General features: G+C 32.7%; 38 protein-coding genes (2 of these 38 only partly in view). 25 read left to right on the top strand and 13 right to left on the bottom strand.

All coding sequences use genetic code 11. From position 1 onward, the window contains the following. Together LNQ81_RS01055 and trpB are read left to right on the top strand one after the other, a co-directional pair. Positions 1-315, top strand: partial view of a peptidoglycan-binding protein LysM gene (locus tag LNQ81_RS01055; RefSeq protein ID WP_229944306.1) — the 3' end only. Its footprint begins 333 nt before the window's first position; 315 of the gene's 648 nt are visible here — the last part of the coding sequence; its start codon lies off the left edge, out of view; it ends in the stop codon at positions 313-315. Between the two features lie 287 nt (positions 316-602). Further along, on the top strand, positions 603-1784 hold the full coding sequence (trpB, locus tag LNQ81_RS01050; protein ID WP_229944305.1) for a tryptophan synthase subunit beta: 1182 nt from the start codon (positions 603-605) through the stop codon (positions 1782-1784). 118 nt (positions 1785-1902) lie between these two features. Here the strand turns inward: trpB and fumC are convergent, their stop codons facing one another. Then, the gene (gene fumC, locus LNQ81_RS01045) at positions 1903-3300 is read right to left on the bottom strand and encodes a class II fumarate hydratase (RefSeq protein WP_229944304.1); all 1398 of its coding nucleotides are present in this window, start codon (positions 3298-3300) and stop codon (positions 1903-1905) included. A 151-nt stretch (positions 3301-3451) separates the two neighbouring features. On the opposite strand from fumC, the gene LNQ81_RS01040 reads away from it, so the two are divergent. Beyond that, complete coding sequence (locus tag LNQ81_RS01040; RefSeq protein ID WP_173835533.1) at positions 3452-3622, top strand: hypothetical protein; 171 nt, start codon at positions 3452-3454, stop codon at positions 3620-3622. A gap of 646 nt (positions 3623-4268) precedes the next feature. Here the strand turns inward: LNQ81_RS01040 and LNQ81_RS01035 are convergent. Then, a complete protein-coding gene (locus tag LNQ81_RS01035) occupies positions 4269-6746 on the bottom strand; it encodes a TonB-dependent receptor (protein WP_229944303.1) in 2478 nt (825 codons plus the stop codon). A gap of 83 nt (positions 6747-6829) precedes the next feature. Then, entirely contained in the window at positions 6830-7171 is a 342-nt protein-coding gene (arsC, locus tag LNQ81_RS01030; RefSeq protein ID WP_229944302.1) for an arsenate reductase (glutaredoxin), read from the bottom strand. A 42-nt stretch (positions 7172-7213) separates the two neighbouring features. Here arsC and LNQ81_RS01025 point away from each other — a divergent pair, with 42 nt between their 5' ends. The 3 genes from LNQ81_RS01025 to glsA are packed head-to-tail and all read left to right on the top strand — an operon-like array spanning position 7214 to position 10199. Next, positions 7214-8119, top strand: a complete 906-nt coding sequence (locus LNQ81_RS01025) for a CPBP family intramembrane glutamic endopeptidase (RefSeq protein ID WP_229944301.1) — start codon at positions 7214-7216, stop codon at positions 8117-8119. 11 nt (positions 8120-8130) lie between these two features. After that, a complete protein-coding gene (locus LNQ81_RS01020; RefSeq protein ID WP_229944300.1) occupies positions 8131-9162 on the top strand; it encodes an AMP-binding protein in 1032 nt (343 codons plus the stop codon). An 11-nt stretch (positions 9163-9173) separates the two neighbouring features. Then, entirely contained in the window at positions 9174-10199 is a 1026-nt protein-coding gene (glsA, locus tag LNQ81_RS01015) for a glutaminase A (RefSeq protein ID WP_229944299.1), read from the top strand. A gap of 78 nt (positions 10200-10277) precedes the next feature. Here the strand turns inward: glsA and LNQ81_RS01010 are convergent, their stop codons facing one another. The 4 genes from LNQ81_RS01010 to LNQ81_RS00995 all read right to left on the bottom strand — a co-directional run bounded on the left by LNQ81_RS01010 (position 10278) and on the right by LNQ81_RS00995 (position 14524). Beyond that, complete coding sequence (locus LNQ81_RS01010; protein ID WP_038984657.1) at positions 10278-10697, bottom strand: nucleoside-diphosphate kinase; 420 nt, start codon at positions 10695-10697, stop codon at positions 10278-10280. An 88-nt stretch (positions 10698-10785) separates the two neighbouring features. Then, positions 10786-11982 (bottom strand): nicotinate phosphoribosyltransferase, encoded by a 1197-nt coding sequence (gene pncB / locus LNQ81_RS01005; RefSeq protein ID WP_229944298.1) that lies wholly within the window; start codon positions 11980-11982, stop codon positions 10786-10788. A 7-nt stretch (positions 11983-11989) separates the two neighbouring features. After that, the gene (locus LNQ81_RS01000; RefSeq protein ID WP_229944297.1) at positions 11990-12691 is read right to left on the bottom strand and encodes a DUF2971 domain-containing protein; all 702 of its coding nucleotides are present in this window, start codon (positions 12689-12691) and stop codon (positions 11990-11992) included. Beyond that, complete coding sequence (locus tag LNQ81_RS00995; protein ID WP_229944296.1) at positions 12692-14524, bottom strand: ABC transporter ATP-binding protein; 1833 nt, start codon at positions 14522-14524, stop codon at positions 12692-12694. A gap of 137 nt (positions 14525-14661) precedes the next feature. Here LNQ81_RS00995 and LNQ81_RS00990 point away from each other — a divergent pair, with 137 nt between their 5' ends. Then, positions 14662-15882 (top strand): IS4 family transposase, encoded by a 1221-nt coding sequence (locus LNQ81_RS00990; protein WP_229944295.1) that lies wholly within the window; start codon positions 14662-14664, stop codon positions 15880-15882. 82 nt (positions 15883-15964) lie between these two features. On the opposite strand, the gene LNQ81_RS00985 is transcribed toward LNQ81_RS00990, so the two are convergent. The 3 genes from LNQ81_RS00985 to LNQ81_RS00975 are packed head-to-tail and all read right to left on the bottom strand — an operon-like array spanning position 15965 to position 19260. Next, a complete protein-coding gene (locus LNQ81_RS00985) occupies positions 15965-17692 on the bottom strand; it encodes a phospho-sugar mutase (protein ID WP_229944294.1) in 1728 nt (575 codons plus the stop codon). Between the two features lie 22 nt (positions 17693-17714). Then, positions 17715-18671 (bottom strand): glycosyltransferase family 2 protein, encoded by a 957-nt coding sequence (locus LNQ81_RS00980; protein ID WP_229944293.1) that lies wholly within the window; start codon positions 18669-18671, stop codon positions 17715-17717. 4 nt (positions 18672-18675) lie between these two features. Continuing rightward, positions 18676-19260 carry a DUF4199 domain-containing protein gene (locus tag LNQ81_RS00975; protein WP_229944292.1) on the bottom strand — a complete coding sequence of 195 codons (585 nt, stop codon included), beginning with the start codon at positions 19258-19260 and terminating at the stop codon, positions 18676-18678. A 528-nt stretch (positions 19261-19788) separates the two neighbouring features. On the opposite strand from LNQ81_RS00975, the gene LNQ81_RS00970 reads away from it, so the two are divergent. Then, positions 19789-19962: a hypothetical protein gene (locus tag LNQ81_RS00970; RefSeq protein WP_229944291.1), complete on the top strand. Its 174-nt coding sequence runs from the start codon at positions 19789-19791 to the stop codon at positions 19960-19962. Positions 19963-20090: 128 nt separating this feature from the next. Here LNQ81_RS00970 and LNQ81_RS00965 read toward each other — a convergent pair whose 3' ends face one another. Continuing rightward, positions 20091-21377 carry a S28 family serine protease gene (locus LNQ81_RS00965; RefSeq protein WP_229944290.1) on the bottom strand — a complete coding sequence of 429 codons (1287 nt, stop codon included), beginning with the start codon at positions 21375-21377 and terminating at the stop codon, positions 20091-20093. A gap of 118 nt (positions 21378-21495) precedes the next feature. On the opposite strand from LNQ81_RS00965, the gene LNQ81_RS00960 reads away from it, so the two are divergent. The 3 genes from LNQ81_RS00960 to LNQ81_RS00950 all read left to right on the top strand — a co-directional run bounded on the left by LNQ81_RS00960 (position 21496) and on the right by LNQ81_RS00950 (position 23745). Then, complete coding sequence (locus tag LNQ81_RS00960) at positions 21496-21912, top strand: DUF695 domain-containing protein (protein WP_229944289.1); 417 nt, start codon at positions 21496-21498, stop codon at positions 21910-21912. 194 nt (positions 21913-22106) lie between these two features. Next, positions 22107-22358, top strand: coding sequence for a type B 50S ribosomal protein L31 (locus LNQ81_RS00955; RefSeq protein WP_121965827.1), 252 nt, complete (start codon positions 22107-22109; stop codon positions 22356-22358). Positions 22359-22551: 193 nt separating this feature from the next. After that, positions 22552-23745, top strand: a complete 1194-nt coding sequence (locus tag LNQ81_RS00950) for a GlmU family protein (RefSeq protein ID WP_229944288.1) — start codon at positions 22552-22554, stop codon at positions 23743-23745. An 89-nt stretch (positions 23746-23834) separates the two neighbouring features. Here the strand turns inward: LNQ81_RS00950 and LNQ81_RS00945 are convergent, their stop codons facing one another. Together LNQ81_RS00945 and LNQ81_RS00940 are read right to left on the bottom strand one after the other, a co-directional pair. Continuing rightward, positions 23835-25643 carry a BamA/TamA family outer membrane protein gene (locus tag LNQ81_RS00945; RefSeq protein WP_229944287.1) on the bottom strand — a complete coding sequence of 603 codons (1809 nt, stop codon included), beginning with the start codon at positions 25641-25643 and terminating at the stop codon, positions 23835-23837. Between the two features lie 106 nt (positions 25644-25749). Beyond that, positions 25750-26193: a DUF4268 domain-containing protein gene (locus LNQ81_RS00940; RefSeq protein ID WP_229944286.1), complete on the bottom strand. Its 444-nt coding sequence runs from the start codon at positions 26191-26193 to the stop codon at positions 25750-25752. 50 nt (positions 26194-26243) lie between these two features. On the opposite strand from LNQ81_RS00940, the gene LNQ81_RS00935 reads away from it, so the two are divergent. From LNQ81_RS00935 to LNQ81_RS00870, 14 genes are all read left to right on the top strand, one after another. Next, positions 26244-26885: an NUDIX hydrolase gene (locus LNQ81_RS00935; RefSeq protein WP_229944285.1), complete on the top strand. Its 642-nt coding sequence runs from the start codon at positions 26244-26246 to the stop codon at positions 26883-26885. A 159-nt stretch (positions 26886-27044) separates the two neighbouring features. Continuing rightward, the gene (locus tag LNQ81_RS00930) at positions 27045-27872 is read left to right on the top strand and encodes a lysophospholipid acyltransferase family protein (RefSeq protein ID WP_229944284.1); all 828 of its coding nucleotides are present in this window, start codon (positions 27045-27047) and stop codon (positions 27870-27872) included. A 283-nt stretch (positions 27873-28155) separates the two neighbouring features. Next, positions 28156-30543, top strand: a complete 2388-nt coding sequence (locus LNQ81_RS00925; protein WP_229944283.1) for a tetratricopeptide repeat protein — start codon at positions 28156-28158, stop codon at positions 30541-30543. Positions 30544-31492: 949 nt separating this feature from the next. Further along, on the top strand, positions 31493-32446 hold the full coding sequence (locus LNQ81_RS00920) for a helix-turn-helix domain-containing protein (protein WP_229944282.1): 954 nt from the start codon (positions 31493-31495) through the stop codon (positions 32444-32446). A gap of 10 nt (positions 32447-32456) precedes the next feature. After that, positions 32457-33602: a helix-turn-helix transcriptional regulator gene (locus tag LNQ81_RS00915; RefSeq protein WP_229944281.1), complete on the top strand. Its 1146-nt coding sequence runs from the start codon at positions 32457-32459 to the stop codon at positions 33600-33602. A 982-nt stretch (positions 33603-34584) separates the two neighbouring features. After that, positions 34585-40023, top strand: coding sequence for a hypothetical protein (locus tag LNQ81_RS00910; RefSeq protein ID WP_229944280.1), 5439 nt, complete (start codon positions 34585-34587; stop codon positions 40021-40023). 64 nt (positions 40024-40087) lie between these two features. Next, entirely contained in the window at positions 40088-40471 is a 384-nt protein-coding gene (locus LNQ81_RS00905; RefSeq protein WP_229944279.1) for a hypothetical protein, read from the top strand. A gap of 1 nt (position 40472) precedes the next feature. Beyond that, entirely contained in the window at positions 40473-42896 is a 2424-nt protein-coding gene (locus LNQ81_RS00900; RefSeq protein ID WP_229944278.1) for a choice-of-anchor L domain-containing protein, read from the top strand. Between the two features lie 2 nt (positions 42897-42898). Beyond that, positions 42899-44212 carry a gliding motility-associated C-terminal domain-containing protein gene (locus tag LNQ81_RS00895; protein ID WP_229944277.1) on the top strand — a complete coding sequence of 438 codons (1314 nt, stop codon included), beginning with the start codon at positions 42899-42901 and terminating at the stop codon, positions 44210-44212. Positions 44213-44218: 6 nt separating this feature from the next. Continuing rightward, entirely contained in the window at positions 44219-45163 is a 945-nt protein-coding gene (locus LNQ81_RS00890; protein WP_229944270.1) for a PorP/SprF family type IX secretion system membrane protein, read from the top strand. A gap of 26 nt (positions 45164-45189) precedes the next feature. Further along, positions 45190-47160, top strand: a complete 1971-nt coding sequence (locus tag LNQ81_RS00885; RefSeq protein WP_229944276.1) for an OmpA family protein — start codon at positions 45190-45192, stop codon at positions 47158-47160. Between the two features lie 1076 nt (positions 47161-48236). Next, on the top strand, positions 48237-49262 hold the full coding sequence (locus LNQ81_RS00880; protein WP_229944275.1) for an AraC family transcriptional regulator: 1026 nt from the start codon (positions 48237-48239) through the stop codon (positions 49260-49262). A 164-nt stretch (positions 49263-49426) separates the two neighbouring features. Continuing rightward, positions 49427-50608: a helix-turn-helix domain-containing protein gene (locus LNQ81_RS00875; RefSeq protein ID WP_229944274.1), complete on the top strand. Its 1182-nt coding sequence runs from the start codon at positions 49427-49429 to the stop codon at positions 50606-50608. A gap of 203 nt (positions 50609-50811) precedes the next feature. After that, positions 50812-57671, top strand: the 5' portion of a protein-coding gene (locus LNQ81_RS00870) for a hypothetical protein (RefSeq protein WP_229944273.1). The gene runs 1381 nt beyond the window's last position; the window shows 6860 of its 8241 coding nt (coding positions 1-6860); it begins with the start codon at positions 50812-50814; its stop codon lies beyond the right edge, outside the window.

Below are 57671 nucleotides of genomic sequence, written 5' to 3'. Positions count from 1 at the left end.
ACTAATTTTTTGCACGATCCATTAATGCAAGAAAAAGCTTTCGACGCATTAGTTTCAAAAAACAAGTGGATCTTGAGAAAAGAGATTGAAAGATTTGATGGTAAACGCATCGGAGGGATTGTTATCACAGAATCAGGAATCTTAGCTGCGGCTCACTTAGGTGGTGCTGGTTCAGTAAAGAAATTTTTGAACAGTAACGGTTCAGAAGGATTTAAAGATGGTTACGGAACTTCGATTCGTACATACTTAAAAAGTTTTAGCGGATACGATGTATCTGAGATTACAGCAGAGAAAGACGCTGTAGTTATGCTATAACTCTTTAAAAAAGAAAGATTTAAAGGATACTGTTTTTTAATAGTATCCTTTTTTTTATTGTTTATTGAAAATAAGTTTCTACATTTGCAATTCAATAAGTAGAGAAACGAAATGAATTTAATTCTTACAAATACTTGGTGGTGGAGTATACTTACGTCGAATGTCGTGAGCAGTCCTTGCTATGTATATATGAATTAAGAGAAATAATATATAATACCTAGAAGAGGCTTGTCATACGACAAGCCTCTTTTTTTGTGCCTAATCTAAAATATAAACAATTGAGAAAAATGAAATATCAAGTAAACAAAGACGGTTATTACGGGAATTATGGTGGAGCATTTATCCCAGATGCGTTAGCGCCTATCATAGGTCAATTACAAAGAGAGTATATCCATATTATAGAGCAAGATGATTTTCAACAAGAGATGGTTCAACTATTAGAAGACTATGTAGGTCGCCCAACACCTTTGTATTTTGCAAAAGGATTGTCTCAAAAGTATAATACGAAGATCTATTTAAAAAGAGAGGATTTGTGTCATACAGGTGCGCATAAAATTAATAATACAATCGGTCAGATATTATTAGCTAAGCGATTAGGAAAGCGTAAAATAGTAGCAGAGACTGGTGCAGGACAACATGGAGTGGCTACAGCAACTGTATGTGCATTAATGGGGATGGAATGTATCGTGTATATGGGGGCACTAGATATCGAGAGACAAGCTCCTAATGTAGCACGTATGAAAATGTTAGGTGCTGAGGTAAGGCCTGCTGAATCAGGTGCTAAAACATTAAAAGAGGCTGTAGACGAGGCATTACTTTACTGGATAGAAAATCCTGATGATACTTTTTACCTTATAGGATCTGCTGTAGGGCCACATCCTTACCCTGATATGGTGAGTAAGTTTCAATCTATTATATCTAAAGAAATTAGAAAACAGTTGTTAGTAAAGGAGGGACGAGAAGAACCTGATTATATCGTAGCCTGCGTAGGTGGAGGAAGTAATGCAGTAGGTGCTTTTTATCATTTCTTAGAGGATGAACAAGTTAAGCTTATCGTAGCTGAAGGCGGAGGAGAAGGTGCTGATAGCCTAAAGACAGCTGCTACTTCGTTTGTAGGTAAAGAAGGAGTATTACACGGTAGTAAAACATTATTTATGCAAGATGAAGATGGAGAGCCGATGGAAGCTTACTCTGTATCAGCAGGTTTAGATTATCCTGGTTTTGGACCGTTGTATGCTCATATGAAGGAATTAGGTAGAGCTGAGTTTTATGCTATTAAAGATGATGAAGCTATGAATGCTGGTCTAGCCCTTTGTAAAGTAGAAGGAATTATTCCTGCGATAGAGAGTTCTCATGCTTTAGCTGTGCTAGAACAACGCAAGTTTAAACCTGAGGATATTGTAGTGATCAATCTATCAGGAAGAGGAGATAAAGACCTAGATAACTACCGTAGTTACTTTAACTTTTAATCTAGTGAGTATGTATATTAATATAGTAAAATGAAGAGTTAATCTCTTAAACTAAAAAGCCAATACAACATGATGATGTATTGGCTTTTTTATTTTACTTAGACTAATAGATATTATCTTAGTCAATATTACCAATCATTAACTTAGGATCAACCCATAGGTCAAAGTCTTCAGGAGTAACATACCCTAATCTTACAGCTTCCTCTTTAAGCGTAGTACCATTAGCATGTGCTGTTTGTGCTATTTCTGCTGCTTTATAGTATCCTATTTTTGTATTTAAAGCAGTTACAAGCATTAAAGAGTTGTTTAATAATTCTTGGATGCGTTTGTCGTTAGCTTCAATCCCCTGAGCACAATGCTCGTCAAATGAAATACACGCTTCACCGATTAACCTAGCTGATTGTAGGAAATTAGCAGCCATCACAGGTTTAAATACATTTAACTCAAAGTGACCCTGTGTTCCAGCAAAGGAAATAGTGGTATCATTACCTAGTACTTGTGCTGCTACCATAGTAAGGGCTTCACATTGTGTAGGGTTTACTTTACCAGGCATAATAGAAGATCCTGGTTCATTAGCAGGAATAATTAATTCTCCGATTCCTGAACGAGGTCCTGAAGCTAATAAGCGGATATCATTTGCTATTTTGTATAAAGCCACAGCAAGTTGCTTTAACGCACCATGTGTTTCTACTATAGCATCGTGAGCAGCTAAAGCTTCGAATTTATTAGGCGCAGTGACGAAAGGTAGACCCGTAAACTTCGCAATGTACTCTGCTACTTTAACATCATAACCTTTAGGTGTGTTAAGTCCTGTACCAACTGCTGTTCCCCCTAAAGCTAGTTCTGCAAGATGAGGTAGGGTATTATTTAGAGCTTTAAGCCCATAGTCAAGTTGTGCTACATAACCTGATATTTCTTGTCCTAAGGTTAATGGTGTTGCATCCATGAGGTGTGTACGCCCTATTTTTACTACATCTTTTAGGTCTTTTGCTTTTTTATCTAAGGTGTTTCTTAAAGCTGTTACACCTGGAATGGTATATTTGATTACTGCTTTATAAGCTGCAATATGCATAGCTGTAGGGTAGGTGTCATTAGATGATTGTGATTTATTAACGTCATCATTGGCTTTTAGAACAGGTTCGCCTTCACCTATTTGATAACCTGCTAATACCTGTGCGCGATTTGCTATCACTTCATTGACATTCATATTAGACTGTGTGCCAGAACCCGTCTGCCAAATAACTAAAGGGAAGTGAGCATCTAGTTTGCCTTCTAGTATTTCGTCACAAACCTTAGCGATGTAATCTCTTTTTTCGGGAGCTAAAGCATTCAGATCTGCATTTGTAAAAGCAGCAGCTTTCTTTAGATAAGCAAATGCTTCTATAATTTCATGTGGCATAGATGCCTCAGGACCAATTTTAAAGTTGTTTTTAGAGCGTTCTGTTTGAGCCCCCCAGTATTTGTCTTGAGCAACTTTTACTTCACCTATGGTATCTTTTTCTATTCTATAGTTCATATGATGTTTATTTGTAATGATTATAAGCTAAAGGTAGTGTAAATTATTTAGTTTGATTCTAAAGAAAGATTAAAAATTATACGTGGTTAGGTAGAAAAGATAAAAGTGAGTATATTTACGGCGTATATACAAAAATTAATCCGGAGAAAACATGTTTGAATTTCAACAGTATTTAGGTTTCATCGTTGCCATGACTGTAATTACCATGGCATTTTGGCTTTTAATATTCTTGGTTGGTTTCGCATCTTACTGGGCAGTAGGTGGAGCTAGAGAATTATTAAAAGAGAAGAAAGCTAATAGACAGCAATTAGAAGAGAACTAGATCAAGTATTTGGTTTAAGAGATAAAGAGTCATAATTGAGTATTATGACTCTTTTTTTTGGCTTATAATGAACTAAAAGCTCACAATCTTTTAAGAACTCAATGTTAAAAGTTAGGGACTAAGCAATTTATTTGAAACAATAGCTCTTCAAGAGTGGGGCAAGAATTCTTCAGTAAAAAGAATTTATAGCAGAACAATGTTGAGGTAATGTTGAAGAAGTATTGAAGTGGCTGTAATAAGAGATAAGGAGTCAAAATGTTTACTTTAACCCAGATTCCGCATTAGCCAAATACTACAAAGCAATTCCACTTCATAGCTCTTTTATTAACTCTACAACCATGCTATAGTATGCTTGAATTTAATTCAGACCTATTTTGTATAATTGCTTTTCGTTTATTTGTCTAGTGTATATTCTGAGTTTAAACTTAATTTAGCTCTAGGTTGAATAATTGTCTTTTACTTATATTTCTACCTATTTTGCATTGAATCTTATAATAAACTTTTTTAGTTTTTGTTTAGGAGTGTCTGATTTGGATACTCATATTATTTATCATTTGTAATTCCATAAAAAAAGGGGACTATCTAGTGATAATCCCCCAAACAAATAAATAATATATAATAGTTTAGTAAAGGTTGTTTCTTTTTATTACATCATTTCCATTTCACTACCTTCTCCCTCGGTAGTTCCATTTCTTTTCTGTTTTTGTCTATCCATTTTTGTTTGGTTAAAACGGTATGTAAAAGATAAATTGATTTGTCTACCTCTCCATTGCATTTCACTATGTGAGATAGATTCAGGTAGATAAGTGTCGCTTTCTCTTTTGCGAGAATCAAATATATCACTTACGTTAAATGTAATAGTCGCTTTATCTTTTAGAATATCTTTACTTAAAGAAGTATTCGCTGACAAGTTTGCTTTTGATTTTCCTTGAGCTGTATCATAAGGAGCTCTGTACATTCCGTTCACTTGCCAGTCAATTTTGTAAGGTAAAGAGATCTTAGATGTGATTCTAGTGAACCAAGCATACGTATTCTTGTCGAAGTTCTCTGTCGTCTTAGTACCATCAAAATCTGTAAATGTGTAATCTCCTTTAGTTTCTGATCTATAGAAATTAAAATTACCATTAAGTTTCCACCACTTGAATGGACTGTAGTTTAATGTGAAGTCAAAACCATATCTGTACTCTGTAGCTAAGTTAATAGGAGAGCTAACAGTGATAGGTGTACCATTGACACTTGTACCTGCAATTCTTTTTACGAATTGGAAGGTATCGTCTGTTTTGTTTAAGTACGCAGAAGCACTTAATGTAAATCCACTCCATCTCTTAAGATATCCTAAATCAAAAGCATTTGTTTTTGCAGGATTTAGATTAGGGTTACCTTGAAAGAAGTTGATGTCACTCGTATAATTAGAGAATGGATTAAGGAAGTGTCCTCTAGGTCTCATAATACGCTTACTGTAACTGATGCTAAGGCTACTAGATTCATTTACTTCATAGTTAATGAATAAACTAGGGAAGAAATCGTCATATTTCTTATTGTTGTAGTCGTTACTCGCTAACTGATTAACATCAATATTACTCTTCTCCCAGCGCAAACCTACCATATAATTCAGTTTACTTGTTATCTTATCACCATATTGTGCATAGAATGCGTTCACTTGTTCTTTGTATTCTAATACATTAGATACTCTAGTGTTAGTAATCCATTGATTATTATCTAAGTTCGATAAGCTAAAGTTATTTCTAGTTGTTTTAAAGGTTCCTAAATAGCCAGCTTCTAAGTTCCCATTTTTACCTATTGGTAGAGTATAATCTACTTTTACTAATCCGTTTTTATACTTGTCATTATTAGTAGTTCTCTCATATCTCATCGTATTTAAACGGTCATTGATATCAGAGATATTTGCTAAATCATTACTCTTGTCCTCAGAGATAGTTGCCTCTACAGTTAATTTATGATCTTCTTTTTTGAATTTCTTTTCGAATGAAGTACTATATTCAACACTGTTGTAGTCAGTTTTTCCTTTTTCTTGTCTATCTCTAGTATAGTCTAATGCATTAGCAGCAGTATAATATTGATAGTCTACAGTATTATTAGATGATCCATTAGATCTTCTTACAGTTACATTATTAGACCAAGTTAAAGAAGGAGTAAGGTAATAGTCTAGTCCGAAAGTACCATCGTATCCCTGTCTATATCTATTGTTGTCTTTATACTCGTTAATGTATTGTGTAGTATTACCTTTAGTATCAAGGTATTGGTTGTTATTTAGTCCATATCCTTTAACTTTAGTATCTCTATATGATAATGTAGTATAGAAGTTGAATTTCTCTCCTCTAATATTTACATTTCCATTTAAGTTATAATTACGAGGATCTCCCATAGTAGCGGTTACGTTACCATTTATTCCTTGAGCTTTACCTTTTTTTAGAACGATATTGATTATACCTGCCCCTCCTTCTGCTTCATAACGAGCAGATGGATTAGTGATAACTTCTACTTTTTCGATAGATTCAGCAGATAATATACGCATGGCTTCCTGGATATTATTTGCAAGGCCTGTAGGTTTACCATCAATAAGAACTTTCACATTCTCATTACCTCGTAGACTAACAGCACCTTCGCTATCAACAGTGACAGAAGGGACATTATCTAATACATCTCCAGCTGTACCTCCTTTAACGATCATATCTTGTCCTACGTTGTATACTTTTTTATCAAGTTTAATATCAACAGTAGATTTTTCGGCAATTACTAATACTTCATCTAACATCTGATTGTCATCAGTGATTTTTTTTACACCTAGATTGGTATTGCCATTTACTAAGACTTTATGTAATTCAATAGTTTTAAAACCTAGAAATTCGATTTTAATAAAGTATGTCCCGTCAGGAACTTCAAAGGAATATTGTCCTTTAGAGTCAGTCATACCACCAGAAACAATATTAGCATTGTTTTCATTTTGTGCAAATACACTAGCATATTCTAAAGGGAGATTTGTAGCAGCTTCTACTACAGTACCAGATATGGTACTTTTTTTTGAGTTCTGCGCTAATGCTGTTATACTAATCATAAGAGTTAACAGCATTAGGAGAACTTTTGTAGTTTTTAATCTTTTCATTATAGTCGTTAGTTTTATACTAGTTAGACTATAATTTGTGGTGAAGGTTTAAAAAACAATAGTTAATAAATTGTTAATTTAATCTACAGAATTTCGTGAATTTTTTCTGTAGGTCTTGCGATAACGGCTTTTCCACCATTAACAACAATAGGTCTTTCAATAAGCTTAGGATTCGTCACCATAGCTTGAATAATCTCCTCATCACTTAAAGTGTTACTTTCAAAAGTTTCCTTCCAAAATGCATCTTTAGTTCTAACTAAATCAATTGGGTTGTAATTTAGTTTTGTAAGAATTGTTTTTACATCTGTTTCAGTAAGGTCAGCATCCAAATATTTTATAATTTTGTAAGCTACACCTTGCTCCTCCATAAACGCGATACTTTCGCGGGATTTGCTACAACGTGGATTGTGATAAATTGTGATCATAAATAAGGAATTTTATACCAAATATAGTACATTTTTTGAGATATGGGAATTATTGAACAGTTACTGAGAATAAATAAAAAGCAAAAACTATGGTATTATTTACCTTTTACATTGTTTTTTTTAGGAATTATGTTTTTGAATTGGATTTCTTTAAGATATTCAGACGTATCTACTAATGAAATCATAAAAATGAATATCGCAGAATATGGTAAAAATATTAATTTTCTGATAACGATAGGGCCTTTAGTATTCATGCTTTTTTTTCTAATTGTTTGGGTGTTAATTGTTCATAAGCAAAGTTTGCTATCCTTGACTACATCTAGGAATAAGGTGGATTGGAGTCGTTTTATGTTTTCTTTTGGAGTATGGGGATTAGTGATTATTGTATTCTTTGTTTATGCTTATATCGATAATCCTCAAGATTATGTTTTATCATTTAATTGGAAACCTTTTATTGTTTTCTTTCTATTTGCGATTATTTTAATTCCCCTACAAACTAGTTTTGAAGAATATTTTATGCGAGCTTATTTAATGCAAGGAATTGGTCTTGCTACGAGAAGCAGAGCGATTGCTTTATTTTCTACATCTATTATTTTTGGGTTAATGCATTTGGCTAATCCTGAAGTTGAGAAGGTAGGAATGGTGATTATGATCTATTATGTTGGTACAGGATTATTTTTAGGTATTATCACTTTAATGGATGATGGTATAGAATTGGCTTTAGGCTTTCATGCAGCAAATAATTTGATAGGTGTCTTATTAGTTACGTCTGATTGGACTGCTTTTCAAACCAATTCAATTTTTACAAATGTGAATTCGGAGACTGTTATTTCTCCTTGGGAGTATATTATACAAGTAGGTGTAGTATTGCCTATTGTGATTATTATTTTCGCTAAAAAGTATGGTTGGAAGAACTGGAAGCATCAGTTATTTGGTAAAGTAGTCTAATGAGTAGTAATATGGAATTAAATTATATACACCCAAGCTTTAGGCTAAATGGAAAGCGATACTCTATTGAGGAGTTAATAAAACTATCTAATACGTGGGTAAGTGGAACAGAAGAATACTTAATAGATTTAGGTAACCTTATTATACAATGGTTTAATACGGATGATTATGTCAGTTTTACAACCTCTGGTACTACAGGGCCACCTAAGGTTATTCAGATAAAGAAAGAGGCGATGGTGTACTCTGCTAAAGCTACAGGAAGTTTCTTTAATATAGAGGTAGGCGATACAGCATTACTTTGTATGTCTGCAAAATTTGTAGGTGGTAAGCTGATGTTTATCAGGGCACTGATATTAGGATGGAAGCTAGATGTAAAGAAACCAACTGCTAGACCTTTGTTGGGAAGTACTGAAGAGTATGACTTTGTAGCTATGGTGCCAATGCAGGTAGAGAACTCATTAAAGGAATTAGTTCATATTAAGAAACTAATTATAGGCGGTGCTAAAGTGAATAAAACTCTTATTGAAAAATTGCAATTAGTAGATACACAAGTGTATGAAACTTATGGAATGACTGAAACTATAACTCATATAGCTGCTAAGTTAGTTGGAACTAATGCGTTCTCTGTTCTACCTCATATCGTGATTACCAGTGATACTAGAGGGTGTTTAGTTATTTCTGCACCTACTATTAATCCTGATGTAATAATTACAAATGACTTAGTTGAAATAATCAATGACCGACAGTTTGTGTGGTTAGGTAGGATAGATAATGTTATTAATAGTGGAGGGGTTAAACTTTTTCCAGAGCAGATAGAAGAAAAGTTGGCAAAGAGAATTCCTTATCGTTTCTTTGTGGCAAGTAAAGAAGATGAGTATCTAGGGAATAAATTAGTATTAGTTATTGAGGCGGAAAAATATGATTTGCCAATTGACCTGTTTTTAGAATTGGAAAAGTACGAAAAACCTAGAGAGATACAGTTTGTAAACAACTTTGTAGAGACTGACTCTGGTAAAATAATTAGAAAGAAGAATATTCAATAAACATTAATAACATGAAGAAAAATAGTGTGAGTAACATTATCCTGAGTTGGGTTGTAGCTTGTTTAGTTTCTTTTGGAGGAACTGCTTATGCTAAGAAAATAATTAGAAGTGGTGATACTACTAATCTAATTACAAGTGAGATGTTATCGCGTATTTTAGATAAGAATAGAACATATATAAGTGAGGGAAAGGTAGCTGATTATATTCCAGAACTTAGTAAGGTGAATGCTAATGCTATAGCTTTTTCGGTTGTCAAGCAGAATGGAGAGGTTATTAATGTAGGCGATGTTTCACAGAAGTTTACCATTCAGAGTATTTCTAAAGTAATCGCATTGATGGTTGCTGTAGAAGAATTAGGAGAAAAAGAAGTATTCTCTAAGGCGGGTTATTATGGGACAGATAAGCCATTTAATCATTACGCAAATTTAGAAACTAAAGGTAAACCTTTGAATCCGTTAATGAATGCAGGTGCTATACTTACTACTGCGTTATTAGGAAGAGAGAATGATGAAGCTTTTCAAAAGATATTAGGTATGGTTCGTTATATTACTAAAAACGAAGCGATAGGATACAGCCATTCAGTATATATGTCTGAGAGAGAAACAGGGCATAGGAATAGAGGAATCTTCCATTTATTAAAGAATAATGGGCTAGTTGAGGGAGAAGAAAATAGATTGGATAATTACTTCAAACAGTGTTCTATAGAGATTACAGCAGAGGACTTGGCTAAGATTGGTTATTTCTTTGCTAATCAATGTACTCGCTTTGATGGCGATGTTAAATATAAGAATTCAGAAATGTCTAAATTGGTACAGTCTCAGATGTTAATCGCTGGTATGTATGAGTTCAGTGGAGAGTACGCACGTACTGTTGGATTACCTAGCAAATCTGGAGTTGGAGGAGGCATCGTTGTTTCTGTGCCTAATAAGATAGGTATTGGAACTTTTAGTCCTGGTTTAGATGCACAGGGAAACTCTGTAGTAGGGTATCATATGATACTTGATTTAGTAAAAGAACTTAACTTAAGTTTGTTTTAGTCTATTATTAGAATAAGTGATAAAAAAAAGCCAACCGAAATCAGTTGGCTTTTTTATGAATTATCTAGTCGCTAATTCTTAGAATTGCTCTCTTCCTGAGAAGTGGAAAGCAGACTCGATAGCAGCGTTCTCATCGCTGTCAGATCCGTGTACTGCATTTTCACCGATAGATTTAGCATATCTTTTACGGATAGTACCTTCAGCAGCATCAGCTGGGTTAGTAGCTCCGATTAATTTTCTAAAATCTTCTACAGCGTTATCTTTTTCTAAGATAGCTGCTACGATTGGACCTCTAGACATGAATTCAACTAATTCTCCGTAGAAAGGTCTTTCACTGTGTACTTCATAGAATTTTTGAGCGTCTCTTACAGTTAATTGAGTTAACTTCATTGAAACGATTTTAAATCCACCTTCAGTAATCATGTTGATGATTCCACCGATGTTACCTGCCTCTACAGCATCAGGTTTGATCATTGTAAAAGTTCTGTTCGTTGCCATTATTCTTAAATTTAATTTATTGCAAAAATAGTCTTTTAAATATTACAAAAGTGATAATATTTATAAAAAAGCGTACTTTTAATTACTTTTATTTAGAGATAGGAATATCGAGTAATTTTTGTGCTAACTCTATCATTTCTGGTGTTCCTGTATGTTTTTTAGGTTCATCAGATAGTTTTACTACATCTGTCCAGTATCCCCCTTCAGGTAGAGCCTGCGACATTTTGATTACGATATTCATAGCATCTAAACCTACATCATTAGTAAAGTCTGTTCCGATACCGAATGACATCCCTATTTTTCCTTTGCAGTGCTTCGCGATGCGTTCTACTTTATCAGGATTTAATCCGTCAGAGAAGATAATTGTCTTCTGAGTAGGATCAATGTTTAATGATTTGTAATGAGCAATAACTTGGTCTGCGAAATCAAGTGGATCACCACTATCGTGTCTTACTCCATCGAATAGTTTTGCAAACTTCTTATCAAATTGTTCAAAGAACACTTTGCTAGTATAAGTATCAGTCAGAGCTATTCCTAAATCACCTCTATAAGTATCCACCCAATGTTCTAGTCCCATTGAATTTGCCATTTTAAAGCCATATTTAGCAGCATGGAACATAAACCATTCATGAGCATGTGTACCAATTGGCTTAGTGTGATATTTCATTGCCAAATGCACATTACTAGTACCAATGAAACTACCGTCACCATATTTTTTTAAAGTATCTACTACTAGTTGATGTACAGCATAAGAATGTCTTCTTCTAGTACCAAATTCAGCAATAGTAATACCTAATTCTTTATATTTTTCTATTTTTTTGCGTGTATTAGCTACTACTTCCTCAGAAGAATCTCTTTCAGACTTATTCATCTTATAGTATAACTCGCAGATTAGAGACATTAGAGGAACTTCCCATAAGATAGTTCTGTACCAATACCCTTTAATATGTACCTCTAAGTCAGGTCCGTCTTGTGATATCTCTATTTCTGAAGGATCATAGTGATATCCTTGTAGAAAATCTAAATATGTAGGGTCTAGGTATGGACAAGTATTCTCTAAGAATAGTTTCTCAGCCTTAGTTAACTTTAGTTTAGCCATCTCATCTACAGCAGCACGCAGTGCTTCTGCAAATCCTGGTGGGTATTTATGCTTACCTCGATTGATAAAGATGTAAGACGCTTTAGCGTAAGGAAATTGTTTAATAGCAGCATACTGCATCGTAAACTTATAGAAATCATTATCTAATATAGATACGATTACTTGGTTGGTATTTACTGTTTCCATAGTTTTTTTAGATTAAAATATCACTTTCTAAGTCAGATTTTTCAACATGAAATTTAAAGTTCATCTTATGCATTAGTTCTAGTACCAAGTTTTTATACCAGTTCTCAGACTTAGGGTGAATATATATTTTTTCTATTAATTGTTCTACATCTACATGTATTTTAATCCCCTCGTGAACATCTATGTCAAGAGGAGTAACATCAGAGATAATGCGAACTTCTTTTTCATATTGAAAGCTTTTTCTTTTGAAGAGAAAAGGGAAAAACTCATCATCGAAAGGAATAAACTCTTTTTTATAATCAATGTAGTTTACCTCACCGATGTATTGCTCTATTCTAGGTTCTACTTCTACTGCTTTTTGTAAGCGGCCTAAAGTAGATTGAATAGCAATGCCTTCTTTGTTTTTAGTAAATATTTGCCACATAGCGAATGATTCACATTCATTTATATGCCAACTACTAATCACCATATTTTTTCTCTTTTGTTTATAGTGATGTAAGAAGTCAGGATTGTCTTTGCTGATTCTTTTTATTTCCTCAAATGTAGGCTCGCTAAAGGTACCTTCATATTGATCTTCAAATTTGTCTGATCGAGACATAAATAGTTTATTAGACAGTAGTAAATCGAGGAACTTAGACAGGTCTAAGTATTTCCATACGATAGTTTCAGAATCAGCGGGTAGTGTGATATTTTTACTGTCTTTATACATTTATTCTAACGATTGTAGTGAAACTAATTTTGTATAAGTACCATTAAGTCGAATTAACTCCTCGTGAGTACCCTGTTCTACTATTTTTCCTTTTTGCATTACGACGATTAAGTCCGCTTTCTGTATTGTTGATAATCGGTGAGCAATCACAATAGATGTTCTATTCATCATCATATTATCTAATGCTACCTGTACTAATTTTTCACTTTCAGTATCTAAGGCAGAAGTTGCCTCATCTAATACCATGATAGGAGGGTTCTTAAGTACTGCGCGTGCGATAGATAAACGTTGTTTTTGACCACCAGATAGTTTATTACCAGCATCCCCGATATTAGTATCGATACCGTTTGGTAAATCTTGAACGAACTCGTATGCATTCGCTACTTTAAGAGCCTCTATTATTTGTTGATCAGTCGCATTCTGATTACCTAATTTAAGATTGTTTTTAATCGAATCATTAAATAAGATACTGTCTTGTGTAACGAGACCAATTAAACCTCTTAAATCTTCTAGTTTTACATCTCTGATATCTTGTCCATCTATTCTAATAACACCTTCATTGATATCCCAGAATCGTGTTAATAGATTAGCGATAGTACTCTTACCACTACCTGACTGTCCTACTAAAGCAACTGTTTTTCCTTTAGAGACACTAAGTGAGAAGTCTTTTAATACATACTCATCTTCGTATTTAAACGAGATATTATCTACAACAATTTCTTGCTCGAAGTCAGCCTTATCTATAGCATTCTCTTTGTTTACAATAGGGTTTTTTTCATCTAATACTTCTAGTACACGTTCAGCAGCTGCATTTCCGCGTTTAAGTGAATATGAAGCTTTAGACATCGCTTTTGCTGGTGTAAGTATATTATACGCCATACCGATATATGCGATGAAAGACGCACTAGATAGAGTGCCTTCACCTAATACTAAGTGACCTCCATATACTAGTAGTACAGCGATAGTTACGATACCTAAAAATTCACTTAAAGGAGAAGATAAGTTCTGACGATTAAGAATTTTATTATTTAGTTCATAGAAAGAATAAGTAGAATCTTGGAACTTGTCATTAAATGTTTTTTCAGAATTAAAACTCTTGATTACTTTAAGTCCTGATAAAGACTCTTCTATAATAGATAAGAAATACCCTTGTTCTTCTGATGCTTTTTGTGAACTCTTTTTTAATGATTTTCCTACTTTAGAGATGATAAAACCAGATATAGGTACAAAGATAAAAACGAAGATAGTTAACTCAGTACTGATCATAAACATTGCTATAATTGTGAACACAATAGTTAACGGCTCTCTTACTAATACTTCTAATATCGATAAAAATGAATGTTGTATTTCTAGTACATCTGAGGTAATACGCGAAATAATATCTCCTTTTCTTTTTTCAGAGAAAAAAGAAAGAGGTAATTCTAAAGACTTTTTATACATTGCGTTACGGATGTCTTTTAGAACACCATTTCTTAAGAATGTAATAAAATACATTGCCCAATAGTTGAATAGATTCTTTAACAGGAATAAAGAAATAATAAGAGAAGCCATAATCATTAGCGTATTCTGTGCACCATGTTCACCAGAATACTGCGTAATAAAGAATGACATAGAATCCTCAAAGTAATCTTTTAGTCCAGTTATCCCTCCCGTAAAAATAGGTTTTTCTGTTACTTTTTTACCATTGTCAAAGAGTACTTGTAGCATTGGAATTAGAGCTACAAATGATAATGCGCTAAATAAAGCATATAAGATATTGAAAAATATATTTAGGTATGCATAAGACTTGTATGGCTTAGCGAAGTAAATTATCTTTTTGAAATATTCGTTCATATTTATTAAATGTAAAAAGCAAAAATAAAGAAAAAAGACCGGTATTACTACTAGTCATGGTCGGAAGATTAATCTTCCGACTTTTTTTGTTTAAAGCGTAAGTTAATGTATACATTTGGCTTAAGAAAGTAAAGTATATGAATACATTTAAAGACCATAAAATAACCGTTGGACAAATTCTACAATTTATACCAGAAGCATTATTAACAAAATTATCAAGTACTACTTCAGTAGATAAATACGCTAAAGTTTTACATGGTAAAAAGATGTTTTATTTATTGTTATACTCTATTTTAGAGAATGATAGATTAAGTCAACGTAGTTTAGAAGATACTTTTAAAGGCTCTATTTTAAAGGCTTTGTTTGATTTAGATGAGAGTGAAAAAGTTAGACGTAGTTCTATATCGGATCGTTTTTCTAAAATTGATAGTGATTTTTTTAAAACAATATATGAGAACATCTATGAACAATTCTCTTCTATTTATTCAAAAAAAGAATCCGAAGGTTATAATATAATTCGTGTAGATAGCACCCTTGTTTCAGAAACTGCAGGAAAACTTGTAGAAGGGTTAGATTATAAAACTGGAAAAAAACATATCAAATACAGTACTTTATTTGATGGAATATTACCATGTGGAGTAGAGACCTTTAATACATCAAGCTATAGTTCTGAAGAACTAGCTTTACCTGAAGCTATTTTAAAACATGTAGAAAAGGATAAAAATCACAATAATATTTACGTGATTGACAGAGGCTTACAATCTACTAGGACAATGCAAGATTTTACATCTAAAAATATTCCTTTTATCATCAGATCTAAACAAAACAGAAAATTCAATGAGATAGAGTCTTTATTGACAGATATTAATCAACAAGAATCTGATAATTATACACTTATCAAAGATGCTAGAGTCAATCTTTTTATAGGTAAAAAGATAACTAGCAAAACAGATAAAACTTATTATAGAGAGGAATTGGTAGAACAAGATTTTAGACTTGTAGTAGTAAAAACTAAAGGTAGTGAACAAAAAGAATTTTGGTTTTTGACTAATGATTTTGAGATGACACCTTTTCAAGTCGCAGACTATTATAAATCAAGATGGGATATAGAAGTTTTTTTTAGATTCTTAAAACAAGAACTTAATACGGCTCACTTAGTTTCTCTTAATAAAAATGGAACACAAGTCATGATATATATGACACTGATTGCTGCTATGCTATTACTTATATATAAACATGCCAATAACTTAGGGTATAAAACAGCTAAAAGAAGATTTAATATGGAACTTAAAAACTTGATTATTGCTCTTATTGTAGCTTTAACAGGAGGAGATCCTAATAAAGTACCTATTATATAAAATAATAGTGGTCAGAATTTCTTCCGACCACTACTAGTATTACTACCAGTCTTTTTATATAAGATAAAATTTATATATTCATTTAATTCAATTTCATTTCGTCAATGATAGCTTGAATTTTTTGATCTAAAACTTTCTCTGTTTTCTCAACTTCAGATAAGTTGTTTAGTGTCTCATTTACACTAAAGTAAAACTTAATTTTCGGTTCAGTACCACTAGGACGTGCAGCTATTTTCGTTCCATCCTCTAAGTAGTATATTAGTACATTAGATTTAGGTACATGAATAGGTTCAATCTCGTTAGTGATTAGGTTTTTAGCCTCACTTGATTGATAGTCTTCTACACATACTACTCTTTGACCGATAATCTCAGCAAGAGGGTTTTGTCTTAGTTCTACCATCATTTGCTTGATTTCTTCTGCGCCAGAGATACCTTTTTTGACTAATGATATTAGGTGTTCTTTATAAAATCTATTATCAATGTATAGGTTCATTAACTCTGCGAAGAATGAACTACCAGCAGCTTTAGCCACAGCAGCAATCTCACATACTAATAATGCAGAAGCAACGGCATCCTTATCGCGTACAGCATCCCCTACCATATATCCAAAACTCTCTTCACCACCACCAATAAATTTTTGGTTTGGACATTCTTTGATGAATTTAGCTATCCATTTGAATCCTGTCAATCCTACTTTGCATTCTACACCGTAGCTTTCTGCTAGGTCTAGCATCATAGGAGTTGATACGATAGTCGAACCGATAAACTCATTTCCTTTAAATCCTCTGTTGCGTTTATATTGTTCTAATAAGAATCCTGTCATCATTACCATAGTCTGGTTACCATTCAGAAGTCTCATATTACCTTCTAGGTCACGCACAGCGATACCGATACGGTCAGAGTCAGGGTCAGTACCGATCACGATATCAGCACCAGTCTTATCTGCTAACTTAAGAGCCATAGTCAAAGCCTCTGGTTCTTCTGGGTTAGGAGATTTTACAGTAGGGAAATCCCCATCTGGTTCAGCTTGTTCTTTAACGATAAATACATTCTTATATCCAGCAGCTTCGAATGCTCTCGGAATAAGTTTGATAGAAGTACCATGTAGAGATGTATAGGCTATTTTTAATTGATCCTTTACAGACTCAGGTGTATCAAAGCTAGCATTTTCTAAAGTAGACGTTATAAATGCAGCATCTAATTCTTCACCTACATACGTGATAAGACTGTCATCTCCTTTAAAGTTTACTTCGTTATATGTTAATCTGTTTATTTCGTCTATTACTGCAGCATCATGTGGAGGTACGATTTGTCCACCATCATTCCAGTATACTTTATATCCGTTGTATTCAGGAGGGTTATGAGAAGCAGTTAATACAATACCTGCATTACATCCATAGTGTCTTACTGCGAATGACAGTTCTGGTGTAGGACGCATCTCAGCGAATAAGTAAACTTTAATACCATTAGCGGTAAACACATCAGCTACTACTTTTGCTAACTCTTGACTATTATGACGACAGTCAAAATTAATAGCAACTTTCCATTCTTGATTAGGGAATGACTCTTTGATATAATTAGATAAACCTTGTGTATTCTTACCTAAAGTATATTTGTTGATACGGTTCGTACCTATTCCCATAATACCACGCATACCACCTGTACCGAACTCTAAGTTCTTATAAAAACTATCTTTTAGAGTTGCAGGATCAGTATCCATCATTTTTTTAACAGAAGCCTGTGTATCAGCGTCGAAAGGTTCTTTTAACCACAACTCTGCTTTTGCTAAGATTTCTTTTTCTACTTGCATAATATTGAATATTTAGTGTGGATTAAAAACCGCGTTGTTCCGCGATTTTATATCTACTAATGTTTGTCTTTGTTTTTAGTATTAACTCGCCTAAGAAGCCAGCTAAGAATAATTGTGTTCCGATAATCATCGTTACTAATGATATGTAAAACCACGCATCTTGTGTCACTCGAATAGCAGGAAGATTGTGATATAGCTTATATAATTTGCTCGCTCCAATAAAAAATGCAGCACAAAATCCAATACCAAAAGTTATAACCCCTAAGGTACCAAATAAATGCATAGGTCGCTTGCCAAATTTAGATAAAAACCATATCGTGATTAGGTCTAAAAAACCGTAGATGAATCTACTCATACCGAACTTAGTCGTTCCATATTTACGAGCTTGGTGTTGTACTACTTTCTCACCGATATTATCATAACCTTCATTTTTAGCTAAGACAGGGATGTAGCGATGCATCTCACCAGATACTTCTATGTTTTTTATGACTTCGTTTTTATATGCTTTTAGGCCACAGTTAAAATCGTTTAGGTGTACACCAGAAGTCTTACGCGCTGCCCAGTTAAACAGTTTAGAAGGAAGGTTTTTAGAAATGACAGAATCATATCTCTTCTTTTTCCAACCAGATACCATGTCATATCCGTCTGCTGTAATCATCTGATATAATCCAGGAATCTCATCAGGACTATCCTGTAAGTCCGCATCCATTGTGATTACGACATTACCCATCGCTTCAGCAAATCCAGCATGTAGTGCCTGTGATTTACCGAAATTGCGCTGAAATCGGATACCTTTTACATTTGGATTTTCTGTGCTTAACGCTGATATTATCTTCCACGAATCATCTTTACTACCATCATCTATGAATAGAACCTCATAGGTAAAGTTGTTCTCCTGCATAACTTTCGTTATCCATGAGTGAAGTTCAGGTAGAGATTCTGCTTCGTTTAGCAGAGGGATTACTATAGATAAATTCATTTAATTATTTGTGATCTTTGTTAAAGTCAGTGTCTACATCGTGATTAATCTCTGTGTGAGATGGGGTAAACTCTGATTTGTTTTTAAATATAGCAGCTAATAATATTCCTAATATTGAGTTTCTCAAGATACTACCTGCCCATAAGAATAATTGAGATTTAGGAGCAAACTGTTGAATTTCTCTCGCTTTTTCTAGTTGTTCGTTGATTTGCTCTAAGGGTAATCCAGAGCCATCTAATGTCTTCACTAGCATGTCATATAATGCGTTGTTTAGTACATCTTTAGCAGAAGGATCTACTATGTTAAATAAAATATTATATATAAGATAGTTAGCTGTTATTCCTATTACTATTGCGATAAAGTAGGGAGTAAATGCTTCTCTAAAGGTAACGTATCCACCTGCTTTTTTTCGCGCAGTATAGATTGTTACAACACCAAGAATAACCATAATACCGATATTGAAAAAACCAGCGAAGGTGTTGGCGAATAATGTTTTATCGGTAAAGAATATGATACAGTTAAACAATAGATAATACACTGCTAATATTATTCCGAAAGTAACACCTACTTTATTTAATTGGTTTTTCATTGGTAATCTATAAATATGATTTACAAATATAAGAAAATAACCCTTTAAGAACAGTATCCGCATTGATATTGTTAACAGTTTATATTTGAATAGTTATGGTATAAAATGGGGGGAGGCGAGTAACTGAGAAGTAGTGAATAGGAAACACAGGGGGTGAATCACCATTTACAAAAAAAATATACTTGTCTTTTTTTATTTTGGTGTGATTATGGCTTTTTAGTGCATTAAAATAACCATTCTGATCTTCCTTTTTTTCAAAACTCCTTCCTTTTATGCCCAAAAGAACAAAAGATTAAAAAAAATGATACCTTTTTTTAAATTGTAATATTTTTAATGTATTGATTTGTAGTTTATTAGTATTTTTTGGTTAATTAAGTGTTTTTCTGTAACACCTCTCAATCCCTACATGAATAAATATAGATGCTGAGTTGCTCGAGTATTCGCCGTAAATATTCGCACTGAGAAATATTAGTCGAGCAATGTTTCTTGTATTGATGGGTAATCTACGACTAACTGAGTATTGAGATTATGGAAGGAGATTATGGAGGGAGGGAAGAGTGCTGTGATTATTCTGGGTTTAATAAAAGTAAAGACAGGGGGAAGTGGGAGAGTGTAAATGTCTCAATCTATAAAGAGGAAATAATAACTGATTTGAATGAATTTGGGAAAGATAACCCCATTGTTAAAAAAATCGTCTATTAAAATTGAGGAGTTGTATAAATTAAAGAATTGTGATGAAAGTATATAGTCAAAAGTACATAGTTTTAAAATAAAAAAAGCACCTCTTTCTAATCAATAGAAAGAGGTGCTTTAAGTATGTTTAGTTAGAGCTACTTAACAGGTTTTAGTCCTGTCATTTTTTCTAGAGTAGAAAAGAATTCGTTTCTCATTTCTGGAGTCATATTCTTCACTCGAGCTTGTCCGTGGTCTTTATTAGGTAGGACATAAGATTTAGAGTTTACTTTATCACTTGGAACTACCATAGAAGCGCTCCATGTATCTGTACCTCCATATACATATAGGATGTTATTGGCATCGTTCTCTAGCCATGTTTTTACCTTTTGGATAAGAGCATCATTAAAGCTGTCATAAGAAGTTCCTTGAGGCATAAATGTCGCTAGAGGGTTAGTTTTAAAGCTAACGTATTTTTTGAAGGGAGTAATATCGTATCCGTAATACCCTAACTGTGTTCCAGATTGATAATAATGTGATTCGTAACGTTTGATCGTTTGATCGCTAAAGAAATCAATGTTACTAACACTTAAAAAATGTTCTGTCAGTAGATTTATATCTTTTGTGTTAGGAATAGTAGCACACTGATGGCCACTTTGCCAAAAGCCGAAACTATATTCTAATACGGCATATTCGAATGCTTTATCTATAGAACCTAGATAGTCAAAAGTAAGTCTAGCACCTTTAGCATACCACTTTAGTTTTTCGATTATTTGCGCTTTATTCTCAAATAACTTTACTTGAATATCATGAATTTGAGCTCTACATTTTTTATCTCCTACATTTTCTAAGAAAGGGTAAATACGTGGCTCTTCTAAAGCTTGATTAAATGGAGCAACATAAGGAATAGCAACATCTACATCATTAGGATAGAAGTATTTATAGTATATACTTGTCTGTCCACCTTTACTGATTCCTGTACTAATCCATTTTTGGGTATAAATTTCTTTAAACAATAGATTGATTTCATGTAGGTCAGCGGTCACTTGTTCCATCGTTAAGAATTGCCAAGGTTTCCCTTCAGGGATAGATTCACCAAAGAAACGGTGCTCGATGTTTAGGTAGTTACTTTGTAAGTAATTTACCATTTCACTAGCCCTTACATAAAGATCATAACCGTTCGTTTCCATAATCATTGGGTGGTCAAAATCTCTGTGGTAGAAGTGTACTTTCTGGTAGAAGTACCCTTTAGTAGGATCTGTGTGGTCAACGAGTTGTCTAACTTTTAATTCATAAAGGAGATAAGCGTCGTCTTTAGATTCTAATTGTTTGAATGTTACATTCTTTAGATTGTACAATGCCTGTTCTAATTTTTTTTGATCAGGGTGTGCTACTGCAAATACTGTAATCAATAAGAATACAAGTGTGATAAATTTTTTAAACATAGTTTTTTGGTCTAAAAATGGGTTAGTGTTTTCAAAGATATAATTGTTAATGGTTCGCTAAAATATAAATGTGTTAAAATGCGAAATATTTGCTAACTTTAGAATTAAAATAAGCGCTATGAGTGAAAGTAATATGAGTATCCGTATAATAGAAGTAGATGATTTTAAGGCGACAGGTGTTGTAGATGTATCCTATGCTAATTTTAAAGAGAAGAATACCTATCCTTATGCATTTATTATAGAGTTATCCTTAGTGGATATAGAAGGAGACTATCCTACATGGGAAGAAAATGAACGCCTTGAAGAGATTCAAAGTAATATTATTGATATTATTAGAAAAACTCAGACAGATATACACTATATAGGTCATGTGACTCGCCGAGGAGCTAGGGATATATTTTATTATTTGGCAAGTGAGAATGTTGATGGGGAAGCTATTGGTGCATATTGTGATACGATAGAAGATACACGAGATATTCATATAGAGTTAGAAGAAGACAAGAACTGGGAGATAGTATCAGGGCTCATTTATTAAAGAGTAGTAAAAGCAAGTAGTAATAGAGTAGAAATAAAGTAAAAATAGGTGTTTGATTTTTCAAATTAAATTGTACATTTGCAATCTGAAATAAAATACATAAGTATAACTAAAAGTTGTCGGAAGTTTATACCTTTCTTGAAAGAGGAAGCTTCGAAACGAAAGATAGCTCACAATTTTAAATAGAATTTATCATGAGAAAAGGTATTCACCCAGAAAATTACAGATTAGTAGCGTTTAAAGATATGTCTAATGAAGACGTATTCATCACAAAATCAACAGTAGATACAAAAGAAACTATCGAAGTTGACGGAGTAGAATACCCAGTGTTTAAAATGGAGATCTCTCGTACATCTCACCCATTCTACACAGGTAAATCTAAACTTATCGATACTGCAGGACGTATTGACAAATTCAAAACTAAATACGCTAAATTCTCTAAATAATTTTAGCATATTATCATATCAAAAACCGCTCAAGCAATTGAGTGGTTTTTTTTTATGCGTATTTTTTTCAGAATGGAGATGATTAGGAGTACAAATGTATATTGGTTATTTTTTTTAACTAAATGCCTAATTAGTACATTTTTTTTGTAGTATTTAGTTAACTTTAAACCTTTAAAATCTTGAATTATATATTATGAACTATATTTTATTTGATGGAGATGTAAGAGGAGCATTATTGCCATTTACTTTTACTCGACCAGTTGCTGATATTCGCGTTGGGATATTAACTATCCGCGAGAAATGGGAGAGCTATTTGCGCTTTACTACAACTACGCTTACAGAGGAATATCTATCTGCTAAATATCCAATGATAGAGGTAGAGAATAATGTCATGATTAATGCTGCTTATCTACCTAACCAAGAGGTGGTAGATTTTATCAAAGGACTACAGCCTATGCAGGCAGTAGTATATAATGAGGATATAGTAGCGTTCTATACTCAAGATACACAAGAAGAAGTAGATTTTGATAACTATGAGTTACTTCATTGTGAAAGCGAGTTGATGAAGATAGAGCACAAGTGGGATATATTCCAAAAGAATGATGCTGCTATCCGTGCTGACTTCGCTCATATCACAGAAGATAGAATCTCTGAGGACATCCCTAAAAGTGTGAATGTAGTCAATCCTGAGAACATATTTATCGAAGAGGGGGCTAAGTTAGATTTTGTTACTTTAAATGCTTCTACAGGTCCTATTTACATCGGTAAGAATGCTGAGATAATGGAAGGATCTGTTATACGTGGACCTTTTGCGTTATGTGAAGAGGCTCAAGTAAAATTAGGAACTAAAGTATATGGTGCTACTACTGTAGGACCACACTGTAGAGTAGGTGGTGAAGTAAGTAATTCGGTGCTATTTGGTTATTCTAATAAAGGGCATGATGGTTTCTTAGGAAACTCAGTGTTAGGAGAGTGGTGTAATTTAGGCGCAGATACAAATAACTCCAACCTAAAAAACAATTATAGTTCTGTAAAAATATGGAGTTATGAGACTCAATCATATGAAAATACAGGTTTACAATTCTGTGGATTAATGATGGGAGATCATAGTAAGAGTGGGATTAATACAATGTTTAATACAGGTACTGTAGTAGGAGTAGGCTGTAGTATATTCGGTGGAGGATTTCCTAAAACATTTTTACCTAGTTTTACGTGGGGAGGAAGTGACTCTTCAGAAACGTATAAAATTGAGAAAGCTTTAGAGACCATGAAAATTGTAATGGCAAGACGTCATGTAGACTTGACTACTGTAGATGAGGAGATTATGCATAATGTAGCCGCAGAAACTGAGATATATAGATTTCAACAACAATTGAAAAAATATTAGGTTATGTGATTCTGGGGTTAACACAGTAGAATTTAAATAAAACACAAAAAAAGACGTTAGTAAATAACGTCTTTTTTTGTGTTTTATTTTTAAAAGTATGATACTGTACGGGGTCTGTCGTAGTTAAAATTGGGTAGGTCCATATTGTATTGTCTTGAATTGACAAAGAAAGAGCTATTTCCTGTGTCAGGCATCGTTGGATAGAAGACAAGAGAAATGGCAACCTTACTGAAAACGAGGTAATCATTATTAGCAACAAAACCAATGCTAAGTCTAGAGTACATTTTAGAATCTAATAAGCCTGTGTTTTTGTTTGAAATAAAAGAACCTTCAAAACTAAAGTAAGGATTAAATCTAAAACCTTTCCATTCGTAAGGGGCGTATGATTGCCAGTGATATGCCATTGAAAGTCGCTTAGAACCTGTTATCTTTTGTGCACGTATACCCTGTATAACATTATCTAATCTCAGTTCGTCACCAATGTGATCATAGCGATTATATCCGTAAATGAGTTGAGGTGTGAAGAAATGTCTAAATCTCCAATTGCCTAGCATAAAGAGTTTAGTGAAATAAGTTCCTTCAACACGTAAAGCACCTTGTTCTGCTTTGCCACCATAGAAGTAACTTCCCCATTCTACATTACCTGCTATGTAACCCAATCGCGTGTATCCTCCCATCGAAAATTTGGCTCCATAGTAACTTCTCAGCTTATTATACTGATCTTTCATCCCTCCTGTAATGGCCAATACTTTTCCTACCTGGACATCTTCTATTATGTTATGATTGAAGATATATTGATCTTGAACATAGTTAATAGAGCTTAGACTAACAGAGGCTAAATAAGATCGTTGATCTCTGTAGTACCCATAAGGATCGTATTGTTCTAAAGGTGTTTGGCTGTAATTCTGTTGAACGTATCTGATAGAGGTACGTAAATTCGTAATTACAGGTTTGTTTTTATAGCTTTTGAACAAAGGTATAGAGTATCCAGCCCAGGTATCTAGAGTATTGTACTTTAAAGATTCAAAACTATATTTGCCCTCTATGTCAGGAAGAGAATCTTGTTTATAGTTTTGGGATATACTAGCACCTCCAGCCCATTTAGTATAAGGAGAATAGAAAGGTCTATCTATTACGACACCTTTGACATAATTACCCCATGCTTCTTTGTTGTATAATACATTAGCTCTTATAAAAGTGTTTTGTATGTTATTTACAGTATAGTTAAAATATATACCTTGTTTGTCACTTTCTTTATATCTATTACTATACTGAACAGTAACATCATGACCTAATCCAGCGAAGTTTCTGTCCCTCAGTTTGACTCTATAAGATGATGTAGATATAGAGCCTGTAGGATAAATACTCCACGAATCAAGCTCCCTAATTAAGATATCTACTGTGTCAGGATGAGATGTAGGTATAGGATACATTGTTACTTTTCTTACAAAAGTTTGTGTACGCAAAAGACGTTCACTCTCTTTGACTTTTAAGGAGTCAAAACGTTCACCTTCTTTAAAGATTAAGAAGTTTTTTATAGTGAAATTTTTAGTTTTAAAATGTAAGTTGTTACCTATTTTTTCAAGTTTACTAGTAGGAACTTTTAAAGAATCTGTGTCAGAGTAACCAAAAGGATCTAGTGTTTGTATTTTAATATTGCGTATTACCTTTCCTTCTCCTAATTCTAGATGTTGATTTGTTTTTATTTCAGGAGCGTTCGCAACTAGGCGCTTATTGTTTTTATAAACTAGTTTATTAAAGAAACGACCTATCCTGGTTTTTTTGTTATTCTCCTCGAAATTTGTAAAAATACGAGTTGTATCTCTAACAATCACTTTAGGTGTTTCTTGTTCTGTATAATGTATCTTTACTTGGTTTATAGAATCTTTTTTTTGCACTAGATTTTCCTGTGCGTTAACAGAAGTAACACAAAAAATAAAAAGGAGTAAAAAAACTTTTGTAATGCGCATTTAGATATAAAAACTTAGACTTATAACGTTAAAATTACGTGTTTATTTCTAAATCTCTAATATAATCTTCATGTTCGTAGAAAAACAGTTCGAATAGTCCCATTTTTTCGTTGAAAAAGTCATATATTTCATTCCATGTCTTTTTGTTATTGATACAAACATTGGGTTGTTCTATCCAAATACGGCTGATAAGTTTTCCATTTTCTAAATAGTAATTTCTTTCAAAAATAGCTTCTGGCAGATACTCTTCTAAAAGAATAGTTTTTAAAGATTCTATTTTTTCGAAGTATATTTTTCTTCTTTCCTCATCTTTGTGCTCGATATCTAGAAGAACTTGCGCTTTTTTATTATCTGCATAAAATTTAAAAGCAAAGTCTTTAATTTTGGTGTTGTGTAATAACCATTTACGAGGATATTCATCGGCAAAAGTAATCCAGAACTCTTTTTTTATTTGTAGTGCTTCTTCTTTGCTATACATAGATAATAAAGTTGTAATTTTAATAGTTGAAATTATATTATTGCAAAAATATGACTTTTGATTCTCTTTTACATAAAATACCTGAAATTAAAAGTGTTAATCTATTAGGAATGGAGGCTCAGCAGTTAATGGTACCTGCAGAAAGAAGGCCTTATCTGATAGTAGAGGACTTTGTGAATAGAAATCCAAGATATTCAGCTGTCATGATGTTGTTATATCCTAAAGGTATTGATACCTCATTGTTGTTGATTGAACGAAGTAATGGGGGAGGAGTACATGCTGGTCAAGTGGGATTCCCAGGAGGGAAATACGAACAAGAAGATCAAACTTTAGAAGTGACAGCTCTTAGAGAAACTGGGGAAGAAGTAGGGATAGGTGCAGAAAATATAGAGGTGTTAAAAGCTTTTACCCAAGTGTATATTCCCCCTAGTAATTTTATTGTTCAACCCTATTTAGGTATAATGAATTGTACACCTAATTTGCAATTGAGCGAACATGAAGTGGCTAGTATTATTGAAATGCCACTTAGTACGTTACTAGATGATAGTATTGTAAAACAAGTTGGATTACAGACTAGTTATGCTAATTATATTAATGTACCTGCTTATGTGTTTAATGATTTTACTATTTGGGGGGCAACAGCGATGATGTTAAGTGAATTAAAAGAAATGTTGAAAGAAGTTTTTAGATAAAATAGAGATAGCTATTTGATTTATATATGTCATAAATACAGTGAATTAGTGTGTTATTTAGTACTTTTTAGAATTTAAAAGTATGACTTATGTAATTTAATTAACAAACAAGTATTTCAAATGTTGTAATTTTGCAGTTCGCATTAATGATAATGAACTATGGGATTGTTTAAAAGAAATCCATTTGGACATATTCTTTTTTTAAAGAAGTGGATAATAAGAGTGTTTGGTTTTGCTACGCATCAACGCTTTCGAGGATTTAATAGTTTACAAATAGAAGGGTCCGAAGTATTGAGAAATCTTCCGGATAAACATGTACTGTTTATTTCCAATCATCAGACTTATTTTGCAGATGTAGTGGCAATGTATCATGTGTTTAATGCAAGTCTTAAAGGGCGTGATGATTCTATTCGAAATATATTTTATATCTGGAAACCTAAATTGAATATATATTATGTTGCAGCAGCAGAGACAATGAAGTCTGGCTGGTTACCGCGTATTTTAGCATATGTCGGAGCTGTGACAGTAGATAGAACATGGAGAAGTAAAGGGAAAGAATTAGAGGAACGAAGAGAGGTTAATCAAGATCAAGTAGAAAATATAAAAGTAGCTTTAGACGATGGTTGGGTAATTACTTTTCCACAAGGAACAACTAGGTCTTTTAAACCTATACGAAAGGGAACAGCACATATAATTAAGAACTACAAACCCATAGTAGTTCCAATCGTTATAGATGGATTTAGACGCTCTTTTGACAAAAAAGGTCTCCATCTTAAGAAAAAAGGAATTCTTCAGTCTATGGTCATAAAAGAACCTTTAGAAATAGATTATGAGAATGATACGATAGAACAAATCGTAGAAAAGGTAGAGATGGCTATAGAACAGCATCCTTCATTTTTAAAAGTTATTCCTGAAGAATTTATAGAAGAACAAAAGGAACTTAATCATAAAAGGACATATTCATATTATAAAAAAGACGAACGATAGTTCGTCTTTTTTATTTGTGAAAGGAATAAACAAGAAAATGTAAAGGTCATATCCATGATAAACCCATATTAACCAAATACTACAAAGCAATTTTACTGTATAGATCTTGCATCATATCTATAACCATATTATAATATGGTTTTATCAAATTCATCCTGTTTTGTATAATTCTTTTTTGCGCTTATCTATCTATCACTGATTTTGGGTTTAGTTGGTTTTTTTGTCAAATGTGTAATTGTAGTATCTTTATCGTTTATTTATTCAAAAAAAGGAATAGAGCTTTATGACGCAAGTACAAGATAAACGAATTGACGAAATAAAAGAGTTATATGACCAATTGGTTACAGGAGATAAATTATCCAATATAGATGAGGAAGAAAAAGTAGAAGTCTATAATAAAAATCAAGATCTCTCGGAGCAAATACTGTCAATTATAGAAGAAATATTAAGAGAAGACTCTCTTAATAAAGATGCTCTATTTTGGAAAATACGAATCTATAATGGCCCTCATTATGAAGATGTATCAATGATGATGTCTACAGCAGAAGAAATAATAGAGAAGCTAAGTGATGATAAAAAGTCAGTGTTCAGTGCCTTTGATTGGTTAGCGTGGATTTATGAAGCTAAGCTTGAATTAAAAGAAAAAGCAATAGAGATATTACATGACAAGTTAATCGAGATATCTCTACTTAAAGAAGAGTTTAGTTTAAAAGATCGCGAGTTTGGAGAGACTTACTATATGATTGCCTATTTATATCGTGAGTTAGAAAATTATAGTACAGCTATTTCATTTTATAAACTAGCTTGCGAGCATTATCCAGATCATTATTATGCTACGTATCAAGGAGGAAATTTATTATTAGAAAGAGGAGAATATGAAGAAGCTTATCTACTGTTAAACTCGTTCTATATTTTTCACGGTAATGAGTATAGTGTTGGTTATGCTAAGGATATAGAGAAGTTATATAAAGAAGGCAAGTTAGAAGGTAAATGGGATTTAATCTCTTTAATGTATCATGTGGGGATAGATTATCCAGAAGAATTTGGAGCTAAGAGTACACGCGAATATGGAATGCGATTTATCAATATTATAGATGGAGAATTACTAGTTAATCCTGATAACTTAGCTGTACTACGTATGAAAATACGCTATTATTTAGTGGTAGAGAAGAATTCTAAGAAGGCATTTGATACTTTAGAGAAATATTATTCTATAGTAAGGGTCATTAATAGTTCTATATTCTTTACTTATTATGAATTAGCAAAGAAGTATAAAGTAGAATTAGAAGATTACCCAATCGAATGTGATGGATTCTATGGTTATAATTTGCTGACTCGCTTTTTGGAACGTGCAGGTGAGTTAAAAGGAGATGATAATGATAAGGCGTTGGAGTACTATAAGTATGCGAAACGCATAGGAGAACTTGTTCTTGAGCAGCAAGAAGCTTATTTTGAAAGAGGAGAAGGAAGTAAGGTGAGTAATAATGCGCATGGTTATGCTATGTTGTGTAATAATTTAGGAATCGTTTTTCGAAATCTCATCACATTAACAGATGGGAATTATAAGAGTGAGGAGGGAAGATTAGCGATGTTATTACATAGAAGAGGATATGGGTTATCTCCGTTTGTCGAGAACTTAGAGAATGGATTATATATAGCAGAGTTAGTAGCAGAGTTTGATGAGAAAGTCTATTTCGCAAAGGAGTTATTAACGTATCATGAGGAGTTTAGCAAAGACTGGATGTCTACCCAAAGGAGTATATTAAAGAGCTGGATAGCAATTGATAATTACGATGAATGCGAGGCATACTATTACGATCTTAAAAAGCGATTTGAGATTAGAGGTATTGAGGATGAGGATATTGTATCAGAGATGATATATCTAGCAGCAGACTTCTTCACATACATTCGATATAAGCGCAATGAGTTTGAAAAGGCAATAGAAAAAACAGAAGAGTTCTTTAGCAATCCTATGTATTTTGACCTAGTGGAAGAAGTAGCACAAGTTAATTATTGGTTTAGTTTAGCCTGGTCATATCACAGTTTAAATAATCGAGAAGAAGCCAATAAGTACTTTGATTTAATAATCGAAACTTACGATGGAAATACTCGTTATCAGAACACAGTCGATGAGGTGCCGCAAGAGTATAGATTACCTATAGAGGAAAGAGAAGCATATCAACGTATGCTTGCTTTTGTGAATAAGGAAAATATAGAGATTAAAGAATACTCATTAATCGACGACTCTTCTAATATACTTTATTTAGATAAAATAGTTGATTTTATAGTAGGTAGTGGTGATTTCAGTGTAGAAGGATGGATATCGGATAACTGTCATTTAAAAGTAAATCCTAGAGGTCTTAGAGAAGATGCTAAAGAGGTGATTTATGATACTTCATTAGATTTTTACTTTAAAGAGGAGAATTATACTATCCGTTTTAATATTGATGAGAGAGAAGAAAAGATCAGTAAGTTTATGGGATTGATGTCTAAAAAAGTTTGGGTAAAAAAAATGTTTACTTACTACTATTTTTATAGTGATGGAGAGGATACTTCTAATACTTATGACGTATATGGTAGTGGCAAGAATGCTGAGTATGATAAAGTAGCAGAGGAACTATGGAATGCTTGGGTTAGCAAGATAATGAGTCTAAGAAAAGTTTTACTATAATCTTATAAGTTAAATATATGTATCATTGGAACTTATTTAAAATGAAACATTAAAAAACGAGAATAGCATTAATGCTATTCTCGTTTTTTTTTGAAACAATAGTGAGTTCTTATAAGTAAAGAGTCATAGTATAGAATTAAGCCCTGTAATTGTATTAGCTAGATACTACAAGCCATTCTACTTCGTAGTTCTTTCATTAGCTCTATAATCATATTACAATGGGCTTCTGTCGCTAATTCAGACCTATCTTGTATAATTCTTTTTTTGCTTATCGGTCTATCAGATTCTGGGTTTAAAGATGTAAGTATTGAAAATGTTGGATTTTTAGTTGTTATTATTAAGACAATTGGTATGGTTTTGGCTTTTAAGATATAGAAGCTTTTTTTAGTATTTCTAATATACTTCTGAGTATTCAATATGTGAAGTAATTGATCTTTTTACTTTATTAATGTGACTTTTTATCTTTTTGTTGTCTTATTTATAGATTGTGAATGTAGTATGATATCTAGATAGAAGTTATACTAGGGTGATAAAATATGATATTTGTCATGTTAGTGTTAAGGGATATAGAATTGTCTAATATTCTTTATTTGCGACAATATTCTTCTTAATCATTACAAAATAAAGGTAATTTGTTTTTTAATTTATTATTGATTGTAAGGTTTGTTGAATTAAGTTTAATGATAAAGTGTACAATATTTGATTTATGTTAGTCATTTTAAGTTTATCCGTATGATTTTCATAAATATGATGTTGCTATGTTAAAAACTCTTTTTAAATAAGAAATAAGTAATAAATTTGCACTGCTTTAGAGAAAAATAGGAATATGTGAATATTGCTATTTGAGTCCCCACTTATCTCTGCATCTTCTACATATCCAGAATATGTGGTATGGTATGTTATGTGTTGAGGACTGATATCTACGCTATGCTTTAACACCACCTGATGCATGAAATTATTAAGTAGTCCTTATAATGTTGAAAATGACAGAGCTATCTTTGAAAAGGTAGTTGCTCTTAGTATATTATTGATATTATTACAATTTGTAACTGAGTTTTCTACAACAGTTCTAACTACAGGTTATTTTATTCTTCCTATTATTTATGTATTGGTTAAGTACGATCGTACTCAAGTAAACATTCTTCAAAAAAGTACTATTCATTTTATAGTTACTCTGACTATTACACTTTTAGCTTTTAATGTAAATGAGATACTCTATGAAACTTTAAATATAGTTTATTTACTAACCTATGTTATATCAATTTATCATCATGTAAACAAGCATTTGATTGTAGAGAAAGTTAGTCATGAGATATACAATTTTATAGGACTTTATTGTTTTTATATTTTAGCAGGTAGTGGAGTTTGTATTTTTTATTTAGTAATGGATTTGATAGGTAATAAGTATGAAGTAGCTAGTCAATTTGTTTTAGGAGGATTCGATTTTTTTGCAATTGTTTTCTGTATTTTAACCTTAGTGGTTAGTAGAAGTCACAGTAAAATATTAATGGAGACAACTACAACGAAATCTAAAGTTACAAGAGAAACAACTCCAGTTGTATATGAAAAGAGTAATGAACATATTAGAAATATTATTGAGTACTTCGAACAGTCTGATACGATTTTAGAACTAGGGTTTGATTTAGATCAATTAGCAAAAGATTTAAATTTAAGTAAACAGCAAGTATCAGAGATTATTAATCAAGATATGAATAGTAGTTTTTATCAACTATTGGCAATGTATAGAATTGATCATGCAAAGTCATTAATTGGTAATAATAAAAATCTTACAATAGAAGCTATTGTTGATGAGTGTGGTTTTAGTAGTAAATCTACATTCAATAAGTATTTTAAATATTATGTAGGGCAAACTCCCTCTATGTATAGAAATGCAGTGGTATAAAATAATGTAAATGATGGAGAATTATTTATACATACTTATACTGGCTGCTGCTGTAACACTTAATGGAATATCTTATTTTATAAATAGCAGATTAGTTAGTAGACGTAAATCACAGCAGATTTTAGATAAGTTTTTACTTTTTTTTATAACACATTGTGTTTTAGCTACCCTGGTGCGATTTTGTTTTGAGGATGAAGTGTTTATTTATTTAGGTATGCCATTTGGATTGTTTTATGCTCCTTTTTTTTACTGTAGTTTTAGAGCACTTCAGTTAGAAATGAAGGAAGGGGAAGATATTGAAAGTGATGAGGTTAATGTTATTAAGAGTTCTTTTATTCATTTTTTACCTGGAATACTTTTTTTCGTAGCTTACTTTTTATCTCTTTTTTATTTTGAAACTCTAGATGTAAAGTTTTTAATAAATTATTATTTTATTGCATATTTAATTCTTGGAGTACAATTAATTCTATATTCAATATTTGGATATTTAACTATTAGTAAACTCAATGTTGTAAAACATATACGTTTGTTAGTATTGCGTATTATCTGGATAATGATTTTTGTAGGGATTGTGTCTATAGGGTTAGTGGTGTATAATGCTATACCTAATAATGATGGTAATGTTCTTTATCTAGGTATTTTATGTTTAGCCATGACGATGTTCTTTTATTATTTAGATAGATTAAAATACGAGGAAGTATTAATTAGTCATGGAGGAATAATAGTTGAACAAAAAACTGAAGAAGTTGAAGTCATTGAACAAAATAAATATGAGAAATCTAAATTCACTAGTGAATTTAGTCATGAATATAAAACTAAGATTGAAAAAGTTATTATTAAAGATCAGCTTTATTTAAAACCTACCTGTTCTTTAGAGATGGTAGAAAAATTAACGAAAGTTCAGAAGCACCATCTATCTCAATTTTTTTCTACAGAATATGGCAAGCATTTTAATGCCTATATCAATGAATTGAGAATTGATTTTGCAAAAAACACACTAATCGAACGAAATTATAATGTTTCTGTAAACGAATTGGGAGAGGAATCAGGATTTAATTCGAGGACTTCGTTTTTTAGAGCATTTAAGAAATATGTAGGAGTTTCTCCTTCAGAGTATATTGAGAATCAACAAGGTCAGAACGACAAGCAACAATAATTACCCTGATTTTACATAGCCAGTGTAGAATCCATCTTATCAAAAGTCACAACATCTCGCCCATGTATGTGACTTTTTTTGTTTTTAGAAAATCTTTTAACAATAATCAGAACTACAAGCAACAATAATTATCTTGATTTTCTTAGATAGTGTAGAACGTAATTTATCAAAAGTCACAACATTTCGCTTATGTATGTGACTTTTTTTGTTTATTAATAAGTACTAGTTACTTGTAGTAGTTATGATTATGCTTTCTTTCTTTTATTGTATTTGTGGTATATCAATTTATAAAAAACTTACTGTTTTATGATAGATATATCCTTGAATGAATCTGTATTAGAATTGTAAAATGCTCTAATGTGTATAAGTTACAGCCTCCTTTGTTATCTATGTTGTTTGATTTAGAATAATTGTTGTATTTGATACAAGGTTATTATCAGAGTAAAATGATTTTAATAAGATTATTACAAGGAATTTACCATACATATTGTTCCAAAATATCTTATAAGAGTGATTATAGTGTTGTAAAAAATAATTAACGAACTATAGAAATTCTTATTTGGGTGTGTTTTTAGAACCTTAACTACTCGTTTTTTTGGATGTAAGTCTATAATCTTTTTTTATTGAAACCTATTATCCTTGTTTTAGTTTGTTGTAACATACTGTATTTGTTTATTTATTTGATTATTAGTTATTTATGATTGTTTTTAATACGTTTCAATATGTTGGAAAATACGACGCACCAATGTATTGAAACATATACAGCTACTATTTGTTAGACTTTTGGTACAGAAATCACTGTAATAAGAGTGTGCCATATTATTGGATACTTGATTTGCAAAAAAGAACAAAAGTGTTGAGTATTGAATGAAGATTTATTACTCATAATATAAAAGTTGTTTAGTCCTAATATACCCTCATGTGGTAAGAGTAAAAAGTCTAAACATTAACTATCAATATTTAGAGATTAATTATTATTGTTATGAAAAAAAGATTACTATCAGTTGCTTTACTTATGGGTGCTATGGCTGCTAATGCACAAGTAGGTATTGGTACTGCAACTCCAAACAAATCGGCAGAGTTATTAATTGAATCTTCTAATAGAGGTTTATTAATTCCTAACGTAGCTTTAACAAGTACGACAGATAAATCAACTATCACAAATGGTAACGTTGAAAGTTTATTAGTATATGCTACTAAGACTACAGAGAAAAAAGACATTACACCGGGATATTATTACTGGGATGGCGCGAAATGGGCACGTCTTACTGCTGATAAAGATATTCCTAAGATAGTATCTGATCAATTTCAAAATATACTTAATTTAAATGGTGATAAAGTAGCTAACCTTATTAAAGGATTATTTAGCGAAACAACTACTAATGTTGATAGACAGAAAGCTGGAAAGTATATCTATACAAATGAGAAAGGTACTGTTCAAACTATCGATGTAGTTGGAGATATTACAGAAATATTAAAAGGTGGTGTATACCCTGCTTTTGATACTGTGTTAAAACAGTTCATCGATAAAGCTGAAACAGTTACTTCATTATTGTATAATGGTACTACACGTACTTTATCTTATACAGATGAAGATAGAAATGTAAACAATATTGATATTGCTCAAATCCTAAAGGATCATACTGCTAATAACTTAAATGTTAAGGGAAGTGAATTAGTTTCTACAGTTAATGGTGTAGAAGGTAAGACAGACTTGACTAATAAGATTAGCAATGGTATGTTACAAGGTGGTGCTGTAACTAACGATAAATTATCTGCTGGTAAAGGAGATGATAATCGTGTTGCAGTAGCTGATAAAGATGGTAATGTTACTTATAAAACACAAAAAGAAATCGTAGAAGGAAATACTTCTAATGATCTTGCTTTAGATGGAAACAAATTAACAAGTACTGTTAATGGTAAGACGTCTACTGTTTCATTAACTGAGAATAGTGTAGTTTCTTCTAAAGGAATTACAGGGACAGGAATCGTTGTTGATGGTGGTTCTAACGCTACATTGAAAGATGTGAAATTATCTATCGAAGATGGTGCGATTACTCCAGAAAAGATGGCTAAAGGTGATGCAGGTACTGTATTAGTTACAGATAAAGATGGTATTGTTAAATGGGTAAAAGAAGATGCAGCTATTATCAAGGATATGGTAAAAGCTAATGAAACGATTACTACTTTATTAGATAAAGGAGACGGTACTTTTATTTATTATAATGAAGCTGATTATGGTACAGACGGTAAGTTAAAACCAGGTGCTGAAGGAACTAAATTTGATGCTAATACATTAAAAGTAATAGAGAAAGAAGGAGTTTACACTTTTACTGATAAATCTGGAAAAGAATTAGCGAAGATAGATACGAATGCTAAAGCTTCAGGTTATAATAATGCTACTTCTGGATTAACTTCTAAAGATGTACAAGGTGCAATCGATGAATTAGTTGGTAAGATTAATACAGTAGCAGGTACTAAAGGAACTTTAAGTTCAACAGATATCGTTGTTACAAAAGGTGAAGATGCTATCTTAAAAGATGTGACTTTAGCTATTGCAGCTGGTGCAGTTACTGAAGATAAGATTGGTCAAGGTGCTGTAACTACAGATAAATTAGGAGCAGGTGCTGTTACAACTGAGAAGATTGCAGCAGGTTCTAATGGTCAGGTATTAGTGACTGTTACTGAAAACGGTAAAGAAGTTACTAAATGGGTTGATAAGAAAGATGCTACATCTAACGAATTGACTTCTGCTGGTAACACAATGACATCTAATGTAAACGGTGTTTCTAAAACAGCTGATATTGTTAATTCAATTGGAAACTCTTTAGATAAAGATAATAAATTAGTTACTACTGTTAATGGTAAAGCAGGAGAGGGAGTTGATTTAACTCCAGCTATTCAAGCAGGACAAAAAACAACTTCTGTTGACAAAGGTTCTGATAAAGTAACTGTTGTAGGAACTACTACTGGTAAAAATACTGAGTACGTAGTTGATGTAGTTGAAGGTGAATTAAACTTAGGTAATATGGGAGGTCAAGTAACGACTACTCAAATTACTGATGGTGCTGTAACCAATGAGAAGATTGCAGCAGGTAAAGAAGGTCAAGTATTAGTAACTGTTACTGAGAATGGTAAAGAAGTTACTAAATGGATGCCTGCAAATGATTTAGGAAATACAGTTACTGCAGGTAACGGATTAACTAAATCAGCTGATGGTGAAATAAAATTAGGTGGTCAACTAACAGAGAAAACTATTTTAACTACAAGTAAAGGAAAAGAGCTTGTTATTGAAGGTTTAGAAGATGTTAAAACTAACCCATCTATTAATAATATCGTATTAACTGATCCTATTACAGGAGAGTTAAAACAAACTTCTGTTAAAAACTTATTAGAAGACACTATCACTAAAGGTGGTACTGCTGATGAGTTAAAAGCAAAATCATTAAGAGGTGATGGAATTACAGTTACTACTGGTGCTACAGTAAGTAATTCATTAGAAGCAGTAAATGCTTTATTAAAAGATGTAATCTTAGGTATAGCTGATGGTGCTATTACAGAAGGTAAACTTGGTACAGGAGCTGTTACAACTGAGAAAATCAAAGCAGGTAAAGACGGTCAAGTCTTAGTAACTGAAGGAGGTGTAACTAAATGGGTAGACAAAAAAGAGGCTACTACAAATGAGTTTACTTTAGGAGCTGACAACAAATTAGTATCTAATGTAAATGGTGTTTCTAAAGAAGTAGACTTAACTTTTAAAGTAACAGACGGAATGTTAAACGGTGGTCAAGGTACTGACAAACGTGTTGCTGTTAGTGATAAAGACGGTAAAGTAACTTATCAAGAAGTTACTGGTAAAGCATTAAATGGTAAAGCTCTTACTTCTGGATCTATTAAAGTATTTGGTGGAAGTCAAGCTTTATTAGATGGTACAGTGATTGAGGTTCAAGGAGGTACTAAAGACGGTCAAGTTTTAGTTACTACAACAAAAGAGATTGTTGTAGGTAAAGATGCTAATGGTGCTGATATAAAAGAAACTCATAAAGTTACTGAATGGGTAGATCAATTACCAGCTGATAAATTAACTCCAGGTAATGAAGGTCAAGTATTAGTTACTGAAGGTGGTGAAACTAAATGGGTTGATAAAACACCTACTACTAATGAATTAACTAAGAAAACTATAGGAGTAGGTGCTGATGCAAAAACTGATAACAATACTATCGTTTCTAATGTAAATGGAGTTCTTTCTGAAGTGAAAGTTATTGATACAGTTGGAAACTCTTTAGATGCAGACAATAAATTAGTTACTACTGTTAATGGTGTACCAGGAACAGGATTAGATTTAACTCCAGCTATTCAAGCAGGACAAAAAACAACTTCAGTAATAAACGGTTCTGATAAAGTTACTGTTGTAACAACAGGACCAGGGACTACTGGTAAAAACACAGAATATACTGTTGATGTAGTTGAAGCTAATATCAAATTAGAAGAGTTAGGTGGTCAATTACCAGCAGATAAATTAGCTCCAGGTACTGAAGGCCAAGTATTAGTGACAGAAGGTGGAGTTACTAAATGGGTTACTAAACAAGAAGTAGGAACTACTAATGGTTTGAAAATTGTTGGTAATGAGTTGATTTCTACTGTAAACGGTGTAGATGGTAAAGCTGATTTAGTTCAAGCTATTACAGCCGATATGTTGAAAGATGGTTCCGTTACAGCTGATAAAATCGACGCTTCAGTAGCAGGAGAAGGCTTAACTAAGAATGCTACTACTGGAGCTTTAGATGTTGACTTTGCTAAAGTAAATACCGAATTGGCGAAAGGGAAAGTTAGTTCTACTACAATCCTTGTAAATAATGGTGTAGAAAGTCTAAACTCTACATTTAACAATGTTGCTTTAGAAATTAAAGGAGGAGATAAAGATGGTCAAGTATTAACATCTGACAAAGATGGTAAGGTAACTTGGACTACACCTGAGAAAGCTGCTACATCTAACGAATTAAAAGCTGATGGAGATAAGTTAGTTTCTACTGTTAATGGTCAACCTGCTGAGTTAAAATTAGAAGGTGATGTAATCCTTAAAGATGGTAAAACAGTTGTAGGTGGTATTCAAGGTACTCCTGTAAGTGAAACTAAACCAAGTACCGATGGTCAAGCTCTAGTTTATAATGAAAAAACAAAAACTTGGAAACCAGGTACACCAAATGTTGGTGTAGCAAATGTTACTGATGCTAAAACATTAACTACTGATGGAATTATCTTGGTTAATACAGATAAGAAAGTTGTTGAAAAATCAGTATTAGCTGATATTGAACTTTCTATTGCTAATAACGCTATTACAGCAGACAAATTAAAGGCAGGAGATACAAACCAAGTATTGACAACTGTTGATAATGCAGGTACTAAGACAGTAGAATGGAAAACTCCAGTAGTTGATGCAGGAACTGTTACAAATGGTAGAGATCTTACAACAGATGGAATTATTGTAGTAGGTGAAAAAGATAGTACAATCGCATTAGCTGAAGGTTCTTTATTAAAAGCTGCTAAACTTTCTATTAAAGAAGGTGGTATTACAGCTAAAGAATTAGCTAACAATGCTGTAACTACTGAAAAAATAGCAGGTGATGCAATTACTTCTGATAAGATCGCTGATGGAACAATCCAAACAGCTGATTTAGATAATAAAGCAGTTACTCCTGAAAAAGTACAAGGTGGAAATGATGGAGAAGTTCTTACTACAACTGGTACAGGTGCAGATGCAAAAGTAGAATGGAAAAAACCAGTAGTTGATGCAGGAACTGTTACAAATGGTAAAGCGTTAACTTCTACAGAAGGTACAATTACTATTACAGGTGCTGATAACGGTGCAACAGCTTTATTAAAAGGAGCTAATGTAGATGTTGCTAATGGAGCAATTACTCCAGCAAAATTACAACCAGGTAACAACAACCAAGTATTGACAACAGTTGATAATGGTGGTACTAAAACAGTGGTTTGGAAAGATAAAGAAAAACCTACAACTGTAACAGGTGGTAAAACTGAAACAGGTGATGTAGTGGTAACTCCAGGTACAGGTGATAAAGCAAATGAGTTTACAGTTGATGTGAAATCTGCAATGCCTAAAGTATTCTATATGCCTCCAGTAGTATTTGATACGACTGTAAAAGGTTTGAAAACAAGAAATTTACACGAAGAATATTTAGCGCAATTTGTAAATGTAGCTAGTCATTTAAATAGTACTGGTGCTGTGTCAAGTATCCCTAATACAACTAAAGCAACAGATTTAGATTACTATGTAACATACCACGATAGCTCAGTTGTGACAATCATGTCAGTTGATAGCAATGGTTTATTGACTTATGAAGTAATTGGAGATTCTACTCCTGCTACTTTCATGACAATCGTATTCGTTGTAAAATAATATAATTTATAGTTCGCATAGCTTTTTTATAAGCTATGCGAAGTATTAACTAAATCTAAAAGATATGAAAAATATTATATCACATTGTTTAGTGCTTTGTCTTGTACTAGTAAGTCAAATTAGTTTTGGACAAGAGAGAGAAGTTAAGGCAGTGCATAAAGAGTCTGCTCAAAAAGATATTACTGAGATTAAAAAATATATCACACTTACTGCTTCTGAAGAAGAAGGAATATATAAAGTGTTAGTAGATAAAAATGAATACTTAAATGAGTACCCTACGATTAGTGCAGTTAGAAGAAATTGGGTAGTAGGTGGCTATGCTTATGGGATAGAGCAAGTATTTAAAAAATCTGATAAACAAGGAAAAGATAAATTTGATTCTTTAATGAAGAACCAAACACTTTTACAAGCGGTGAATTTACATATCATAACAGAAACAAGTAAATAATATGAAGAATAGTTTTATTAAAATACAGAATAGTTTGACTAAACTATTATTTGTAGTGCTTGTTGTTGTTGTTGGTTTTGCTGTAAGTGCTTTGGCTCAGGTAGAAAAGCCTGTACAAGTGAAGTTAGATAAGGTTAGTCCCAGTATTGATGAAGTTCTTACAGCATTAAATGGTGGAGGATTGACTCTTTCTAATGCTAAAATTGTTTTCGGAGATAATGAGCAAATGGCTATTTTCTCAGGAGGTTTGAATGCAGGACTAGGAATGGACAAAGGAGTGTTGTTTGCTACAGGTCAAGCTGAATGGCATTTAACAAGAAGGAATACTACGGATCGTTTTGATTCATATACTAAATATGATAGTTATGATGATAAAGACTTAATAGGAATTTATGAATTAGCTAATAGGGATGTTATTATTTATAGTTTTGATGTTACGTTAGCGTCACATACTTCTGCCTTACGTGTTGCTTTTCAGTTTGGATCAGAAGAGTATCCAACTTATGTTGGTACACGTTTTAATGATGCATTTGGTTTTTTTGTTACAGGTCCAGGAATAGTTGGAACTGAGAATATAGCTAAGTTACCAACTAATGGTAATGTGATTTCTGTTAATAGTGTGAATGGAGGTGCTTATGGTGCAGATACTTATGGTAAATCATTGGCTAAAACCGATTTAAAACAAACATCTCAATATATCAATAATGGACATGACACAATATTGAATCCAAATGGATTACAAGGAAACTGGGATAATAATGGACCTAAACCTGTATTCATAGAGTATAATGGATTAACAAAGTTAATTACGTATGATTTAACTGGGTTACAAGGAGGACAAACCTATCAATTTAAAATTGCTATTGCTGACTCTCAGGATGCAGCTTACGATTCAGGAGTTATTATTCAAAAGATTCAAGGAACTACAGGAGCTGACGTTAAGATAGAGAAGACTATTGATAAAGCAGAGGTAGAGCCAGGCGATATCGTTGAGTTTACTTTGACTACTACTAACTTAGGTCCTTATGATGGTAAAGGTGTAAAAGTAACGGATTTATTACCTTCTGGTTATACATTTATTAGTGCTACACCAAGTAAGGGAACGTTTAATGCGGGAACAGGTGTTTGGTCAATTGGTAATTTGCAAGCAATTCATCAAACAGAAACATTAAAAATAATAGCAAAAGTAAATGCTTCTGGCGATTATACAAATAAAGCAACTATTACTTCGGATGATCCAGATCCAGATCCAGATAACAATGTTTCAGAGGTTACTCCTAAAGTAAATACTGGATTGAGTGGTTTTGATTGTTTTAATGACATTGTTGGTAATGGTTTTGAATGGGGTTATAATAATGGAAAACCTGGAAGTAATCCACCAAGTAATCCTGTAGTAAAACAAATAGACCAACCTGCTTCAGATGGAGGTTTTGTATTAGATATTTATCAATTAGATAATTCTTTTAATATGATTGTCAATAATAAATCTTTGTATAAAGAAGAGATAGAGTTTCAAACAGGAAGTGGTGCAGTAAATATTCGCTTTAAAAAAGACGGAGCACTTTTTGGTTCAGGTAATGGTATTTCTGACATATGGGGAATTAATGACAAAAATGATAATAACGAAAATATCATAATTGACTTAACTGATCGTACAAAGAATCCAACACCAGCTATTCGTGTAGTTATTGACAAAGAGGGTATAGCTTCTTTATATGGTAAAAGAAATAGCAAGGCTCAATTAGAAGAATTAGAAATGTTCAATACTAATACTAAGGTTGCTGAACCTTTAAAGAAAGTAGATTGGCATAAAGTGGGTACTGGTAATACTGTCAATAATATTAAAGTTACTCAAAATGTGATCGGTCAGACTCTTATGTCAGGTTTTGGATACGGGCAACAAATTAAAGCTTGTGAAACATGTACTGTAGAGAAAGATGGTATATCAAAAGCAGTTAATCCTAATAGTGTTAAGGTAGGAGAAGTAATCACTTATACTTTCAATGTTAAGAACTTAGGGGATATGGAGATCCACGATGTGACAATTGATGATCCGCTATTTGGTTTTGATATTAAAGTAGATGCTAAAGACAAAAAGGTGATTCCTTCTAATGTTACTATGACAGGTGATGCTAATGGCAACTTTATCTTAGATAAAACAGAAATGTGGACGTTCACAGTTGACTATAAAGTGACTGCTGATGATATCTATAAAACGAAAGGTGTGTATAACCGTGCAACTGTAAATGGTACAGGAATATCGAATATATCAAAAATGCCTGTGACTAAAGAGTCTATAGATCCAACGCCTTATAAAGCAGGTGATATTGGATGGGATCCTATAAGAGAATACCATACGTATGTGCCATTAAAAGGACAGAGTTTGTTTATCTCTAATCCTCACATTTACCAAAAAGTAAAATAGCTATGAAAACTATATATATTAATCGCTCTTTATACTTCGCTCTATTGGGAACTGCATGTTCAGCGATGGCGCAAGAAAAGAAAGGAGTATTTGTAAATCATGGTAGTACGATAAGTGTTGCTGATAAAGGAGTGATGTCTACTGCTTATGATTTTAATAATACTGCTACTGGAAGTGTACTAAGTGATGGAACGACTTATTACTATCGCAATTTTAATAACGATGGTGATTATGCAGTTAAAAGCAAAAAGGAAACTGCTAAAGCTGTATTTCAACGTTTCGAAGGAGAGAACGGTAGTCAGTTAATATCGGGAGATGGTATATCTTCTTTTCACAATGTAGTATTAGATAACGCTACACCTGATATGGCATTTGATCTTAAAAATAACATAGACATATACGGAAGTGTTGATTTTAAAGATGGAATCATTAAAGTTGACTCTACGGTTAATGCAAAGACTAAACTATCTAAAGGGAACTTGAGCTTTCAAGATAATGCGAAAGCGATTAAACCAACAGATAGAAGTCACGCAGAGGGCTATGTAGAGAAGATTGGTAACGATGAGTTTCAATATCCTAAGGGTGACAAAGGACTTTATCGTTATGCTAGAATCACTGCCCCTGAGAATGTTAAAGATGCTTACCAAGGTAAGTATAACTTAGATGATAAGAACTTCTTTAAGGTGCGTGCTACTAAGTCAGGAGTGATTAATCTACTGGATACTCGTGAGTATTGGACCATTGATAAAGGTAATGACAATAGTCAAGGAGATATTATGCTAACGCTGAGTTGGGATGAGCGCACTACCCCTAAAGAGCTTTTAGCTAATCCAGAGAAAGAGTTGCACATTGTACGTTGGGATGCCAAACAGCAGTTATGGGTAGATGAAGGTGGAGTAGTTAATGTAGACCGTAAAGAAATTACTACACCTACCAGTGTAAGAGGGTATGGATTCTTTACGTTAGCGACAGTTAACACAGATCTAATCCTAGATGGAGACATTGTTATTTACAACCTTGTAACCCCTGATGGAGATGGTAAGAATGATTACTTTATCATTGACAACATTACTAAGTTTCCAAATAACACAGTGGAAGTTTATAACCGTTGGGGAGTTAAGGTTTATAATACAAGTAATTATGATAGTGCAGGAAATGTATTTAGAGGGTATTCAGATGGTCGTGTGACAATCAATAAGAACGAAAAACTACCAAGTGGAACATACTTCTACATTGTGAACTACGAGTATAAAGATGCCAAAGGTTCACGCATGATTAAAAAATCAGGTTACCTACAATTAGAAAGCAATAAGTAAGAATATATGAATATTCAACAAAATATCAAGAAAATCGGAATCAGCTTAATCGCCTTAGGCTGCTTCTCACAAATGCAAGCGCAACAAGACCCGCAATACACCCAGTATATGTATAACACCAATATGGTTAACCCAGCTTATGCAGGAAGTAGAGGAACGTTAAACGTATTTGGGATGTACCGCACACAGTGGGTAGGATTAGATGGAGCCCCTAAGACAGCTAATGTGTCTGTATCTACACCATTAGGTGAGAGCGGACTAGGGTTAGGTGTAAACTTTACCAATGACCGTTTAGGCGCGATGGATGAGAATAATATCTCAGTAGATTTATCGTATGCAATTGATTTGAACGCAGATTATAAATTAGCTTTTGGATTAAAAGGTACAGCTAATTTACTGAATGTGGATTATACAAAATTAAACATCCACAATCCATCCGATCCACACTCACAGGAGAATATCAACAATAAGTTTAGTCCAAATATCGGAGCAGGAGTTTACTTATATTCAGACAAAGCGTATGTGGGGTTATCAGTACCTAACTTCTTAACACAGAATAGATACGATGATAACGAGCGCAATACAGATCTAACAGTGATGCGTCAAAAAGCACACTTCTACCTAATGGGAGGATATGTGTTTGATGTTAGTGAGAATGTATTGTTTAAACCGGCAGCATTAGTAAAAGCAGTAAGTGGAGCACCCTTACAAGTGGACTTGACAGCTAATGTATTGTTGTATGATAAATTTACATTAGGGGCAGCTTATCGTTGGGATGCAGCAGTCAGTGCACTGGCAGGCTTCCAGGTGAATGATAATATGTTTATTGGATATGCTTACGATTTTGATACTACTAAATTGCACAACTACAACTCAGGATCACATGAGATCTTTATGAGATTTGAGCTATTTAACCGTCGTAGTACGATTAATGCGCCTCGATTCTTCTAGAAGAATAAGAGGAAAAAGACACAATTATGAGAAAAGAGCTATTGAAAATAAGCTTATTTGGTATGTTACTTTTAGCGGGAGTGAATACTCAGGCACAGAGGGTAGCAGAGAAAAAAGCGGATAAAGAATATCAAACCCAGGCGTATGTCGATGCAATCAAAATTTATGAGCGCATCGCTAACAAAGGGTACACAAACGCAGATATGCTAAAGAAATTAGCAGATGCGTATTACTTTAATGGAAAGTTACCAGAGGCCAATAAGTGGTATGAACAGTTGTTTGACGGTGAGTATGACAATAAGGGCAAGGAGGCTATCCCATCAGAGTATTACTATCGCTACGCTCAGACGCTAAAATCTGTAGAGAATTACGACAAGTCCAAACAAATGATGCAGGAGTTCTCTAAACTAGAAGGAAACGACTCTAGAGCACAGCTTTTTGAAGCAAGCAAAGATCGCTACCTAAAAGAGATAGAGAACAACTCAGAGCGTTATGAATTAAAGAATATCGGAGTAAATACTGCGTATTCTGATTATGGAGCAACACTGTACGGAGATCAATTAATCTATACTACAGCTCGCCAGACAGAGCATGAGTCAGGTAGTCGTTTACACGATTGGACTAATGAGAGTTTTACGAGTCTGTATAGCAGTAAGATTAACGCAGACGGAACCTTTGAACAGCCAGTTAAGTTTGCCCCAGAGTTAGACACTAAAGTAAACGAAGCAACAGCTGTGTTTACAAAAGATGGCAAGACGATGTACTTCACGCGTAACAATACAAGTGTAAAGGGAAAACGTCGTTTAAACAAAGATAAGTCAACTCTTTTAAAGATATATAAAGCAATGTTATCAGAAGAAGGGAAATGGACAAATGTAGAGGAGCTTCCGTTTAATTCGGATAACTTTAATACAGCTCACCCAGCGTTGACTCCAGATGATAAATGGCTTTACTTCTCATCAGACAGAGAAGGGAGTATCGGTCAGTCAGATATCTTTAGAGTGGCTATTTATCCAACGGGAGAATATGGAAATGTAGAAAATGTAGGAAAGAAAGTTAACACATCAGGAAGAGAGACTTTTCCATTTATTTCTAAAGACCACTTCTTGTTCTTCAGTTCAGATGGACATCCAGGATTAGGAGGATTAGACGTGTTTGTAGCGAAGATCAATGTAGATGGTAGTATTGGACAGGTTACTAATATGGGAACGCCTATAAACAGTAGTACAGATGACTTCGGATTTTATGTAGATAACAAGACACGCAAGGGATTTGTGAGTTCTAATAGAGCTAACTCAGTAGGAGGAGATGATATTTACTTCTTTATGGAGAAAGTCTGTCACCAGATTTTAGAGGGTATTGTGTTTGACAAGGATACTAAGGAAGTATTAGCCAATGCGAAAGTGACCATTTATAACAATGCTTATACACGAGTAGGAGAGTTAATCACAGATGATAAGGGCTACTATAGAGTAGAAGATTTAAATTGTAATAGGAAGTACCGTCTGAAGGCAGAAGCACCGAAGTATAATACCGAAGAAGTGATTGTACAGATGGATGCGATAGCAGGTGGAGTGAGAAAACAAGATATTCCACTAGAGAAAACAGAGAAGCCAATTGTTAAGGATGATGACTTGTTTAAGAAGCTTAAGTTAAACCCTATCTATTTTGACTTTGACAAATCAAACATCCGCAAAGATGCTTCTATAGAATTAATGAAAGTAGTGGAGGTATTAAAAGAATACCCAACGATGAAGATAGATGTGCGTTCGCATACAGATAGTAGAGGAAATGATGATTACAACTTGAAGTTATCTGATCGCAGAGCTAAGTCTACAGTAGCGTGGATTATCAGTCAGGGAATCGATGCAAGTCGAGTAACAGGACAAGGATATGGTGAGACACAGTTACAGAACAAATGTAGCAATGGTGTACCATGTACAGTAGAGGAACATCAACTAAACAGACGAAGTGAATTTATTGTTACTGAGTTGTAATATAGTTACTTATAAAGCGTTTATAGAATATTACTATAATTTGTTTAAAAACAACAAAACAATTTTTTTTTCGACCGATCCTGCTGTAGGATTTAAAACCAACAGTATTAGCCAAAGACGCTTTCCTTAACGGAGGGCGTCTTTTTTTTGTACTCTATAAAAATAGTATAGGTATTTTTATTTTGGTTCTGATATCTCCTCTTAAATGAGTGTAAATACTTAGTTTCTAGAGTATATTTTTTGATAAAAACCGCTTTCTTGTCTTTATATCATAATTAATTTAAAAAAAGAAATTATTTTTTTTGGTTGTTTTTCGTTTTCTTAAAAGGTGCTTTAATCCCAGTAAGAATCAGGTAGGCGTGTAAGTTACTCGACAATTCATGGAAACTATGCCGTAAATGGTGGAGAAAAGAGGTTGTTTGTCGAGGAATACTTCTTTTATTGATACAGAACTATCCCTTAAGTGAGAACAATGTTTAAATAGGGAGAGTAGCTTGATAGTAAGTAGGTAGACTTTGGTAGCTAACTTGATAAATTGGACTAGAAAGAATGTAGATAAATGCTGTTCGCTTATTTGCCTATCATATATTCTAGATTCAATAGTAAAGTTTTAAGAAATTAGATGTATTTAGTTTTTATAATGTAAGTATTGGAGTTGTTTTATTTACAAAAATAGCCTAAGTATTAAATTAAAATCGAATAGAAGGAATATCGTATGTTGTTTTAAAAGCTGTGCTTCTATTGTGTTTATTAAGTGAGTATTGATTGTTTGCGGGTAATCATAATGCGATTTATGTCTGTTTTTAGAAGGATTAGAGGTGGTATTTGTGATGTTTAGAAAAAATTGTGAATTAATTATAAGATTTATTTGAATAGTGTCTTTTGTGTTAAATTGGTTTGTTTAAAAAATCAAATTTTGTTTAGTTTGTGTGATAAAAACACTATAATGGTTAATGTTTTTGCGTGATTATTAGTTGTTTCTTCTCATTATGTTATAAATATGATATAGATTTGTGACCAGAAGTGAATAAGGTGTCTTATTAATAGAACACTTTATTTATTAGAATTAGTTTTATATGTTATTAAAGAAGAAAGTCCCCACTTTTAGTAATAGCTTTGATTTATTGACTTTGCTAACTACTATTATTTTTATTTTAGATTTCATAGTATTCTATTTTAATCTGAATATTGATGTGCTATTACTGTTTTTACCAGTAATGGTGTCAATTATTAATTATAATGATTTAGAGAAAAAAACTGCTAAACTGTTTGATCCGGTTGGTTTTTTTGTTTTGATGATTGCTATTTTTTGCGATTATATTACTCCTGTGAGTATGAACATTGTTTTTTCTTTAGGTATGTTTGCTTTGACAATCTCTTTTTATGCAGCTTATATAAAGAGACAAAGGCAGGTTAGTAATATAATTGCTCGCAATTATTTCCACATCTTTTTTGTTGTGCTTTCTTCAGTTAGTTTTTTGAAGTTTTTGACTTCTATTAATAATGCGACACTTTTAGAGATGCATAGTGTTATTGAATTTTTCTTATTTTCAATATTAGTTTTTTATGTTGTATTAACAGTGTTACATTTTCTTATGTTTTATAGAGGAACTAATAAGCGTGATATGAATAAGATAGTTGTGGCTAACCCTATTTTATCAAAAGAAAGGGGGACACAGCTTAATTATCGCGATAAGTTGGATGTAGTTGAAGAAAATAGTAGTTCTAATGAGAGTTTAGAAATAGTGACTAATGATCTAGCTAAAAGTATTATTGAATTTTTGGAAACAAAGGATACTTATTTAGATGCGGATTTTTCGTTACAAGATTTATCAGAAGCTTTGTTTGTGAATAGAATTGAGCTTTCTGAAGTAATAAATAGAGAACTTAAAACTAATTTTTATACTCTTGTAGCACAGTATAGAATCCAAAATGCAAAACAATTATTGTGTGATAGACAGAACCTTTTAATAGAAGGAGTCATGCAAGAAGTTGGGTTTAACTCAAAAATCACCTTTAATAAGTATTTTAAAAATTTTGTAGGGATGACTCCATCTGAATTTAGAAGACAAAATATGGAGGCTAATACTATATTGGGATAAGAGGTGTTAATGTTATGATTATCTGTTTTTTAATAAGTAAGTAAGGTGTTTAGTTAATCCTGCTAATCGTGTCGATTAATTGGTGTTTAGTAAAATCCAACTATTTGAGACTGAAATTCAATTAAATTTATTGAATTTTGCATAGTCGAAAAAAAGAATGGATTATGGCAAAGTATTTAATTACGAGCCTTTTGGTTTGTATTGTTGCAATTAGTATAGGTTTATTAGGACAAACATTTAAGAACTATAACAATAAAAAAGCACCTAGTATCTTTAGACAACTTATGTTGATTATAAGTTGTCATGCGGGGGTAGTATTGGCTGGTATTTATTTATTGTCAGATAGTTTACTGTTAAGTAATAGTTCACCTTTCTTTTTGTTTTATGGATTGTATTTCTATTTGTTTGTAGAAAATATTAGCAATCATCATACAGTAATAAACAAAACGGTTTATTATAGTAAGCAATTTCTTTTACCAGGATTTTTTGCATCTGGTTTTATTTTTCTAGCTCTTGTTTCTGATAAATTAACAGATGAATTTATTTATAGTTATTTTTATGTGTTATTTGCATTAGAGGGAGTTTTAACTGTATATTATTCAGTGCGTTCTTATGTGTTGTTAATCAATGATACTGTTATTAAGGAAACACTAAGACTTCATTTAATGGCTATTAATACCCTATTACTTTTTATAGGTATTTTACTATTGTCATTTATTTTTCTAGATTTCTCTTTTATTCTACTATACAGGTTACTGATCTGCTTATGTGTTGTTGCTTTGGTTTTTTATTTAGCCATAGTGTACAAAAAATTAGCAGAACTATTTGACATATCTACATGTCGTTCTACTGAGAAAAATAGTGATTTTAATTTTGTGAATTCTACAGTCTTGTTTAATTATAGTTCTACTTCAGAAAAACTAGATGTACTTGAAAGTGTTCCTTACGATGATGAGAAAGAGAAATATGTAAAATCTCGTATTTCTGAAGAATTATTGGAAAAATATAGAATCAGAATGAACAGTATACTGATAGTGGGTAAATTATATCTTAATCAGGATTTGAGTTTAGATGAATTGTCGGAAGTGTCTAAAATTTCAAAACACCACTTAGGACAATATTTTTCTTTGGTACATCATACAAATTTTAATAAATTTATTAATCAACTTCGCATTGAGTATATAATTTCGTATATTCACAATCACAAGGAAGCCAAGTTAAGTGTAAATGATCTTTTAGCACTTAGTCCATTCAAATCTAGGGCTTCTTTTTTCCGAAATTTTAAAGATTTCACAGGATCAGCTCCATCCGATTACCTAAAGACATATTACGAAAGTATTAATTAATACTTGAATTTGTAACTATATGTGTTTCAATTGGTAGTCTCATTTTATTTTTGTTTCAATTAATTAGAGTTTAGTAAACTCCAATTATATAGGACATCTTTTATTCATATTGTTCGAATATTTGTTGCAGTTAATTATGTGCATACTTAAGGTTTGTGTGTGAAGCTATAACAACTATATAGAATAGAAATAAAATTCAAGTTATGAAGAAAAGATTACTCCCTGTAGCACTTTTTTTAGGTACTATTGCAGCTAATGCCCAAGTAGGGATTGGTACTGCTACGCCTAATAAATCTGCAGAATTATTAATTGAATCTAGCAACCGTGGTTTATTAATTCCTAATGTGTCTTTAAAGGATACCAAAGATAAATCAACTATTACTAATGGTAATGTACAAAGTTTATTAGTATATGCTACTAAAACACAAGGAGACATTACACCTGGTTACTATTATTGGGATGTAAACGTATGGAAGCGTTTAACTGCAGATGCTGATATTCCTCAAATAGTAGTGAATAATTTTCAAGAGATAGTAAATAAAGACGGTGATAAGGTTCAAAATATCATTAAAAATATTGTTAAAAATACAGAGGGAAATGTTATCTATGAAGGTGATAAGTTTTATACTTTCACTAAAGATGGTGACAAGATAGTAAAACAAGAAATTAAAGATAAACTTACTACTATTATTTATGACGATGCTAGTGGAGATTATATTTATTATAACGAGAATGCAGTAGATCGCAATGGTAAAATCATTGGTGAAGGTATTCGTATTAAAGTAAAAGAAACAGTTATTAAAAAATTTGGTGATATCATCAATAATAAAACTGTTCAAGAACATATCACTAATTATTTAGATGGAACTCACGTAGGTGGTAATGTTTATTATGAAGGTGACAAACTTACCTATATAACTAAACAAGGGGATAGAAAAGAAGTTTCTATTAACTCTGTGGTAACTGCTAATGAAAGCAAGACTGCTATTATCACTGTAAATAAAAAACAATATTATGTAGCTGAAGAGTATTTAGTGGCTAATAAAGGTGTGGTACCAACTACAGTAGATGCTACTAATTTACCTAAAGGTATCTATGCTATTGATGTTGTAGGTGGGGTGGTGAATAATTTAGAAGAGATTGTAAATAGCGGTCCAGTTAATGTGGATGGTCGTACATTCAAAACAGTAAATGACTATATTACTTATCTAACAGAATCTAAAGGTGGATTTACAAAAATCGTATATAATCAATCTACAGGGGATGTTATATTCCAAGAATGGAATGAAACTACTCAAAAATATGTGAATGTAGATAATTCTAAGTTCAGCACTATCGTTAAAGCAAATGAAACGGTAACAACTTTAGTTAAAAATAATGACGGTACTTATACTTACACAAACGAAAAAGGTACTACAACTATTGTAGATATTCCAGGAGAGTTTATTACTCATTTTGATACTATAGTTAAACAACCTGTAACTGTTGATGGACGTATATTTACTAATGTAGATGAATACATTAAATATGTAACTGAAACAAAAGGTGGATTCACTAAGATTGTTTACAATAAACAAGGCGATGTAGTATTTCAAGAGTGGAATGAAACTACTCAAAAATACGAGAACGTAGATAACTCTAAATTTAGCACTATTGTCAAAGGGAACGAGACCGTTACTACATTAGTAGATAAAGGCGATGGTACTTTAGAGTATACTGATGAGAAAGGTAAAACTGTGTCATTTGACAGTAATACAACAACGGTATCAATCGATAAAGGTATTTATACATTTAAAGATGGTAAAGGAGGAGTAATTACAACAATCGATACTAATGCTTCTGCTACAGGATTTGACGATACTAAATCACAATTGGGATCAGATAATGTACAAGGAGCTATTGACAACTTAGTAGAGAAGATAGGAAAAGGAGCAGGAGTTACTTTAGTTGATAACAACAATGGAACTATTACTTTAAAATCAAAAGATGGAGATGTATTAGGAACAGTAAATAAAGCAAACTTAACAAATAACAATGATGGTACGTATACATTTGACAATGGAAACGGAACACCAGTAGTTATAGATACTAATGCAGATGCAATAGCATTTGACAATAGTACAAACGGTTTCACATCAACAAATGTACAAGGAGCTTTAGAGGAGTTAAAAACTCAATTATCAGGTACAAGCGATTCATTAGTTAATAATAACGATGGTACTTATACTCATACTACAGTATCAGGAGATGTTGTTATCATTGATGCAAATACAACAACGGTATCAATCGATAAAGGTATTTATACATTTAAAGATGGTAAAGGAGGAGTAATTACAACAATCGATACTAATGCTTCTGCGACAGGATTTGACGATAGTAAATCACAATTGGGATCAGATAATGTACAAGGAGCTATTGACAACTTAGTAGAGAAGATAGGAAAAGGAGCAGGAGTTACTTTAGTTGATAACAACAATGGAACTATTACTTTAAAATCAAAAGATGGAGATGTATTAGGAACAGTAAATAAAGCAAACTTAACAAATAACAATGATGGTACGTATACATTTGACAATGGAAACGGAACACCAGTAGTTATAGATACTAATGCAGATGCAATAGCATTTGACAATAGTACAAACGGTTTCACATCAACAAATGTACAAGGAGCTTTAGAGGAGTTAAAGACTCAATTAGCGGGTACAAGTGATACATTAGTTAATAATAACGATGGTACTTATACTCATACTACAGTATCAGGAGATGTTGTTATCATTGATGCAAATACAACAACGGTATCAATCGATAAAGGTATTTATACATTTAAAGATGGTAAAGGAGGAGTAATTACAACAATCGATACTAATGCTTCTGCGACAGGATTTGACGATAGTAAATCACAATTGGGATCAGATAATGTACAAGGAGCTATTGACAACTTAGTAGAGAAGATAGGAAAAGGAGCAGGAGTTACTTTAGTTGATAACAACAATGGAACTATTACTTTAAAATCAAAAGATGGAGATGTATTAGGAACAGTAAATAAAGCAAACTTAACAAATAACAATGATGGTACGTATACATTTGACAATGGAAACGGAACACCAGTAGTTATAGATACTAATGCAGATGCAATAGCATTTGACAATAGTACAAACGGTTTCACATCAACAAATGTACAAGGAGCTTTAGAGGAGTTAAAGACTCAATTAGCGGGTACAAGTGATACATTAGTTAATAATAACGATGGTACTTATACTCATACTACAGTATCAGGAGATGTTGTTATCATTGATGCAAATACAACAACGGTATCAATCGATAAAGGTATTTATACATTTAAAGATGGTAAAGGAGGAGTGATTACAACGATCGATACTAATGCTTCAGCGACAGGGTTTGACGATAGTAAATCACAATTGGGATCAGATAATGTACAAGGAGCTATTGACAACTTAGTAGAGAAGATTGGTAAAGGAGCAGGAGTTACTTTAGTTGATAATAACAATGGAACTATTACTTTAAAATCAAAAGATGGAGATGTATTAGGAACAGTAAATAAAGCAAACTTAACAAATAACAATGATGGTACGTATACATTTGACAATGGAAACGGAACACCAGTAGTTATAGATACTAATGCAGATGCAATAGCATTTGACAATAGTACAAATGGCTTCACATCAACAAATGTACAAGGGGCTTTAGAGGAGTTAAAAACTCAATTAGCGGGTACAAGTGATACATTAGTTAATAATAACGATGGTACTTATACTCATACTACAGTATCAGGAGATGTTGTTATCATTGATGCAAATACAACAACGGTATCAATCGATAAAGGTATTTATACATTTAAAGATGGTAAAGGAGGAGTAATTACAACAATCGATACTAATGCTTCTGCTACAGGGTTTGACGATAGTAAATCACAATTGGGATCAGATAATGTACAAGGAGCTATTGACAACTTAGTAGAGAAGATTGGTAAAGGCGCAGGAGTTACTTTAGTTGATAACAACAATGGAACTATTACTTTAAAATCAAAAGATGGAGATGTATTAGGAACAGTAAATAAAGCAAACTTAACAAATAACAATGATGGTACGTATACATTTGACAATGGAAACGGAACACCAGTAGTTATAGATACTAATGCAGATGCAATAGCATTTGACAATAGTACAAATGGTTTCACATCAACAAATGTACAAGGAGCTTTAGAGGAGTTAAAGACTCAATTAGCGGGTACAAGTGATACATTAGTTAATAATAACGATGGTACTTATACTCATACTACAGTATCAGGAGATGTTGTTATCATTGATGCAAATACAACAACGGTATCAATCGATAAAGGTATTTATACATTTAAAGATGGTAAAGGAGGAGTAATTACAACAATCGATACTAATGCTTCTGCTACAGGATTTGACGATAGTAAATCACAATTGGGATCAGATAATGTACAAGGAGCTATTGACAACTTAGTAGAGAAGATTGGTAAAGGCGCAGGAGTTACTTTAGTAGATAATAACAATGGAACTATTACTTTAAAATCAAAAGATGGAGATGTATTAGGAACAGTAAATAAAGCAAACTTAACAAATAACAATGATGGTACGTATACATTTGACAATGGAAACGGAACACCAGTAGTTATAGATACTAATGCAGATGCAATAGCATTTGACAATAGTACAAATGGTTTCACATCAACAAATGTACAAGGGGCTTTAGAGGAGTTAAAGACTCAATTATCAGGTACAAGCGATTCATTAGTTAATAATAACGATGGTACTTATACTCATACTACAGTATCAGGAGATGTTGTTATCATTGATGCAAATACAACAACGGTATCAATCGATAAAGGTATTTATACATTTAAAGATGGTAAAGGAGGAGTGATTACAACGATCGATACTAATGCTTCAGCGACAGGGTTTGACGATAGTAAATCACAATTGGGATCAGATAATGTACAAGGAGCTATTGACAACTTAGTAGAGAAGATAGGAAAAGGAGCAGGAGTTACTTTAGTTGATAATAACAATGGAACTATTACTTTAAAATCAAAAGATGGAGATGTATTAGGAACAGTAAATAAAGCAAACTTAACAAATAACAATGATGGTACGTATACATTTGACAATGGAAACGGAACACCAGTAGTTATAGATACTAATGCAGATGCAATAGCATTTGACAATAGTACAAACGGTTTCACATCAACAAATGTACAAGGAGCTTTAGAGGAGTTAAAGACTCAATTAGCGGGTACAAGTGATACATTAGTTAATAATAACGATGGTACTTATACTCATACTACAGTATCAGGAGATGTTGTTATCATTGATGCAAATACAACAACGGTATCAATCGATAAAGGTATTTATACATTTAAAGATGGTAAAGGAGGAGTGATTACAACGATCGATACTAATGCTTCTGCTACAGGGTTTGACGATAGTAAATCACAATTGGGATCAGATAATGTACAAGGAGCTATTGACAACTTAGTAGAGAAGATAGGAAAAGGAGCAGGAGTTACTTTAGTTGATAACAACAATGGAACTATTACTTTAAAATCAAAAGATGGAGATGTATTAGGAACAGTAAATAAAGCAAACTTAACAAATAACAATGATGGTACGTATACATTTGACAATGGAAACGGAACACCAGTAGTTATAGATACTAATGCAGATGCAATAGCATTTGACAATAGTACAAACGGTTTCACATCAACAAATGTACAAGGAGCTTTAGAGGAGTTAAAAACTCAATTATCAGGTACAAGTGATTCATTAGTTAATAATAACGATGGTACTTATACTCATACTACAGTATCAGGAGATGTTGTTATCATTGATGCAAATACAACAACGGTATCAATCGATAAAGGTATTTATACATTTAAAGATGGTAAAGGAGGAGTAATTACAACAATCGATACTAATGCTTCTGCTACAGGGTTTGACGATAGTAAATCACAATTGGGATCAGATAATGTACAAGGAGCTATTGACAACTTAGTAGAGAAGATAGGAAAAGGAGCAGGAGTTACTTTAGTTGATAACAACAATGGAACTATTACTTTAAAATCAAAAGATGGAGATGTATTAGGAACAGTAAATAAAGCAAACTTAACAAATAACAATGATGGTACGTATACATTTGACAATGGAAACGGAACACCAGTAGTTATAGATACTAATGCAGATGCAATAGCATTTGACAATAGTACAAATGGTTTCACATCAACAAATGTACAAGGAGCTTTAGAGGAGTTAAAAACTCAATTATCAGGTACAAGTGATTCATTAGTTAATAATAACGATGGTACTTATACTCATACTACAGTATCAGGAGATGTTGTTATCATTGATGCAAATACAACAACGGTATCAATCGATAAAGGTATTTATACATTTAAAGATGGTAAAGGAGGAGTAATTACAACAATCGATACTAATGCTTCTGCGACAGGATTTGACGATACTAAATCACAATTGGGATCAGATAATGTACAAGGAGCTATTGACAACTTAGTAGAGAAGATAGGAAAAGGAGCAGGAGTTACTTTAGTTGATAACAACAATGGAACTATTACTTTAAAATCAAAAGATGGAGATGTATTAGGAACAGTAAATAAAGCAAACTTAACAAATAACAATGATGGTACGTATACATTTGACAATGGAAACGGAACACCAGTAGTTATAGATACTAATGCAGATGCAATAGCATTTGACAATAGTACAAATGGTTTCACATCAACAAATGTACAGGGAGCTTTAGAGGAGTTAAAAACTCAATTATCAGGTACAAGCGATTCATTAGTTAATAATAACGATGGTACTTATACTCATACTACAGTATCAGGAGATGTTGTTATCATTGATGCAAATACAACAACGGTATCAATCGATAAAGGTATTTATACATTTAAAGATGGTAAAGGAGGAGTAATTACAACAATCGATACTAATGCTTCTGCTACAGGATTTGACGATACTAAATCACAATTGGGATCAGATAATGTACAAGGAGCTATTGA

The sequence above is a fragment of the Myroides oncorhynchi genome (assembly GCF_020905415.1).
GTDB lineage: Bacteria > Bacteroidota > Bacteroidia > Flavobacteriales > Flavobacteriaceae > Flavobacterium > Flavobacterium oncorhynchi_A.
The sequence above is the reverse complement of the archived record's forward strand: the minus strand, read 5'-3'. Positions and strand labels throughout refer to the sequence as shown.

Bases quoted from the DNA above. Each gene is read 5' to 3' on its own strand.
- LNQ81_RS00875 (WP_229944274.1), top strand. From the start codon at position 49,427: ATGGCAAAGTATTTAATTACGAGCCTTTTGGTTTGTATTGTTGCAATT.
- LNQ81_RS00885 (WP_229944276.1), top strand. From the start codon at position 45,190: ATGAGAAAAGAGCTATTGAAAATAAGCTTATTTGGTATGTTACTTTTA.
- LNQ81_RS00960 (WP_229944289.1), top strand. From the start codon at position 21,496: ATGAGTGAAAGTAATATGAGTATCCGTATAATAGAAGTAGATGATTTT.
- LNQ81_RS00925 (WP_229944283.1), top strand. From the start codon at position 28,156: ATGACGCAAGTACAAGATAAACGAATTGACGAAATAAAAGAGTTATAT.
- LNQ81_RS01020 (WP_229944300.1), top strand. From the start codon at position 8,131: ATGGAATTAAATTATATACACCCAAGCTTTAGGCTAAATGGAAAGCGA.
- LNQ81_RS00970 (WP_229944291.1), top strand. From the start codon at position 19,789: ATGGAAGGAGATTATGGAGGGAGGGAAGAGTGCTGTGATTATTCTGGG.
- LNQ81_RS00900 (WP_229944278.1), top strand. From the start codon at position 40,473: ATGAAGAATAGTTTTATTAAAATACAGAATAGTTTGACTAAACTATTA.
- LNQ81_RS00940 (WP_229944286.1), bottom strand. From the start codon at position 26,193: ATGTATAGCAAAGAAGAAGCACTACAAATAAAAAAAGAGTTCTGGATT.
- LNQ81_RS00920 (WP_229944282.1), top strand. From the start codon at position 31,493: ATGAAATTATTAAGTAGTCCTTATAATGTTGAAAATGACAGAGCTATC.
- LNQ81_RS00880 (WP_229944275.1), top strand. From the start codon at position 48,237: ATGTTATTAAAGAAGAAAGTCCCCACTTTTAGTAATAGCTTTGATTTA.
- LNQ81_RS00950 (WP_229944288.1), top strand. From the start codon at position 22,552: ATGAACTATATTTTATTTGATGGAGATGTAAGAGGAGCATTATTGCCA.
- LNQ81_RS00895 (WP_229944277.1), top strand. From the start codon at position 42,899: ATGAAAACTATATATATTAATCGCTCTTTATACTTCGCTCTATTGGGA.
- pncB (WP_229944298.1), bottom strand. From the start codon at position 11,982: ATGGAAACAGTAAATACCAACCAAGTAATCGTATCTATATTAGATAAT.
- fumC (WP_229944304.1), bottom strand. From the start codon at position 3,300: ATGAACTATAGAATAGAAAAAGATACCATAGGTGAAGTAAAAGTTGCT.
- LNQ81_RS01040 (WP_173835533.1), top strand. From the start codon at position 3,452: ATGTTTGAATTTCAACAGTATTTAGGTTTCATCGTTGCCATGACTGTA.
- LNQ81_RS01025 (WP_229944301.1), top strand. From the start codon at position 7,214: ATGGGAATTATTGAACAGTTACTGAGAATAAATAAAAAGCAAAAACTA.
- LNQ81_RS00910 (WP_229944280.1), top strand. From the start codon at position 34,585: ATGAAAAAAAGATTACTATCAGTTGCTTTACTTATGGGTGCTATGGCT.
- LNQ81_RS01000 (WP_229944297.1), bottom strand. From the start codon at position 12,691: ATGTATAAAGACAGTAAAAATATCACACTACCCGCTGATTCTGAAACT.
- LNQ81_RS00915 (WP_229944281.1), top strand. From the start codon at position 32,457: ATGATGGAGAATTATTTATACATACTTATACTGGCTGCTGCTGTAACA.
- LNQ81_RS00890 (WP_229944270.1), top strand. From the start codon at position 44,219: ATGAATATTCAACAAAATATCAAGAAAATCGGAATCAGCTTAATCGCC.
- LNQ81_RS00955 (WP_121965827.1), top strand. From the start codon at position 22,107: ATGAGAAAAGGTATTCACCCAGAAAATTACAGATTAGTAGCGTTTAAA.
- glsA (WP_229944299.1), top strand. From the start codon at position 9,174: ATGAAGAAAAATAGTGTGAGTAACATTATCCTGAGTTGGGTTGTAGCT.
- LNQ81_RS00995 (WP_229944296.1), bottom strand. From the start codon at position 14,524: ATGAACGAATATTTCAAAAAGATAATTTACTTCGCTAAGCCATACAAG.
- LNQ81_RS00990 (WP_229944295.1), top strand. From the start codon at position 14,662: ATGAATACATTTAAAGACCATAAAATAACCGTTGGACAAATTCTACAA.
- LNQ81_RS00980 (WP_229944293.1), bottom strand. From the start codon at position 18,671: ATGAATTTATCTATAGTAATCCCTCTGCTAAACGAAGCAGAATCTCTA.
- LNQ81_RS00975 (WP_229944292.1), bottom strand. From the start codon at position 19,260: ATGAAAAACCAATTAAATAAAGTAGGTGTTACTTTCGGAATAATATTA.
- LNQ81_RS00930 (WP_229944284.1), top strand. From the start codon at position 27,045: ATGGGATTGTTTAAAAGAAATCCATTTGGACATATTCTTTTTTTAAAG.
- arsC (WP_229944302.1), bottom strand. From the start codon at position 7,171: ATGATCACAATTTATCACAATCCACGTTGTAGCAAATCCCGCGAAAGT.
- LNQ81_RS01010 (WP_038984657.1), bottom strand. From the start codon at position 10,697: ATGGCAACGAACAGAACTTTTACAATGATCAAACCTGATGCTGTAGAG.
- LNQ81_RS00935 (WP_229944285.1), top strand. From the start codon at position 26,244: ATGACTTTTGATTCTCTTTTACATAAAATACCTGAAATTAAAAGTGTT.
- trpB (WP_229944305.1), top strand. From the start codon at position 603: ATGAAATATCAAGTAAACAAAGACGGTTATTACGGGAATTATGGTGGA.
- LNQ81_RS00905 (WP_229944279.1), top strand. From the start codon at position 40,088: ATGAAAAATATTATATCACATTGTTTAGTGCTTTGTCTTGTACTAGTA.
- LNQ81_RS00965 (WP_229944290.1), bottom strand. From the start codon at position 21,377: ATGTTTAAAAAATTTATCACACTTGTATTCTTATTGATTACAGTATTT.
- LNQ81_RS01035 (WP_229944303.1), bottom strand. From the start codon at position 6,746: ATGAAAAGATTAAAAACTACAAAAGTTCTCCTAATGCTGTTAACTCTT.
- LNQ81_RS00985 (WP_229944294.1), bottom strand. From the start codon at position 17,692: ATGCAAGTAGAAAAAGAAATCTTAGCAAAAGCAGAGTTGTGGTTAAAA.